The organism is Leucobacter sp. WKLB1 (assembly GCF_059696215.1).
In genome coordinates this window covers 618,980-676,650 of record NZ_AP046115.1, presented here as the reverse complement: position 1 = coordinate 676,650, position 57,671 = coordinate 618,980, and the positions used below count along the sequence as shown (strand labels likewise).

At 67.2% G+C, this 57,671-nt stretch carries 50 protein-coding genes and 1 other RNA gene (2 of these 51 running past the window's edge); 10 read left to right on the top strand and 41 right to left on the bottom strand.

Annotated features, from left to right (window positions below; genetic code table 11):
- The 4 genes from ACZF5Y_RS03240 to ACZF5Y_RS03225 all read right to left on the bottom strand — a co-directional run.
- Positions 1-545, bottom strand: the 5' portion of a protein-coding gene (locus ACZF5Y_RS03240; RefSeq protein WP_497534387.1) for a DUF6615 family protein. It extends 421 nt beyond the left edge of the window; only the first 545 of its 966 coding nucleotides appear in the window; its start codon is at positions 543-545; its stop codon lies off the left edge, out of view.
- Between the two features lie 257 nt (positions 546-802).
- Positions 803-1,063: a DUF4244 domain-containing protein gene (locus ACZF5Y_RS03235; RefSeq protein WP_497534386.1), complete on the bottom strand. Its 261-nt coding sequence runs from the start codon at positions 1,061-1,063 to the stop codon at positions 803-805.
- A 215-nt stretch (positions 1,064-1,278) separates the two neighbouring features.
- Positions 1,279-2,277, bottom strand: coding sequence for a type II secretion system F family protein (locus ACZF5Y_RS03230; protein WP_497534385.1), 999 nt, complete (start codon positions 2,275-2,277; stop codon positions 1,279-1,281).
- Positions 2,274-3,338, bottom strand: coding sequence for a TadA family conjugal transfer-associated ATPase (locus ACZF5Y_RS03225; RefSeq protein WP_497534384.1), 1,065 nt, complete (start codon positions 3,336-3,338; stop codon positions 2,274-2,276). Before ACZF5Y_RS03225 ends, ACZF5Y_RS03230 begins: the two co-directional genes overlap by 4 nt.
- A 208-nt stretch (positions 3,339-3,546) precedes the next feature.
- On the opposite strand from ACZF5Y_RS03225, the gene acs reads away from it, so the two are divergent.
- Positions 3,547-5,535 carry an acetate--CoA ligase gene (gene acs, locus ACZF5Y_RS03220; RefSeq protein ID WP_497534383.1) on the top strand — a complete coding sequence of 663 codons (1,989 nt, stop codon included), beginning with the start codon at positions 3,547-3,549 and terminating at the stop codon, positions 5,533-5,535.
- A 72-nt stretch (positions 5,536-5,607) separates the two neighbouring features.
- On the opposite strand, the gene ACZF5Y_RS03215 is transcribed toward acs, so the two are convergent.
- Both ACZF5Y_RS03215 and sp36 read right to left on the bottom strand, forming a co-directional pair.
- Positions 5,608-6,084 carry a RidA family protein gene (locus ACZF5Y_RS03215; RefSeq protein WP_497534382.1) on the bottom strand — a complete coding sequence of 159 codons (477 nt, stop codon included), beginning with the start codon at positions 6,082-6,084 and terminating at the stop codon, positions 5,608-5,610.
- Position 6,085: 1 nt separating this feature from the next.
- Positions 6,086-6,259, bottom strand: coding sequence for a Sp36 family protein (gene sp36 / locus ACZF5Y_RS03210; RefSeq protein ID WP_075205282.1), 174 nt, complete (start codon positions 6,257-6,259; stop codon positions 6,086-6,088).
- Positions 6,260-6,370: 111 nt separating this feature from the next.
- On the opposite strand from sp36, the gene ACZF5Y_RS03205 reads away from it, so the two are divergent.
- Together ACZF5Y_RS03205 and ACZF5Y_RS03200 are read left to right on the top strand one after the other, a co-directional pair.
- Positions 6,371-9,028, top strand: coding sequence for a transglycosylase domain-containing protein (locus ACZF5Y_RS03205; RefSeq protein ID WP_497534381.1), 2,658 nt, complete (start codon positions 6,371-6,373; stop codon positions 9,026-9,028).
- Between the two features lie 5 nt (positions 9,029-9,033).
- Positions 9,034-9,978, top strand: a complete 945-nt coding sequence (locus tag ACZF5Y_RS03200; protein ID WP_497534380.1) for a metallophosphoesterase — start codon at positions 9,034-9,036, stop codon at positions 9,976-9,978.
- 94 nt (positions 9,979-10,072) lie between these two features.
- Here the strand turns inward: ACZF5Y_RS03200 and ACZF5Y_RS03195 are convergent, their stop codons facing one another.
- From ACZF5Y_RS03195 to ACZF5Y_RS03180, 4 genes are all read right to left on the bottom strand, one after another.
- A complete protein-coding gene (locus ACZF5Y_RS03195; RefSeq protein WP_497534379.1) occupies positions 10,073-11,131 on the bottom strand; it encodes an aspartate-semialdehyde dehydrogenase in 1,059 nt (352 codons plus the stop codon).
- Positions 11,132-11,176: 45 nt separating this feature from the next.
- Positions 11,177-12,454, bottom strand: a complete 1,278-nt coding sequence (locus ACZF5Y_RS03190; protein WP_053352478.1) for an aspartate kinase — start codon at positions 12,452-12,454, stop codon at positions 11,177-11,179.
- A 78-nt stretch (positions 12,455-12,532) separates the two neighbouring features.
- Positions 12,533-13,129: a recombination mediator RecR gene (gene recR, locus ACZF5Y_RS03185; protein ID WP_053352479.1), complete on the bottom strand. Its 597-nt coding sequence runs from the start codon at positions 13,127-13,129 to the stop codon at positions 12,533-12,535.
- A gap of 97 nt (positions 13,130-13,226) precedes the next feature.
- A complete protein-coding gene (locus tag ACZF5Y_RS03180; protein ID WP_497534378.1) occupies positions 13,227-16,142 on the bottom strand; it encodes a DNA polymerase III subunit gamma and tau in 2,916 nt (971 codons plus the stop codon).
- A gap of 71 nt (positions 16,143-16,213) precedes the next feature.
- Here ACZF5Y_RS03180 and ACZF5Y_RS03175 point away from each other — a divergent pair, with 71 nt between their 5' ends.
- Entirely contained in the window at positions 16,214-16,729 is a 516-nt protein-coding gene (locus ACZF5Y_RS03175; RefSeq protein ID WP_497534377.1) for an Lrp/AsnC family transcriptional regulator, read from the top strand.
- A gap of 15 nt (positions 16,730-16,744) precedes the next feature.
- Here the strand turns inward: ACZF5Y_RS03175 and ACZF5Y_RS03170 are convergent, their stop codons facing one another.
- The 16 genes from ACZF5Y_RS03170 to ACZF5Y_RS03095 form a co-directional block, all read right to left on the bottom strand.
- Positions 16,745-17,221, bottom strand: coding sequence for an Lrp/AsnC family transcriptional regulator (locus ACZF5Y_RS03170; RefSeq protein WP_497534376.1), 477 nt, complete (start codon positions 17,219-17,221; stop codon positions 16,745-16,747).
- Between the two features lie 71 nt (positions 17,222-17,292).
- Positions 17,293-18,018 carry a 3-keto-5-aminohexanoate cleavage protein gene (locus ACZF5Y_RS03165; protein ID WP_497534375.1) on the bottom strand — a complete coding sequence of 242 codons (726 nt, stop codon included), beginning with the start codon at positions 18,016-18,018 and terminating at the stop codon, positions 17,293-17,295.
- Positions 18,019-18,110: 92 nt separating this feature from the next.
- Positions 18,111-18,797 (bottom strand): RraA family protein, encoded by a 687-nt coding sequence (locus ACZF5Y_RS03160; protein ID WP_497534374.1) that lies wholly within the window; start codon positions 18,795-18,797, stop codon positions 18,111-18,113.
- Between the two features lie 11 nt (positions 18,798-18,808).
- Positions 18,809-19,609: a nitrilase-related carbon-nitrogen hydrolase gene (locus tag ACZF5Y_RS03155; protein WP_497534373.1), complete on the bottom strand. Its 801-nt coding sequence runs from the start codon at positions 19,607-19,609 to the stop codon at positions 18,809-18,811.
- A gap of 31 nt (positions 19,610-19,640) precedes the next feature.
- The gene (locus ACZF5Y_RS03150) at positions 19,641-20,732 is read right to left on the bottom strand and encodes an ABC transporter ATP-binding protein (protein WP_497534372.1); all 1,092 of its coding nucleotides are present in this window, start codon (positions 20,730-20,732) and stop codon (positions 19,641-19,643) included.
- Between the two features lie 37 nt (positions 20,733-20,769).
- Positions 20,770-21,828: an ABC transporter substrate-binding protein gene (locus ACZF5Y_RS03145; protein ID WP_497534371.1), complete on the bottom strand. Its 1,059-nt coding sequence runs from the start codon at positions 21,826-21,828 to the stop codon at positions 20,770-20,772.
- A gap of 56 nt (positions 21,829-21,884) precedes the next feature.
- Positions 21,885-22,667 carry an ABC transporter permease gene (locus ACZF5Y_RS03140; protein WP_497534370.1) on the bottom strand — a complete coding sequence of 261 codons (783 nt, stop codon included), beginning with the start codon at positions 22,665-22,667 and terminating at the stop codon, positions 21,885-21,887.
- Positions 22,668-22,671: 4 nt separating this feature from the next.
- Complete coding sequence (locus ACZF5Y_RS03135; protein ID WP_497534369.1) at positions 22,672-23,559, bottom strand: ABC transporter permease; 888 nt, start codon at positions 23,557-23,559, stop codon at positions 22,672-22,674.
- A 311-nt stretch (positions 23,560-23,870) separates the two neighbouring features.
- Positions 23,871-25,361 carry a phytoene desaturase family protein gene (locus tag ACZF5Y_RS03130; RefSeq protein WP_497534368.1) on the bottom strand — a complete coding sequence of 497 codons (1,491 nt, stop codon included), beginning with the start codon at positions 25,359-25,361 and terminating at the stop codon, positions 23,871-23,873.
- A gap of 41 nt (positions 25,362-25,402) precedes the next feature.
- Positions 25,403-25,499: signal recognition particle sRNA small type (gene ffs, locus ACZF5Y_RS03125), an RNA gene on the bottom strand.
- Between the two features lie 5 nt (positions 25,500-25,504).
- Complete coding sequence (locus ACZF5Y_RS03120) at positions 25,505-26,353, bottom strand: HYLS1 family centriolar and ciliogenesis-associated protein (RefSeq protein ID WP_497534367.1); 849 nt, start codon at positions 26,351-26,353, stop codon at positions 25,505-25,507.
- A 50-nt stretch (positions 26,354-26,403) separates the two neighbouring features.
- Positions 26,404-28,524: an ABC transporter ATP-binding protein gene (locus ACZF5Y_RS03115; RefSeq protein ID WP_497534366.1), complete on the bottom strand. Its 2,121-nt coding sequence runs from the start codon at positions 28,522-28,524 to the stop codon at positions 26,404-26,406.
- On the bottom strand, positions 28,524-30,260 hold the full coding sequence (locus ACZF5Y_RS03110; protein ID WP_497534365.1) for an ABC transporter ATP-binding protein: 1,737 nt from the start codon (positions 30,258-30,260) through the stop codon (positions 28,524-28,526). The genes ACZF5Y_RS03115 and ACZF5Y_RS03110 overlap by 1 nt, the downstream gene beginning before the upstream one ends.
- A gap of 416 nt (positions 30,261-30,676) precedes the next feature.
- Positions 30,677-31,057, bottom strand: coding sequence for a 50S ribosomal protein L7/L12 (gene rplL, locus ACZF5Y_RS03105; RefSeq protein WP_053352494.1), 381 nt, complete (start codon positions 31,055-31,057; stop codon positions 30,677-30,679).
- A gap of 77 nt (positions 31,058-31,134) precedes the next feature.
- Positions 31,135-31,644 carry a 50S ribosomal protein L10 gene (gene rplJ, locus ACZF5Y_RS03100; RefSeq protein WP_053352495.1) on the bottom strand — a complete coding sequence of 170 codons (510 nt, stop codon included), beginning with the start codon at positions 31,642-31,644 and terminating at the stop codon, positions 31,135-31,137.
- Between the two features lie 538 nt (positions 31,645-32,182).
- Positions 32,183-32,905, bottom strand: a complete 723-nt coding sequence (locus ACZF5Y_RS03095) for a response regulator transcription factor (RefSeq protein WP_497534364.1) — start codon at positions 32,903-32,905, stop codon at positions 32,183-32,185.
- A 368-nt stretch (positions 32,906-33,273) separates the two neighbouring features.
- On the opposite strand from ACZF5Y_RS03095, the gene ACZF5Y_RS03090 reads away from it, so the two are divergent.
- Positions 33,274-33,795 (top strand): YqaJ viral recombinase family protein, encoded by a 522-nt coding sequence (locus ACZF5Y_RS03090; protein WP_497535288.1) that lies wholly within the window; start codon positions 33,274-33,276, stop codon positions 33,793-33,795.
- 17 nt (positions 33,796-33,812) lie between these two features.
- Here ACZF5Y_RS03090 and ACZF5Y_RS03085 read toward each other — a convergent pair whose 3' ends face one another.
- The 7 genes from ACZF5Y_RS03085 to ACZF5Y_RS03055 all read right to left on the bottom strand — a co-directional run bounded on the left by ACZF5Y_RS03085 (position 33,813) and on the right by ACZF5Y_RS03055 (position 43,453).
- Positions 33,813-34,424, bottom strand: coding sequence for a PH domain-containing protein (locus ACZF5Y_RS03085; RefSeq protein WP_497534363.1), 612 nt, complete (start codon positions 34,422-34,424; stop codon positions 33,813-33,815).
- Positions 34,425-34,552: 128 nt separating this feature from the next.
- A complete protein-coding gene (locus tag ACZF5Y_RS03080) occupies positions 34,553-36,316 on the bottom strand; it encodes an SPFH domain-containing protein (protein ID WP_497534362.1) in 1,764 nt (587 codons plus the stop codon).
- Positions 36,316-36,894: an NfeD C-terminal domain-containing protein gene (locus ACZF5Y_RS03075; protein WP_053352498.1), complete on the bottom strand. Its 579-nt coding sequence runs from the start codon at positions 36,892-36,894 to the stop codon at positions 36,316-36,318. The genes ACZF5Y_RS03080 and ACZF5Y_RS03075 overlap by 1 nt, the downstream gene beginning before the upstream one ends.
- Positions 36,895-36,979: 85 nt before the next feature.
- Positions 36,980-39,538, bottom strand: a complete 2,559-nt coding sequence (locus tag ACZF5Y_RS03070; RefSeq protein ID WP_497534361.1) for an ATP-binding cassette domain-containing protein — start codon at positions 39,536-39,538, stop codon at positions 36,980-36,982.
- The gene (locus tag ACZF5Y_RS03065) at positions 39,535-40,524 is read right to left on the bottom strand and encodes an ABC transporter permease (RefSeq protein WP_497534360.1); all 990 of its coding nucleotides are present in this window, start codon (positions 40,522-40,524) and stop codon (positions 39,535-39,537) included. The genes ACZF5Y_RS03070 and ACZF5Y_RS03065 overlap by 4 nt, the downstream gene beginning before the upstream one ends.
- A gap of 71 nt (positions 40,525-40,595) precedes the next feature.
- Entirely contained in the window at positions 40,596-42,173 is a 1,578-nt protein-coding gene (locus tag ACZF5Y_RS03060) for an ABC transporter substrate-binding protein (RefSeq protein ID WP_497534359.1), read from the bottom strand.
- The gene (locus ACZF5Y_RS03055) at positions 42,170-43,453 is read right to left on the bottom strand and encodes an amidohydrolase family protein (protein WP_497534358.1); all 1,284 of its coding nucleotides are present in this window, start codon (positions 43,451-43,453) and stop codon (positions 42,170-42,172) included. The genes ACZF5Y_RS03060 and ACZF5Y_RS03055 overlap by 4 nt, the downstream gene beginning before the upstream one ends.
- Before the next feature lie 167 nt (positions 43,454-43,620).
- Here ACZF5Y_RS03055 and ACZF5Y_RS03050 point away from each other — a divergent pair, with 167 nt between their 5' ends.
- Positions 43,621-43,998, top strand: coding sequence for a DUF2568 domain-containing protein (locus ACZF5Y_RS03050; protein WP_497534357.1), 378 nt, complete (start codon positions 43,621-43,623; stop codon positions 43,996-43,998).
- Between the two features lie 38 nt (positions 43,999-44,036).
- Entirely contained in the window at positions 44,037-45,113 is a 1,077-nt protein-coding gene (locus ACZF5Y_RS03045) for an LLM class flavin-dependent oxidoreductase (RefSeq protein WP_497534356.1), read from the top strand.
- A gap of 207 nt (positions 45,114-45,320) precedes the next feature.
- Here the strand turns inward: ACZF5Y_RS03045 and ACZF5Y_RS03040 are convergent, their stop codons facing one another.
- A complete protein-coding gene (locus ACZF5Y_RS03040) occupies positions 45,321-46,271 on the bottom strand; it encodes a LacI family DNA-binding transcriptional regulator (protein ID WP_497534355.1) in 951 nt (316 codons plus the stop codon).
- Positions 46,272-46,421: 150 nt separating this feature from the next.
- Between ACZF5Y_RS03040 and ACZF5Y_RS03035 the strand changes: the two genes are divergently transcribed.
- Together ACZF5Y_RS03035 and ACZF5Y_RS03030 are read left to right on the top strand one after the other, a co-directional pair.
- Positions 46,422-47,705, top strand: a complete 1,284-nt coding sequence (locus ACZF5Y_RS03035) for an MFS transporter (RefSeq protein WP_497534354.1) — start codon at positions 46,422-46,424, stop codon at positions 47,703-47,705.
- 37 nt (positions 47,706-47,742) lie between these two features.
- On the top strand, positions 47,743-49,383 hold the full coding sequence (locus tag ACZF5Y_RS03030; protein WP_497534353.1) for an amidohydrolase: 1,641 nt from the start codon (positions 47,743-47,745) through the stop codon (positions 49,381-49,383).
- A 250-nt stretch (positions 49,384-49,633) separates the two neighbouring features.
- Here ACZF5Y_RS03030 and ACZF5Y_RS03025 read toward each other — a convergent pair whose 3' ends face one another.
- From ACZF5Y_RS03025 to ACZF5Y_RS02995, 7 genes are read right to left on the bottom strand one after another with little or no spacing between them, the layout of a single operon-like run.
- The gene (locus ACZF5Y_RS03025; RefSeq protein WP_497534352.1) at positions 49,634-50,782 is read right to left on the bottom strand and encodes a C45 family autoproteolytic acyltransferase/hydrolase; all 1,149 of its coding nucleotides are present in this window, start codon (positions 50,780-50,782) and stop codon (positions 49,634-49,636) included.
- A gap of 12 nt (positions 50,783-50,794) precedes the next feature.
- Positions 50,795-51,886 (bottom strand): endo-type 6-aminohexanoate oligomer hydrolase, encoded by a 1,092-nt coding sequence (locus tag ACZF5Y_RS03020; protein WP_497534351.1) that lies wholly within the window; start codon positions 51,884-51,886, stop codon positions 50,795-50,797.
- The gene (locus ACZF5Y_RS03015) at positions 51,883-52,656 is read right to left on the bottom strand and encodes an ATP-binding cassette domain-containing protein (protein ID WP_497534350.1); all 774 of its coding nucleotides are present in this window, start codon (positions 52,654-52,656) and stop codon (positions 51,883-51,885) included. The genes ACZF5Y_RS03020 and ACZF5Y_RS03015 overlap by 4 nt, the downstream gene beginning before the upstream one ends.
- The gene (locus tag ACZF5Y_RS03010; protein WP_497534349.1) at positions 52,653-53,474 is read right to left on the bottom strand and encodes an ABC transporter ATP-binding protein; all 822 of its coding nucleotides are present in this window, start codon (positions 53,472-53,474) and stop codon (positions 52,653-52,655) included. Before ACZF5Y_RS03010 ends, ACZF5Y_RS03015 begins: the two co-directional genes overlap by 4 nt.
- Positions 53,471-54,343, bottom strand: a complete 873-nt coding sequence (locus ACZF5Y_RS03005) for an ABC transporter permease (RefSeq protein ID WP_497534348.1) — start codon at positions 54,341-54,343, stop codon at positions 53,471-53,473. Before ACZF5Y_RS03005 ends, ACZF5Y_RS03010 begins: the two co-directional genes overlap by 4 nt.
- A complete protein-coding gene (locus tag ACZF5Y_RS03000; RefSeq protein WP_497534347.1) occupies positions 54,340-55,311 on the bottom strand; it encodes an ABC transporter permease in 972 nt (323 codons plus the stop codon). Before ACZF5Y_RS03000 ends, ACZF5Y_RS03005 begins: the two co-directional genes overlap by 4 nt.
- A 6-nt stretch (positions 55,312-55,317) precedes the next feature.
- The gene (locus ACZF5Y_RS02995) at positions 55,318-56,958 is read right to left on the bottom strand and encodes an ABC transporter substrate-binding protein (RefSeq protein ID WP_497534346.1); all 1,641 of its coding nucleotides are present in this window, start codon (positions 56,956-56,958) and stop codon (positions 55,318-55,320) included.
- Positions 56,959-57,172: 214 nt separating this feature from the next.
- On the opposite strand from ACZF5Y_RS02995, the gene ACZF5Y_RS02990 reads away from it, so the two are divergent.
- A protein-coding gene (locus ACZF5Y_RS02990; RefSeq protein WP_497534345.1) for a LacI family DNA-binding transcriptional regulator crosses the window boundary here: on the top strand, positions 57,173-57,671 show its beginning. The gene runs 521 nt beyond the window's last position; the window shows 499 of its 1,020 coding nt (coding positions 1-499); the start codon lies at positions 57,173-57,175; its stop codon lies beyond the right edge, outside the window.

Here is a 57,671-nt window from a genome sequence, read left to right as displayed (position 1 = left end):
TCGAGTGCCACCGAGGATTCATATGTCGAGCTGGCTTCATCCATACCGATGTCGGTTGCTAGGAGAGCGGGCGCGAGGGAAACGGCGCGTTTGACGCAGGAGAGACATCTACCGGTCTGGTGGAGGCTCGAGCATCGCTCGCGGCGCCGGTAGTCGGGTGTTCCGAGGTAGAGCGCATAGACCGGGAGTAGACCGAGCTTCGCCGCGGCTGAGAAAAGCACGTCGCGCTGGGCATGGGCTGCGCCATGGGCCTTGTACGCGAACCCGAAATGCCACCGGCCGCTCTGATTGATGGTCACACGTTTGGCTTGTACAAGCATGCCGTAGGCACTGGTTCCATCTATCCACCACCAGATCCAGTCAGCACCGCTCTGGGACTCAGCGGCCTGCGTGAATGGCGCCACGGTCACAGCGCGTGCGACCTGCGCGATTACGGTCTCGGTGATCGAAGTCTCGGCCCACCGTAGCTGTGCTCCTTCGCATGCGGTCATGTGTTGGATAGCTTTGATGCGGGCTCTCTTGAACGCTTCGTTAACCGATTCCATATGTCTATTGTCCTTCTCGACGTAGTGCACTCCCGAGAGGAAGGTCAGGCGGCGTCTTCTGAACTGCATCGCAGCCCGGTAGGTTGTCCTCGAAGATGTTCTGCGCATTCTCCACTCTCTTTATCGCTAGGTGTTGGAACCCGGCCTTCCTCCTTCACGTCATGTGCGGGAGCTCGTCGAGCAGAGCTCAACGCGAATGATCTGGCGACAGGTACATTCTGATGACACCTTCGGCGTATTTAAGTACGCTTTGGTAGCTAAACAGCGGCCAAAATAACAATCGCATATTCCGCCGTGACCGCTCCTCGCTCATCGGCAAGGAGTTCGCGGGCCGCGGTCCGCTCGCGCCGGCGGCGCATACGCCGTCGGTGCACGAGAAACGGTGCGAGACCGATCATTCCCGCTACCGCGGGTTCACGCGACGTCTCGCGATGGTCGGCGCTGCTCTCGAATTCGAGGCGCGTCTCATCCGCGGAACTGCATTCCGCGTCAACGGCCTGCGTCGAGCGATCGGACACCAGGTGAAGGGTTGACTGCATGGGATCTCTCCTTGGCCTCGCACGGCCCCGGCGGCTGCCGGTTCGTCAATCTTCGCGCTCTCCGTATTGCTGGTCAGTCCGGTTCGCCGTGATTGGGGATATCTCGCCGAAATACGCCCGGTGTCCGTCTCTGTGTAGAACGAGCACCGACTCGGAACGTTCACGCACCGGAATCGACCCGTGCCGCACGCGCGTTACACCGCACCGAACATCGAGAGCAGCACCGGCAGCACACCGAGCACGATGAAAGCCGGCAGAATGCAGACCCCGAGCGGAATCAGTATGCGTACCCCCAGCCGTTCCGCGTCGCGCTCGAGATCAGCGAGTGCCACTGCCCGCACGGCGCTCCCCTGTTCGAGCAGCAATGGTCCGATCGCGATACCGGCTCGCGCAGCGGCCGCAATCGAGGTCGTCAGCGCTCCACCCTCACGGAAGGCGGCGAACGACACCCATTCCGCCCCGAAACGATCCACCATTCCGATGACCCTGCGACAGGCCTGCTCTGCCGGCGCGCCACCGCCGAGCGCGATCCAGACCAATTCGTATTCAAGCCCCGCCACATGATCGAGAGCGGCGACGCGGCGCTGCAGTGCTCGTGACCAGGCGATTCCCCCAGTGAGCAGACCGAGCCCCAGACTGCCGAGCAGCGCACCCACCGGGCTCACCAGCACCGGAATCGGATCGAACCCGAGCAGCAGACTGAGCATGAGCGCCAACAGTGGCAGCGCGGTGACCATCTTGACGGTCGCACGAGGCCCGGCGAGGAGCACACTGCGTCGTTCACGCATTCGAGCGAGCTCACGGAGTGCGGACGCCATTCGATGCAGCGCGGGCGCGATCGGCGACCCGCTGGCCTCGGCGAGACACCAGCTGACCGCTACGACGCGCCACGCGGCAGTATCTGCGTGGGCGATGGCTTCACCGCTCGGCACGCCGGCCGCGCTCGCAGCTGCGATCCTCGCCAATCTGGGGTCAACGGCGGCACTCCCCGGGTCGCATGCATCCGCCATCACGATGTCGATGACACGCGCGGGTGGCACGCCGCCCCCGAGGAACGCAGCAAGTCGCTCCACGATCGGGGCAGGGTCAGTTGCGGGGGCGTCGGCCGCGCGTCGCAGCATGTGCTGCCCCAGTTCCTTGGTTCGACCAGCGAAGCCTCGCCCACCGGCGCGCGTGCGACCGTCGCCGCTCATGTGGGCAGTCTCTGCATGGTCAGGAGACGGTCACCATCGAGCGCGAGCGTTCCCAGCGCACGCACCTGCGGCCCCGCGCAGCCTCGCACCACGTGCACGATGAGGTGCAACGCACCGACGGCCTGGCGCGCCAGCGCCTCGGCGCTCCACCCGGCGAGCGCTCCCAGTGCTTCGAGGCGCATCGGCACGTCTTCGAGTCGACTCGCATGCAACGTGCCGGCTCCGCCGTCGTGGCCGGTATTCAACGCGGCAAGCAGTGTCGCGATCTCGGCGCCGCGACATTCCCCCAGCACGATGCGATCAGGGCGCATGCGCAACGCCTCCCGCAGCAAGCGATCGAGCGCGACCTCGCCGACGCCCTCGGCGCTCGCCTGCCTCGCCTCCAGGGACACCACATGCGGGTGATTCAAACGAAGCTCCGCGACATCTTCAATGGTCAGGATTCGTTCCTCCGGCGCCGCGAGGTCGAGCAGCGCAGCAAGGAGCGTCGTTTTTCCGCTGCCAGTACCGCCCGTGATGAGCAGATTGCGACGTTGCGCGATCGCCTCACGCAACGTCTGCAGCGCCCGACTCGATGCGAGCCCGTGAGCTGCGAGGGTCTCGAAGCTCACGGGCGTCACTCGCGGCAGCCGGATGGATACCGCCGCCCCGCCCACGGCGATCGGCGGCAGCATCGCATGGACGCGAATACCATCACCGAGCCGTACATCGGTGCACGGATGCAACTCGTCGATGTGCCTTCCGCCTGCAGCTATCAATGCGGTCGCGAGTCGGTGGACGGCGTCAGGCCCGGCTTCCCATCCCGGTACACGCTGCAACGCGCCCGAACGGTCGAGCCAGAGTTGTGCTGCGCCGTCGCGGACATGCACCACGAGGTCCCTCAGGTCAGGGTCGTCGAGCAACGGGAGCAACCCGCCCAACGCGCGCTTCGCCGCGCGGGTCAGCGCACCGCTTCGCGGGGCCGCGCGATCCGCGACGTGCACAGCGTCCAAGCCCGCAAGCGCACCCGGCGATGGGCCGCTCGGCGCTCGGTGATCCGGCATCTGCATCTCGGTCGACATTCGCTCATCTCAGCAGTGCACAAGCGTCGGAACGACTCGGCGACTCGGAAATGGGTGCAACTCGTGCGCAACGTCATCATTGCGCGAAGTGTGAGCGGACCATCGCGCACGGTATAGCCTGGTGCTGCATTTCCGGAGTGTTTCACAGCGGAAACGAATTGGCACTGTCGCCTGCGGGCGCAGCAATCGATCAAGGATAAGGGCGTCAATGAGCGATCAGCACGGCAATATCGAGACCCACCACCTCCCCGAGGGCGAGCACCCCGCGACGTACCCGCCGACCCCTGAATTTCGGGCGCAGGCGAACCAGCACGACCCCGCCGTGTACTGGCAAGCCGCGCAAGATCCCGAAACGTACTGGGCCGAGCAGGCCCGCACACTGGCCTGGACGAAACCGTTCACAGAAACCCTCGACTGGTCGAACCCGCCGTTCGCGAAGTGGTTTCAAGACGGCGAACTCAACGTCGCTCAGAACTGCCTCGACCGCCACGTCGCCGCGGGCAACGGCGAACGCGTCGCACTCCACTTCGAAGGCGAGCCCGGCGATACCCGGTCACTGACGTATGCGGAACTCACCCACGAGGTGAAGCGAGCCGCGAATCTGCTGACGAGTCTGGGGGTCACGCAGGGCGACCGGATCGCGATCTACATGCCGATGATTCCGGAAACCGTGATCGCGATGCTCGCCGTCGCGCGCCTGGGCGCTGCGCACTCAGTCGTGTTCGGCGGATTCAGCGCCGAGAGCCTGCGCGCCCGCATCGATGACGCTCAGGCCCGACTCGTGATCACCGCGGATGGCGGCTACCGCAAGGGCCGAGTGTCTGCGTTGAAGCCGACCGTCGACGACGCCCTCGCCCTGCATGACGGCGGCTCGAGTGTGGAACGCGTGCTCGTGGTCAAGCGCACCGGCAACGAGGTCGCGTTCGACACGTCACGTGATCTGTGGTGGCACGACGAGATCACCGCGTTCGACGGCGATCACGAACCGCAGGGCTTCCCCGCCGAGAACCCGCTCTTCATCCTGTACACCTCGGGCACGACCGGGAAGCCCAAGGGCATTCTGCACACCTCGGGCGGCTACCTCACCCAGGTGACGACGACGCACCGCAACGTGTTCGATCTGAAGCCCGAGACCGACGTGTACTGGTGCACGGCAGACATCGGGTGGATCACGGGGCACAGTTACGTCGTGTACGGTCCGCTCGCGAATGGCGCGACCCAGGTCATCTACGAGGGCACCCCGGATACCCCGGATTGGGGGCGCTGGTGGTCGCTGATTCAGAAGTACGGGGTCACGATCTTCTACACCGCCCCGACCGCGATCCGGTCGTGCATGAAAGTCGGACGGCAGGTGCCGGAGCAGTACGACCTGTCGTCGATTCGGGTGCTCGGTTCGGTCGGTGAACCCATCAACCCCGAAGCCTGGCGGTGGTATCGGGACGTCATCGGTGCGGGGACGGCCCCGATTGTCGACACGTGGTGGCAGACCGAGACGGGCGCGATCATGATCTCCCCGCTGCCGGGGCTCACGAGCCTCAAGCCCGGCAGCGCGCAGGTGCCGCAACCGGGAATCGCGGCGACGGTCGTGAACGAGGCGGGCGACCCCGTCGACAATGGCGAGGGTGGGCTGCTGGTGATCCAGCGCCCCTGGCCGTCGATGGTGCGCACAATCTGGGGCGACGATGATCGCTTCGTGGAGACGTACTGGTCGAAATTCGGGGATCGGTACTTCGCCGGTGACGGGGCCCGCCTCGATGACGACGGCGACGTGTGGCTGCTCGGCCGCGTCGACGACGTGATGAACGTGTCGGGGCACCGGTTGTCAACTGCGGAGATCGAGTCTGCACTGGTCGAGCATCACGCAGTCGCGGAGTCCGCGGTGGTCGGCGCTGACGACGAAACCACGGGCCAGGCGGTGGTCGCGTTCGTGATCCTGAAATCACAGCAGACACTGCTCACGGTCGACGACGCCGAAGCAGAGCTGAAGAAGCATGTCGCGGGGCAGATCGGTGCGATCGCGCGGCCGCGTCAGATCTTCATCGTGTCCGAGCTGCCGAAGACGCGGTCGGGAAAGATCATGCGGCGCCTGCTCAAAGATGCGGCCGAGGGGCGTGAGATCGGCGACACGACCACGCTCGCGGATACCGCGGTGATGCAGACGATCTCGGATCGCGTGCGCAGCGAACGCGGCGCATAGTTTCCCGTGAAACGGCAAGAGGCCGGAATCGCATCAGCGGATCCCGGCCTCTCGCGTTCGTGCAGTGAACGGTCAGTCTTCGACCTTGAACACGAACTCGATTTCGACCGGCGCATCGAGCGGCAGCACCGCGACGCCGACCGCCGAACGCACGTGGATGCCGAGGTCGCCGAAGACGCGGCCCAGGAACACCGACGCGCCATTGGCCACTCCGGGCTGACCGGTGAACGAGGGGTCGGATGCGACGAACGCGGTGACCTTCACGACCTGGGTGATCTTGTCGAGCGACCCGATCACTCCGCGTGCCGCCGCAAGCGCGTTGAGCGCGCAGAGGCGAGCGAGCTCTTCGGCCTGCTCCGCAGAGACGAGGCCTTCGCCGTCGCCCACCTTGCCGGTTGCCGGCAGCGCCCCGTTCACGAACGGAAGCTGCCCCGCCGTGTACACGTAGTTGCCGTCGCGCAGCGCCGGCACGTACGCAGCCACTGCTGCGGCCACCTCCGGGATCTCGTAGCCGAGTTCGCTCAGACGATCTTCAATCACCGATGCCATGTCAGGCCTTCCTCTTCTTCATGTATGCCACGTTGCCACCGGCCGGGCCCTCGATGATCTGCACGAGCTCCCACCCTTGCGCACCCCAGTTGTTCAGGATCTGCGCCTCGTTGTGCAGCAGCAGGGGTGTAACGAAGTATTCCCACTGCGGCGCAGTTTCGGCGGATTCACTCACGTGCGGATCTCCTTCGGTAGTCGGTCGCCTGCACGAAAAATCGGGATCACCCGAACGCTTGCAGGCGGGCACGTTGCTGTTTTGTCAGCTACGTCGCTTACCCTAGATTCTATGACCCGTCAGACATCACCTTCTTCGCGCGTGCGCTCGCAGAAGCCCCGCACCGCAGGAGGCGCCCTCGGGGGCATCATCGGAGCAGTCGCTATGAGCGTCATCGCCGGTGTGCTCGTCACCGCTGCGGTGACCCCGGTCGTCGCGTTGAGCGGCACCGCCACGAAGTCAGCCGTCACCATCTTCGAGAATCTGCCCGATCACATTGACCCGGGCAAGCTCGCTGAACCGTCCACGCTCTACGCGACCGGCGCAGACACCACGGTGTACAAGATCGCGACGTTCTATGACCAGGATCGCGAGACGGTCAAGTGGGATCAGATCTCGCAGTTCGTGAAAGATGCCGCGGTCGCGGAAGAGGATCCGCGCTTCTACACCCACGGTGGTGTCGACGTGATCGCAACCGCACGCGCGGTGCTGCAAAATGCGGCCGGCCAGAATCTCTCAGGCGCGTCGACCATCACGATGCAGTACGTGCGCAACGTGCTGATTCAAGACGCCATCGCGATTCCCGATAAGGAAGAGCAGCAGAAGGCATACGAGAATGCCATGCGGCAAGACACCGACCGCAAGCTCAAGGAGATGAAGTACGCGATCTCGATTGAGAAGAAGTTCCCGAAAGACGACATTCTGCTCGGGTACCTCAATATCGCGCTCTATGGTCGGCAGATCTACGGCATCGAGTCGGCTGCACAGTACTACTACGGCAAGTCTGCCTCCGATGTGACGCTTGCCGAGGCCGCCAGCCTCGTCGCGATCGTGAACAACCCGTCGAAGCTGCAGATCGACGTTCCCGAGAACATTCCGGCGAACAAGGAGCGTCGAGACAAGATTCTCGGCAGCATGCTCAACCACGGCAAGATCACCCAGGCGCAGTACGACGAAGCCGTCGCCTCTGAGATCGTGACCAAGATCACGCCTCGCGTTGCCGGGTGCAACGTTGCCGAAGAGAACTTCGGTCTCGGCCACTTCTGCGACTACGTGCAGCGCTACATCAAGGCTGACCCGAGCTTCGGCGATACGCCTGAGGAGCGGGAGTTCAACTTCAGCCGCGGCGGCTACCAGATCTACACCACGATCGACCTCGACATGCAGGCGGCCGGTAATGAGGCCACGCGCAATACGGTACCGGCACTCATGGACGGCATTGATGTCGGTTCGGCGTCGAGCAGCGTCGAAGTGGGCACTGGCAAAGTCAGAAGCATGGTGCAGAACAAGCCGTTCAATAACTCGCAAGACGCGATCGATGCCGACCCCAGTCTCACAACGGTGAACTACAACACGGATTACGAGATGGGCGGATCGAGCGGATTCCAGGTTGGCTCGACGTTCAAACCGATCACGCTTGCCGAGTGGATTAAGGAAGGTCACTCCGTCAACGAAACGGTGAACGTCAACAGCCGCAAGGGCGTGCCGTTGCAGTCCTTCTCGGCGTCGTGTTTGACCGACGGCGTGTACGGGTACGGCACCTTTGACTTTTCGAACGATAACGAGGGAATCAAGGGCAACCAATCCGTGATGACAGTCATCGCGAACTCGATCAACGGTGGCATCGTGTCGATGCAGCAGAAGCTCGACCTGTGCGGCACCTTCGAGACAGCACAGGCGCTCGGTATTCACCGCGCCTCCGACCTGCCCCGCGATGAGAACGGCAATTTCAGCGTGCCGACGCTAACGGGGAACCCGCGCGACCTGTCGATGGTGCCGTCGAACACCTATGGCGGCGTGGACGAGATCGCGCCCATCACGATGGCCGCCGCCTACGGCGCCTTCGCGGGCGACGGAACGGTGTGCACCCCCGTGCCGATCGAACAAATTCTCGATGACGACGGCAATCAGGTCCCATTCACCAAGAGCAAGTGCTCGCAGGCCATCGATCCGAATGTCGCAGCGGGTGTCGCGTACGCCCTTCAGAACGCGGTGGAACGCGGCCTCGCCCGGCACGCAATCTCCGCGTATGGCACGCCGCACCTCGCGAAGACCGGCACGACGGACGATGTCGTTGACAACTGGACCGTCGGCGGCAGCTCGAAGGTCACCACTGCGACCTGGGTGGGCAACGCCGGCCCGGTGCAGCTCGCCGATGGTTCATACGGTCGCGTCTCCACGATGGGGTTCTACGGTCTTCAAGAAGCCGATCAGACGATTTGGCCCGCCATTATGAACGCGGCTGACGCGCGTTACGGCGGCGACCCGTTCCCCACTCCGGATGCCTCGGCGACCCGAGTCACGATGCAGACCGTACCGGACCTGAAGGGCAAGTCGTTCGACGAAGCCAGCTCCGCACTGACTCAGCTTGGCTTCAACGTGAGCGACGGCGGCGAGGTCGACTCCTCGGTGGCACAGGGGATGGTTGCGGGCACCGACCCCGCGGGTGGCTCATCCGTGCAGGCCGGTTCGAATGTGACGATCTTCCGCAGTAACGGCAAGGCGTCGAAGATTCCGGACGGCCTCGTCGGCTCCTCTGGAAATGACGCCGAGTCCGCACTGAAGAGTGCTGGATTCTCGAATATCGATTTCACCTGCGCCACGGGTGACAAGGTCGATAAGAAGAAGAAGGTGAGCGCCGTGAGCCCCGAAAGCGGTTCCGAGGCCAACACCGGCGGAACCGTCACTGTGGCACTCGAGTGCGCAACAGATAAGAAGAAGGACGACTGACCTTCATGTCGCGCCCCACCCGCACGGCGGCTGCTCTCGGAGCAGCCGCCGTCGGCGTACTCGCCTGGTCCACACTCATCGAGCGTCGGCTGTTCACCGTGCGACGCCACACGCTGCCGGTGCTCGCAGCCGGTCATGCGCCGCTACGCGTGCTGCAGTTATCTGATCTGCACCTCGCCCCCTGGCAGGCACGCAAGATCGACTGGGTGCGCTCACTCGCCGACCTGCGTCCTGATCTCGTCGTGCTCACCGGTGATCTCATGGGGCATCTCGACGCTCGACCTGGCCTGCTGCACGCACTGCGGCCGCTGACCGAGATCGCCCAGACGGTCTTCGTGCACGGGTCGAACGACTACTACGGCCCCAAGTTCAAGAACCCCGTGAAGTACCTCCTTGAACCGAGTCGCAAGAGCACGCGTGAACCCGACGTCGACAACGTCGCGCTCACCGAGGGACTCGAAGCGTTGGGAGCCATCAACCTCAACAATGCGGTCACCCGCATCGAGTTGCGCGGCACGACGGTCGAGTTGCTCGGCTTAAACGACCCGCACATTCGCTACGACGACATCAACCGTATGCGCGAGGCCGCAGTGGCCATGCGGGGTGCCGCACACGACCTCAGTGACGAAGAACGCGCTGCAGACGACGCACTTCGCCTCGGCGTCGTACATGCGCCCTATCAAGAGCCGCTCGGCGCGCTGCTGCGTGAAGGTGCCGATGTGCTGCTCGCCGGGCACACGCACGGTGGCCAGGTGCGCATTCCCGGCGTCGGAGCGCTCACCGCGAATTGCGATCTCCCGGTCGGTCAAGCCCGTGGCTTGAGCGTCTGGTACGACGCGCACCGTGCGGCGTTCTTGAACGTCAGTGCCGGTCTCGGCAATTCGATCTACGCACCGGTGCGGTTCGCATGCCGCCCTGAGGCTTCCCTGCTGACGCTCGAAGCGGCCTGAAATAGGCCGCAGGTGGCGTTACAGGCACCAGAGTCACGCAGAATGCCCCGGGTTCCATAAGGAGCCCGGGGCATTCTGCGAAGCGCGAAGACGTCTACGCGACGCGCTTCGCCGCGATGAGTTCAGCGATCTGCACCGCGTTGAGTGCAGCGCCCTTGCGCAGGTTGTCGTTCGAGATGAAGAGCGACAGGCCACGGCCGGCCGGAGCCGACTGGTCGGCGCGAATGCGGCCGACGAACGACGGATCTTTGCCGGCGGCTTCGAGCGGCGTCGGAACATCGCTCAGTTCAACACCCGGAGCATCCGCAAGCACCTCGCGTGCGCAGTCGGCGGAGATCTCACGAGCAAACTCAGCGTTGATCGAGAGCGAGTGCCCCGTGAACACGGGAACACGCACGCAGGTGCCGGCGACGAGCAACTCGGGCAGTTCCAGAATCTTGCGGCTCTCGTTGCGGAGCTTCTTCTCTTCGTCGGTCTCGCCCTCGCCATCGTCGACGATGGAGCCGGCCAGCGGCAGCACATCGAACGCGATCGTCTTGGTGTAGACCTCGGGTGCGGGGAACTCGACTGCAGAGCCGTCATGCACGAGTTGCTCGAGCTTGCCCGACTCAACCGCCGCAGCGGCCTGACCGGCGAGTTCGCGTGCGCCGACGAGGCCCGAGCCCGAAACCGCCTGGAAGGTGGTGACGATGAGGCGTTCGAGACCGGCTTCGGCGTCGAGCGCCTTCATCACGGGCATAGCCGCCATCGTGGTGCAGTTCGGGTTCGCGATGATGCCCTTGCGTGCCTCATCGATGGCGTGAGGGTTGACCTCGCTGACGACCAGCGGCACGTCGGGGTCGAGGCGCCACGCGCTGGAGTTGTCGATGACGATGGCACCGGCGGCGGCGAATTCAGGCGAGTACTGCTTCGAGGCGGCACCGCCTGCCGAGAAGAGCGCGATGTCGATGCCGCTCTTGTCAGCGGTCGCGACGTCTTCGACGACGACGTCTGCACCGCGGAACTGCAGGGTGGAACCCGCCGAGCGAGCGCTCGAGAAGAAGCGGATGCTGGAAATCGGGAAATCGCGCTCGTCGAGCAGTCGGCGCATCACCGCGCCGACCTGGCCGGTGGCGCCGACGACGGCGACCGAGAGTCCCTGCTGTGCTGCCATGTGTTTCGAAATCCTGTCTGTCAAACGGTGTCGGAAAAGTTGGGGTTAGCGGCCGGTGCCCGCGTACACCGTCGCTTCGGTGTCGGCGTCGAGGCCGAACGCCGTATGCAGCACCCGTACGGCCTTGTCGAGCAGGTCGGCGCGCGTCACGACGGAGATACGAATCTCTGAGGTCGAGATCATCTCGATGTTGATGTCTGCTTCGTAGAGGGCGCGGAAGAGCTGGGCGGAGACGCCGGTGCTCGTGCGCATACCTGCGCCGACGACCGCGAGCTTCGCGATCTGATCGTCGTACTGCAGGTTCTCGAACCCGAGCGCCTCGCGCTCCGCCTCGAGTGCCTCGATGACCCGGCGGCCCTCACCGAGGGGCACCGTGAACGAAATGTCGGTGCGGTTGGTCTGCGCCGCCGAGACGTTTTGCACGATCATGTCGATGTTGGCGTTGGCCTTGGCAACGATCTCGAAGATCTGCGCGGCCTTGCCGGGAATGTCTGGGACTCCCCCGACGGTGACCTTTGCTTCGCTCTTCTCTGCAGCGATACCAGTGATGATCGGCTCTTCCACCTGATCTCCCTTCGGATGCCCCTGCTCGGGGTTGTAGACGATGGTGCCCGGTGCGTCGGAGAACGACGAGCGGACGTGCAGCACGACGCCGTGCCGGCGGGCGTACTCGACGGCGCGCAGGTGCAGCACCTTGGCGCCGGAGGCCGCGAGCTCGAGCATCTCTTCTGCGGTGATCGCGTCAATCTTGCGCGCGAGCGGCACGACGCGGGGGTCCATGGTGAAGATGCCGTCGACGTCGGTGTAAATTTCGCAGACGTCGGCGCCGAGGGCGGCGGCGAGGGCGACTGCGGTCGTGTCGGATCCGCCGCGCCCCAGTGTGGTGATGTCGCGGGAGTCACGGCTGAAGCCCTGGAAGCCGGCCACGATGGCGACCGCACCCTGATCGAGCGCCTCACGCACACGGCCCGGGGTCACATCGACAATCTTTGCCGAACCGTGCTCGGCGGTGGTGATCATGCCCGCCTGGCTGCCGGTGAATGACAGCGCTTCGATACCCATGCCCTTGATGGTCATGGCGAGCAGCGCCATCGAGATGCGCTCGCCTGCGGTGAGGAGCATGTCGAGCTCGCGCGGCGCCGGAATCGGCGTGCACTCGGCCGCGAGATCGAGCAGTTCATCGGTGGTGTCGCCCATCGCGCTCACGGCGACGACGACCTCGTTGCCCGCGCGACGTGCTTCGACGATGCGCTTCGCAACACGCTTGATGCTCTCGGCATCAGCAACTGACGAGCCCCCGAACTTCTGCACAATCAATGCCACGCGGGTTCCTCCTGAATATCCGAGCCGAATGCTCAGTCTACCGGAACCGCCCGGCGTGTTGCGCGTATGGCCTCTCCGCTACTCGACGGTGCGGCGGCCCTCGAATGCGCGGCCGAGCGTGACCTCATCGGCGAATTCGAGGTCGCCGCCGACCGGAAGCCCCGATGCGAGGCGCGAGACCGGAACCTCGATGCTCTTGAGCAGCCGTGAGAGGTATGCGGCCGTCGCCTCCCCCTCCAGATTCGGGTCGGTCGCGATGATGACCTCGTGCACGTCGCCCTCGCCTAGGCGTCGCATGAGCGACGGGATACTGAGATCGTCGGGGCCGATGCCATCGATCGGGCTGATGGCTCCACCGAGCACGTGATAGAGGCCACGGTACTGACGGGTGCGTTCAATCGCGACCACGTCTTTCGGTTCTTCGACTACACAGATGAGCGATGCGTCGCGACGCGGGTCGCGGCAGATCGAGCACTGCTCTTGCTCAGTGATGTTGCCGCAGACGTCGCAGAAGCGCACCTTCTCGCGAATATCGGAGAGCAGTTCGGCGAGCCGCGTGACATCGAAATTCTGCGTCTGCAGAATGTGGAAGGCGATGCGCTGGGCCGACTTCGGGCCGATGCCGGGGAGACGCCCGAACTCGTCGATCAGGTCTTGAACGATGCCGTCGTACACGGTGCTGCCTCCTCATGATGCGGCAACGCGAGCGCCGCTCTGCACACACCCTAGTCGTGATCAGGGCGGGTGGATGGGTATGGGGGTGGGTTGTCGGCTACCGCGGGGGTAGCGGGCGCTCCTCGACGAATCGTGCACCGAGCACCTCGCGCACCACCGCTTCGCCGTAGCGGGTGAAGGCAGGCTTCGCGGTCTTCGGCGCATCTGGCGAACTCGCGGGTGCTGGGCTGGGTGCGGCAATCGCGGCGGTCTCAGTCGTCACCGCAGCGGCGCCGGTCGGCGCCGCTGGGACCGAAACGTGTGATGCGGCCGAGGGTGCCGGTGAAGTGCGGGTATCGGCTGGTCGCGAAACCGCGGACCGCGGCGCGGCATAGGGGTCGCCTTCGTCATCGTCTGGAGCTTCACCCGCATCATCGGCGTACGGATCGCCGAAGTCTGCCGGGTCGGCGTACGATGTCGCCGAACCTTCGGGAGCGCGAGTGGTCGCGGCAGACGGTGCGGGATCGCCGCTCGCCGGGGGCTCGGCGATTGACTCCGAATTCGCCTCCGTGGTGGCAGCTGCGCTTTCGGCCATCACCTCTGCCGCTGATGGAATTGGACCCGCGCTGACCGCTGCAGCCTGCGCGGGGGTGCCAGGCTGCGGGTCGGCCCAGGCCGGTGCGGCGAGCGCCGGCCCGAGCCCGCTCAATCGCGCCGCGGCGCGGGCCATCGGGTCGTCGACGTCGGGTTCGGAGGGTGCAGCGGGCGGGTTCGGGAGGTCGGTTGACCCAGCCCGATGAGGCTCCTCTGCGTCGGCGGCGGAGCCGGGTTCTCGAGCCCCGCCCTGCGCGCCCGGAGCGGCCCCGGCGGGCATACGCTTCGGCTGGTACTTCACGCTGATGCCGACCGACGAGAGGATCGCTTCGCGGAGCGGACCCGCACCTGACGTCTTGAACGCCGCCAGATCGGATTCCGAAGCAAGCCCGACGGTCAGCACGTCATCAACGAGGTCGAGCGGTGCGATGACTCGCACCGCGTTCCAGGCATCGCGATCGCGCTCGAGAATCTCTTCGAGCAGGTCGGGCCACAGCTCGAGCAGATCGTCGTACCCACCGGACTCGGCAACCGGCGACGCAGATTCGGCGTCACGGGTGTCTGCCGCTTCGGACTCGGCAGAAACCGACTCGGCGGACGCGGCGGCTGGAGCAGGAACAGACTCCGCGGGGTGCTGCGCGACCGAGGCGTCTGAGGCATCGTTCGCAGACGCCTGCGCAGGTGCCGCGGGTTGCGCGACAGGCTGGGTCGGCGCAGACGATGCGGCGGGCGATGCCGTCGGTTCCGAACCGATGCTTGCAATCTGAGCAGCGCTCAGCACCGCAGAGATCGGCCGACCGAATGTCGCTGCGGCCTCGTTCGGGTGCGGTGCATCAGTGTCAGAAGTGCCGGGCGCAGATGCCGGCGCACCAGATGTCGTTGCGGTCGCAGCAGGAGTCGGCGCCGCGGGTGCCTGTTCCTGTGCCGGCGCAGCAGCGGGTGCCGGCGCAGCAATCGGCTCAGCAGCTGGCGTTGCCGCTGGAGTGTCGTCGGACTCGTTCAAGAACTCGCGAATCGATGCCGCCGTCTGTGCTGCATTGGGGGCCGGCGCAGCATTCGGGGCGGGTGCCGCAGCGGGCACCGGTGCGGCCTGGGCAGCTTGCGGCGTGTGAGCGGGCGCCTCCGGTGCAGTTGCCGCGCTGCGCGCCGCGGCGAGCGCCGCCAGCGGGTCGGGCTTCGGCTCGGGAGGCGTCTGCGGCGCGACCGATCGTGGTGCCGATGCGCCCGGGCGTTGAGCGTTACCCTGTGCCGCAGGCTGCTGGCCGAACTGCTGCTGCGTCTGCGGGGCGCCTGACGGCTGTGCACCGGCGACGGGCACAGCATGGTGGGGCTGGGCAGCGCCCTGCACGAGTGCGCGCGCGATCATGAGTTCGAGTTGCAGCCGTGGCGCAGTTGCTCCGGCCATCTTGTCGAGTGCGGCGCTCACCACGTCGGCGATGCGCGAGACCTCGCCGGGGCCGAACGACTGGGCCTGCTCGAACATGCGGGTGAGCTGATCTTGGGGCACTCCGCGGAACACTGCCGCGGCGCCGTCGACCGTGGTTGCGTTGACCACGATGAGGTCGCGGAGTCGCTCGAGCAGGTCTTCGACGAAGCGGCGCGGATCTTGGCCCGTCTGCACCACTCGGTCGGTGGCGCGGAACGCGGCCGCGGGGTCATGCGCGCCGAAGGCGGCCACCACGTCGTCGAGCAGCTCGGCGTGGGTGAAGCCGAGCAGCCCTGCGGCGCGCTCTGCCGTCACGAGATCGCCTTCGGAGCCGGCGATGAGCTGGTCGAGGATCGACAGGGTGTCACGGGCAGACCCCCCACCGGCACGCACCACGAGCGGCAATACGCCCGGCTCGACCTGCACGCCCTCGCTGTCGCAGAGCGATTGCACGTAGTCGATGAGCGTGCCCGGCGCGATGAGGCGGAACGGGTAGTGGTGGGTGCGCGAGCGAATCGTGCCGATCACCTTGTCGGGCTCTGTCGTGGCGAACACGAACTTCACGTGCGGCGGCGGCTCTTCGACGATCTTGAGCAGCGCGTTGAAGCCGCCGGGCGTCACCATGTGCGCCTCGTCGATGATGAAGATCTTGAAACGGTCGCGAGCGGGGGCGAACACTGCGCGCTCGCGCAGATCGCGAGCGTCATCGACGCCGCCGTGACTCGCGGCGTCGATCTCGACGACGTCCAGTGATCCGCCGCCGTCTCGACTCAGCTCGATGCAGCTCGGGCACACGCCGCACGGAGTGTCGGTCGGACCCTCAGCGCAGTTCAGGCAGCGCGCCAGAATACGGGCCGAGGTCGTCTTGCCGCAGCCGCGCGGGCCGCTGAACAAATAGGCGTGACCGATGCGACCGGTGCGCAGTGCCGTCATCAGGGGTTCGGTCACCTGCGACTGCCCGATCATCTCGGAAAAAGCGTCTGGCCGATAACGGCGATAAAGAGCGGCAACCACGGGTCCATGCTACCCGCGCACCACCGACATTTCGCCGATTCCCTTCGCCGCCGCGCAGCTAGACTGACCTCATGGAAATGGCGGCCGGCGGAGATGACCAGCTGCTTGACGACGCGGATCGCGACATCATCGATCAGCTGCGCGTCGACGGCCGCATGTCGTTTTCCGAGATCGGCAGACGACTCGGCTACTCCGAGCCGACGATCCGCCAACGCTACAACCGGCTGGTCTCACTGGGCATCATTTACGTGGCCGGGATGTACGACGAGACGAAGATCGGCGGCATCGCGGCTCATGTCGGGCTGCGCGTCGCCGAGGTGCCCGTGGCGCGGGTCGCCGAGCAGCTCGCCGATCACCCGCAGATCAAGTACGTCGCGTGCGCACTCGGGTATTACGACATCATCCTCGACATCGTCGCGGAAGACGCGCAGGCACTCGGGCGCATCGTGCTCCAAGACCTGCGTCGCATTCGCGGAATCTCAGAGGTCGAGACCCTCACCGTGCTCGAGGTGCGGAAAGACACCTATCTGTGGCAAGGCTTTCGCGAGCCGTCGCCGCGCAGCGTCGCCCGCGGCACAAGCGCCTGAGCACCAGCTCCCCAACTACCCGTTGGGATCGCTGATGCTCTGGCCGGCGGTGCCCCTCAGCCCTTCCCAGGTGTAATCCTTCGCCAGTGAGGTGACGATGATCGGCTGAATGGAGGCCACGCCGGGGTGCCGTCGAATCTCATCCATGAGGTCGATGAGTCGCGGTTGATCACGGCACGTCGCCTCGAGATAGATGTCGTGCGATCCCGCGACGAGGGCGATGTGATTGATCTGACTGATGCCCGACAGGCTGTCAGCGACCGAACGCGGGGTCAGGTTGCGGACGCGCAGCAGCAGACGCACGACCTGATGCCCGAGCAGCAGCGCATTGCAGAGCGCCACGATCGTGATGACGTCATCATCCTCGAGCTTCGCCAATCGAGTGCGCACGGTCGACTGCGCCATGCCCAGTTCTTCGGCGAGCGATGCGAACGAGCGCCGGCCGTCGCGCGCCAGCAGCTCGATCAGCCGCCGATCCAGATCATCCACCACGCGATCGCCCCTTCCCCGGTACTCTTCCGAGGGTAGCGCGCCCGAGGCGGGGCGGCGCGAGGCTCGGGCGATCAGGCCGCTTCGAGAGCCCGCACGGCGCGCACCAGCTCCGCATTGTCGACGGGCGCCGATCCGTCGGGCAGCGTCACACCGTCTTCGAACCCGATGCGGGTCTCGCAGCCGTCGGCAATCGCCGCTTCCACGACTGGCCAGACCGTGTCGTCATAGCCGTGATAGAGAATCGGCGCCGTGACGCCGGCCTCGCGCAGCACCTCAGAGATCTCGCGGCACTGGGCAACTGCGAGCTCCGGATCTGCGGTCTCGGGTTCGATCAGCACGCGAACGTTGCGGTGCAGGGTCGACGAGGCGAGCAGCGCGGGCACGTCATCCATCGACCACACTGCTGACTCGAGAATCATGCCGCGCTCGAGCACGAGCTCGGCGGCCTCGGCCGCGCCCTCTTCGCAGAAGGCCACGGAAGCGAAATCGGGCAGCGCGTCGGCCGGCCAGGCCGCAACGTGCGCCATGCGCTCGGCGTGGGACTCGACGGTCCAGAGCCCGGTCGTCGTGCCGATGACGAGCTCGGGGCGTGCGGCGCGCACCGCGCGCACCCACTCGCCGATGGCATCGGGGTGGATGGTCTGCCCGCCCTCGGCCGTGATGACGTGCGCATGCACCACGTCGGCACCGGCGTCGACCGCGGCAATCGATGCCGCGACGATCTCAGCGGTGGTCTGGGGCACCGCGGGGTGCTCGGTGCGGGGTCGCCCGCCGTTGATCGCTGCTTTCAGGAGCATGGAAGAAGTGCCTTTCGTTGAGATTTTGGGCGCACTCGACCACGCCGACGGGGATCGCCGGCGAGGTCGAGCGCGAGATACGAGCCCGCGGGCTACTGCGGGGTGTCGCTCGCGAGCAGCGCGGCGGCCGTCGCGCTCGCACCGGTCAGGTCGCCGAGGCGCTTGCCTCCACGCAAATCGTCGACCAAATCGGGCTCTTCCGCGTCGTCGTCGAGCGCGATGTCCACGATACGTTCAAGGGTCTCGAGCGGCACCACGAGCACGCCGTTCGCGTCGGCGAGCACGACATCGCCGGGATGCACCACGGCGCCTCCGCACGTGACCGGCAGGTTGAGACCGCCCGCGTCGATCCCGTGCAGCTTGGTGGTGAGCATGCTGGTGCCCCGCGCGTGCACCGCGAGTCCCAGTTCAGCGATCTCGTCCGTATCGGTGACGACGCCATCGACAACGGCGCCCGCCGCGCCGCGCACTACGAGCTGCGCGGCGACGACCTCGCCGAGCGGTGCGTGGCGCGCATCGCCGCCGGTGTCGATCACGAGCACGTGCCCGGGCTCGACCAGACCTGCTGCGTGGTGCAGCGCCGTCGAGTCGGTTGCGGTGGTGCGCACCGTGAACGCGGTGCCGACGGTGCGGGCACCGGAATCGACGACGCGGCGCACCGCGGGCTCGACAAAGCCCTCCTCGAGGTAATGGCCGAGCGTGGGGAAGCTCAGGCGTTCGAGCTTCTCGCGCAGTTCTGCGCTCAGTACGGGGGGCACCTGGCCGGTCTGGAAGAACATGGATTCTCTCTCTAACTGATGGCGTATTCGAGGACGATGCGACGGTTGTCGAGGGCGGGGAGCATCTGACGGGCGCGCGCGAGGCGCACCGCGTCGATGTCGGCGAAGAGCAGCGACTCGTCATGAGCATTGGATTCGGCGACGACGACACCGAGAGGATCGATCACCCGGCTGAGTCCCACGGAATCGTCGCCGACCGTACCGGCCGCGAGGAACCAGCTCACGTTTTCGATTGCGCGCGCCTGGGTGAGTACCGACCAGTGCTGCTCCTTGCCCTTGCCCGAGACCCAGGCCGCGGAGAGCGAGATGATGTCGACACCGCGATCGGCGAAACTGCGGAAGAGTTCAGGAAAACGCACGTCGTAACAGTTCGCGATGCCCACGCGCAGCCCGTCGACCTCGATGATCGGCGGCAGCAGCGACCCCCGGGTCACGTACGCGCTCTCCTGGTAGGCGAAGGCGTCGTACGTGTGCACCTTGTGGTAGCGAGCGAGCTCGGATCCGTCAGGGCCCACCGCGAGGATCGTGTTGTAGGGCAGCGCCGATCCGTTCGGCTCATAGCCCCCCGCGATCACCGTGACGCCGTGCTCACGGGCGAGGTCGGCCAACAGGGCCTCGAACCTCGGCCAGATCTCGCTGAGAATTTCGGGGAAACGGGGCTTGATCACGTCATCTGCGAGCAGCATCGCCTCTTCGGGGAAGACGATGAGTCGGGCTCCGGCTGCGGCTGCCTGCGCAGTGTAGTTCGAGATGGTGGCAAAGTTGACGGCGGGGTCGATGCCCGGCGACGTCTGCGCGACGGCGACTTTCATGTGCGGCTCCTTGTCGAGCGAGGATCAGTGATCAGCGGATGACGATCCGGGCATCCTGCGGACGCCAGGAGATGCGGAGGGTCTCGCCGGTGGTGAGGCCGGGGAGGTCGCGCTCGCGGGCGAGGCTCGGAATCGACACCTTGACGACGTGGTCTCCCACGCGCAGGTGCGCCTGCCATTCCTCGCCGAGGAACGTGAGGGTCTCGAGCACTCCGCTGAGTCCGTCGCCATCGCGGCGCACCTCGACGCGCTCGGGGCGCAGGAGGAGGGTGCCCGCACGCTCGCTCGGCACCTCCTCCGCCAGCACCCCCGACACGGCGCCGACACCGGGCACCTCCACCGAGGTCACGGCCCCCGCGGCCCCCGCGGGAACCGTCACATCGAGGAGGTTGCAGCTGCCGATGAACCCCGCGACGAAGCGGGTCTCGGGCTCGTTGTAGATCGCTTCGGGCGGCGCCACCTGCTGCACCACGCCCTCCGACATCACGGCGATGCGATCCGACATCGTCAGCGCCTCCTCCTGATCATGCGTCACGTAGATGAACGTGATGCCGATCTCGCGCTGCATCCGCTTGAGTTCGAACTGCATCTCCTTGCGCAGCTGCTGATCCAACGCACCCAGCGGTTCGTCGAGCAGCACGACCTTCGGCCCGGAAACGACGGCGCGAGCGAGGGCGACGCGCTGGCGCTGGCCGCCCGAGAGCTGGTCGGGTTTGCGGTCGCCGAGATGCGCGAGCTTCACGAGCTCGAGCGCCTCCTGCGCGCGGCGGTTCGCTTCCGCCTTGGGCGTGCGACGCACGCGCAACTCGAACACGACGTTGTCGAACACCGAGAGGTGCGGAAACAGCGCGTAGCTCTGAAAGAGCATGTTCAGGTCGCGATTGCGCGTCGGCACGCCCGTGACGTCGGCACCGTCGAGCAGCACCCGCCCGTCGGTCGGCGTCTCGAAGCCCGTGATCATGCGCATGAGCGTTGTCTTGCCGCATCCCGAGGGGCCGAGGATCGAGAAGAACTCGTTGTCCCCGATCGACAGGTCGAGCGGGTGCACCGCGAGGTTGCCGTTGAAGCTCTTGGTAAGCCCCCGTATCTCGACGGCGGGATGTACTGCGGTCTGGTCGTTCATGCTCGTGATCTCGCTTGTCGTTCGTGTCGGGCCGGGGTCAGGAAGCCTTTACCCGCGTCCAGCCGTCCTGGTAGAACGACATGGCGGATCCGGGATCGACGATGAAGTCTGCGTTCGCGACCTGCTCGTCAGAGGCGTATACGGCTGCATTGGTCAGCAGTCCCTGATCGTCGACGTGCTCCTGCGCATCGGCGTTGGCGCTCGCGAGACCGCCGTCGTTCGTCGCCATGGCCGCGATGTCGGGGCGAAGCAGGAAGTTGATGAAGGCGTACGCGGCGTCGCTGTGCGGAGCACCCTTGGCGATCGCCAGGCCGTCGACCCAGAGGCTGCCACCCTCCTCGGGAAGCACGTAGTGCACATCGTCGTTCTCGGCGACGATCTTCGCGGTACTCGTACCGCCCCATGCCTCGGAGATGCACACGTCACCATTCGCGACGAGCTCGCCGTAGTTCGTCGAGTTGTAGCCCGCGAGCAGCGGCTTCTGCGCGATGAGCGAATCAGTCGCCTTGCCGATCTCGGCTTCGTCGGTGCTGTCGGCGTCGAAACCATTCACCTGCAAGCCGGCGATGTATGAGGCGAGCATATTGTCGAGCATGTTGACCTTGCCCGACCACTTCTTGTCGAACAGCGACTTCCAACTGGTGATCTCTTCGCCGCCGGTGCAGGTCTCGTTGTAGAGCAGGCCGGTCGTGCCCCAGACCCACGGCACCGAGTACTGGTTGTCGGGGTCGTAGCTCGGGTTCACGAACTTGTCGGCGATGCCGTCGAATCCCTCGATCTGGTCGTGGTCGAGGGGCTCCAACAGCTCCTGGCCGACGAGCTGCTGCACGGCGTACTGGCTCGGCTCGACGATGTCGTAGCCCGAGTTGCCGGCGGCCAGCTTCGAGATCATCGTCTCGTTGCTGTCGAAGTTGTCGACGTTGACCTTGATGCCGGTCTCTTCGGTGAAAGCATCGAACACCGACTGAGGAATCTCATCGGCCCACGCGTAGACGTTGAGCTCGGTGGAGGGACCGTCATTGCCGGAGGCGCTGCAGGAGGTGAGTGCGAGTGCGGCAACAATGCCGACCGCGGCGAGGGTGATCTTCTTCGTCATGGAAGGATCCTTTCGATGTGGGGAACTGCGAATGAGGGGTGGGATCGCATCGGCGTTCAGCCGCGCGATTCCACGAGGATGCGTCGCATCTGGGTGACGCCGACGGCGAGCACGATGACGAGCGTGAGCAGGATCAGCAGTGCGCCGAGGGCGTTGATGCTGGGGGTCAATCCGGTCTTCAAACTGGAATAGATCTTCAGCGGGAGCGTGGTCGAACCCACACCGCTGAGGAACGTCGACATCACGATGTTGCTGAAGGAGGTCGTGAAGCTCAGCAGCCAGGCCGCGACGACTGCGGGTCGGAGCAGCGGGAGATACACGCGGGTGAAGGTCTGCCAGGGGTTGCACCCGAGATCCGTGGCGGCCTCGGGCAGGCTCGGGTCGAGCATCGCCGCCGAACTCATGATGACGAGCGTGGCCAGCGGCAGCGACACGATGAGGTGCCCCAGCACAAGGGTGACGATGCCGAGCGGCAGATGCGTCGCACTGAACACGCTGAGCAGAGCGACGCCGAGCACGATCTCGGGCACGATGAGGGGAAGCGCGATCATGCCGATCAGCGCCGTCTTTCCGCGGCCCCGGTAGCGCGATATTCCGAGCGAGAACAGGATGCCGATGATCGCAGCGACCGTCGCCGTGATGACCGCGACGATGGCGCTCGTTCTGAGCGTCTGCATCAGCGCTGCGTCTTGGAACAGATCGACGTACCACTGGAGGGTGAGCCCCTCGAACCGGGTGTTGGTGCCCGCAGCGTTGAACGAGTAGACGATCACCGCGATGATCGGGATGTAGAGGAAGACGAACACCGCTCGGGCGATGTTGTTCACGAGCCGATCCATGAGATCACGCCCCCTTCGGCTTGCTCGGGCGTCGGCGCATCGCGAGTCCGACGAGTGCCATGGAAATCAGCATCAGAACGAGCAGCACCATCGAGACGGCCGCCCCCATCGGCTGATTGCGGAACTCGGTGTACAGCGTCACGATCAAGTTGCCGACGAGCGGATCCTTGCCGCCGCCGATCAGCACCGGGATCACGAACACGCCCATCGTGGGAATGAAGGTGAGCAGTGCGGCGCCCAGAATTCCCGGGCTGCTGAGGGGCAGGATCACCCGACGGTGCACACCCCACCAGCTGCAGCCGAGGTCGGTCGCGGCCTCCTTGAGCGAGCCGTCGATCGAGCGCATGGAGGCGTAGATCGGGAAGATCGCGGTGGGCAGGAACGAGTAGAGGAGCCCGAGCACCACCGCCACGTTGCTCGGGATCATCGAGAACCCGGCGATCCCGAATATGCCGAGAATGCCGGCGATCGGGCCGCCCGAGCTCAGGATCGTGATCCAGGCGAACGTGCGCACGAGGAAGTCCGTCCAGAACGGAATGATGATGAGCAGCAGCAGCAGGCCCTGGCGCCCCTCGGGACGCGACACGATGTAGTACGACGTGAGATACCCGATGATGAGGCAGACGACCGTGTTCAGGAGCCCCAGCCCGATCGAGTACAGCATCGTCTTCGAATAGACGGGGTCGAACAGCTTGATGTAGTTGTCAAGCGTGAACCCGCCGACGATGCCGCCGTAGTTGTCAGCGAGTGCGAAGCTGTTTCGCGCCACGATGAAGAGCGGCAGAATGCCGAGCAGCACCACGGTCGCAATTCCGGGTACGAGCAGCAGTAGCGCGCCCCGCTTGGGCCGCTCCTTGCGGCCGGTGTGGATCACCCGTGTCGTCGATGTCACGTCGCTCCTTCGCAATCGCCTGTGGCTGGTGTCTGCATTCATCTTCGCCCTCCCCGAAGTTCGTGATCGGCGCTCGCACCGCCGAATCCGTCGCGCTCCGCACCAATACCCACGCACATCGCAGAAGCTTTCCGGTGTGCGGGCGAATGCCCCCGGAATCTCCACGGTGCAATCGGCATGTGCGGTCGAAGCGCGACCGAGCCACCCTACCGACGAGAGGTTTCGCGGACGTGTCGTGTGCGCAGCGCCCTGCGCAGGGCTCTGCGCAGGGCTCTGCGCAGAGTCAGCCGCGCAGGCTCAGCCGCCCAGAATCAGCCGTGCAACCCGAGCTCGGGCGCGGGCAGCCCGTACTCGTGCCGCAGCGCCGACTGCGCCGCGTACCAGCCCGACAGCCCGTGGACTCCGGGGCCGGGAGGGGCCGACGACGACGCGAGGTAGATTCCGCGCGATGGCGTGCGCCACGGATCGGTCGAGAGCGTCGGCCGCGCCACGAGCTGCGGCAGCGTGATGGCACCCGCACTGAAGTCGCCGCCGTGGTAGTTGCGGTTGTAGCGCGACAGCTCATCGGCGGTGGTGACGCGCACGGCGCGGATGCGATCCCGGAACCCGGGGGCGAAGCGTTCGATCTGCGCGATCACCTGCCGCGAGACATCGACCGTCGAGCCGCTCGGCACGTGCGTGTAGCTCCAGATCGCGTGCACACCGGGTGCGTTGCGGCTCGGGTCGAAATCGGCGGTCTGCGCAAGCAGCACGTAGGGGCGCTCGGGGTGCTCGCCGCGCGAGACCTCGCGCTCCGACGCCGCAACCTCGGGTCGACTCCCGCCGACGTGCACGGTCGGCGCCTGGGCCACTCGCGGGTCGCGCCACGGGATCGGCCCGTCGAGCACGAAATCCACCTTGGTGGCGGCATCGCCGTACGCGAACCGGCGCAGCGCGCGACGATAGCGCGCGGGCAGCACAGGGCCGGCGATGCGCTCGAGCCCGCGGGCCGAGGTGTCGAAGAGCTTCACCCGATGCTCGGCGAGTTCGCGCACGTCGTCGATCGGATGCGACGTCTCGATACGCCCGCCGTGCGCGAGCAGGTCGGCCGCGAGTGCATCGGTGATGGCGCGGGATCCCCCCACCGGCACCGGCCATCCGGCCGCGTGGGCGAGCGCGCCGAGCACCACGCCGACGCCTGCCGTCGCCAGGTTCGGCAGCGACCCGATGCTGTGAGCCGCGACGCCCCCGAGCAGTGCCGGGGCGGCGGCCTCGCGGAATCTCAGATTCCAGAGCGGCGTGCCCTGCTCGAGCACGCGCAGACCGGTGACGAGCGCCGCGAGCGGATCACCCGGCCACCGCAGCATCCCTCCCCCGAGCGAAAAATCGACGACCCCGTCAAGACGCTGCAGCAGCGGTCGGAAGTACCGTCCGTACGCCGCACCGTCGCGACCGAGCTCGGCGACGGTGCGCTCGAGGTCTCGGTAGGCGATGGCTGCGCGATCCGGAGCCGCGCCCCGCCCCGGTGACGCGACTGCACCGTCGAGCGGGTTCGCATACGACGCCTCGGGAATGACGAACTCCATACGACGCTCGATCTCGAACGCACGGAAGAACCCGGTCGCGAGCGCCATGGGGTGAATCGCGGAGCACACATCGTGCAGCACGCCCGGCTCGACGAGTTCGGTCGTGCGCGTGCCGCCGCCGATCGTCTCGGCAGCCTCGTACACCGTGACCGGCACACCGGCGCGCGCCAACGTCACCGCTGCGGCAAGCCCGTTGGGCCCCGCTCCGATGACCGCTGCACCGTCGGAAGACTGCATACTGCGATGGTAGCGGCGAAGCCCGCTCCCCCGCTCGGGCATGAAAATACTCCCCACGCACCCGCTAGAGCCCGAGTACCCTTGCTTCGTTTCCGACCTGGGGGAGTTCCTCGAGATAGCGCCACGTGGGGAGCCAGACCAGCCTACCGGACGTTTGCTCCCGCTGCGACCACGACGGCGTCACCGCACCAGCCATCGAGCCGCACCTGCCCCTCGGTGCGTCCCAGCTCCCAGCGCGCCTCGGGGTGCGCGCAGTACCAGCGCAGCGCGGAGTACAGCGCCGACGTCGGCACCGTGTACCGTTCGGCGGGAATGATCTGCATACGATTCGGTGCCCCGCTCTGCGGGGCGAGCTGGATAAGGATCACCGCGACGTGCTCGCGCCGGCCCAAGCGAGAGACCTGCGCGCGCACGCTCACCACGTCATTCCAGGCGAACTCCGCGTCTCGCCCCGGCACCCGCACGCTGAGCGTCTCCGGGCCGAACACCACACCACTCGGCCGCGCCCCGAACCTGCCGTTGCGCACGCTGCGCCAGACCAGGAGCCATGCGACCCCGGCCGTCACCAGGCCGAGCGCTCCCATCGCGATCATGCCGAGGAAGAGGCCGCCATCGCTCGCCGTTGCACTCACAATAGGCACCGCGCCGAACGCCTGCAAGCCTGCGAACACCGACATGCTGAGGAAGCCGAGCGCGGCGATGACCGCTGCCGAGACGAACTGCCAGCGGTATGCCCGAGTCGGCGCCACGTGCACCCACGAATCGATCGGCGCGCGCTCGGCGCGGGTCATCACCACGTGATTCAGCAGGCGGAAGCGCGCACGCGGCGGTGTCTGCGGCGCCAAGCCGAAGCAGGTGAGCGCCAGCACCCCACCGAACAGCAGGGTGAGCACCGCCTGCAGCGTCTCACCCACCCGCGCATTCGATATGCCCACGGACAGCGCCGAGAGGGCGATGAGCGCACCCGACGCGATCGCGCCGGCCCGGCTCATGCCCCCGCGGACGCCACCCGGAAACGGGTAGGACTCGAACCCCGCGCTGCTCACGCGGTCGGCGGTGCTTCCGGCCGCGCATCAGGCCCGGCCACGGCGTCGCCCGCGTCCGCACCGGGCAGCGTCACCGCGCCGGTTTCGGCAGGAGCTCCCCCGGCGAAGATCTCTTCGGCGTGTGCCTCCGCGTCCTCGCCAGCGAACTGCGCCTGGTAGAGCGTGTAATAGGCACCCCGACGAGCCAGCAACTCTTCGTGCGAGCCCTGCTCGACGATGCGGCCGCTCTCCATCATCAAGATGGTGTCGGCGTCGCGAATCGTCGAGAGCCGGTGTGCGATCACGAACGACGTGCGGTCAGAGCGCAGCGCACGCATGGCCTGCTGCACGAGCACCTCGGTGCGGGTATCCACCGAGGAGGTCGCCTCGTCGAGGATCAGCAGTGACGGGTTTGCGATGAACGCGCGGGCGATCGTCAGCAGCTGCCGCTCGCCGGCGGAGAGCGATGAGCCGTTCTCGCTGATGACCGTGTCATAGCCCTCGGGCAACTGGCGCACGAAGCGATCGACCATCGTCGCCTCGGCAGCCGCGATGACTTCGTCATCGGTCGCGTCGAGGCGACCGTAGCGGATGTTCTCGCGGATCGATCCGTCGAACAGCCAGGCGTCTTGCAGCACCATGCCGACCTGGCTGCGGAGTTCAGCGCGCGTCAGGAGGGTGATGTCGACGTCGTCGAGCAGAATGCGCCCACCGCTCAGCTCGTAGAAACGCATGACGAGGTTCACGAGCGTCGTCTTGCCGGCGCCCGTCGGCCCGACGATCGCGACCGTGTGCCCGGGGCGAGCTTCGAGCGAGAGGCCCGCGATGAGCGGCTGATCCGGATCGTAACTGAACGACACGTTGTCGAACTCGACGTGTCCGTTGGTGCGCGCAGGCAGCTGCTCCGTGGCCGAATCCGCCTGCTGCTCTTCGGCGTCGAGCAGCTCGAACGTACGCTCGGCAGACGCGACACCCGACTGCAGCATGTTGGCCATGCCCGCCATCTGCCCGATCGGCTGCGAGAACTCGCGCGAGTACTGGATGAACGCGGTGACATCGCCGAGCGTCATCTGGCCCGCGGTAACGCGCAGCGCGCCCGCGACGGCGATCAGCACGTAGCTGAGGTACTGCACGAACTGCATCGCCGGCATGATGGTGCCCGAGAGCGCCTGCGCGCGGTACGAGGCGTCGAAGAGTCCCTCATTGCGGCGGTCGAACTCCTCGACCATTTCGGCGTCGCGGTTGAAGATGCGCACCAGCTCATGGCCGGTGAACGACTCCTCGATGTGCCCGTTGAGGTCGCCCGTGTTCTTCCACTGCGCGACGAACAGCTTCTGCGCTCGCGAACCCACCACGCCCGCGATGATGCCCGAGAGCGGCAGCGCGATCAGCGCGATCAGGGCGAGCTGCCACGACACGATGAACATCATCGCCGCGATGCCGATCACGGTGAGCAGCGACTGCACGAGCTGCGACAGCGCCTGCTGCAGAGCTTGCTGAATGTTGTCGACGTCGTTCGTGACGCGCGACAGCACGTCTCCACGCTGACGGCCATCGAAGTAGCTCAGCGGCAGACGGTTGATCTTCGCCTCGATATCGGCGCGCAGATCGAAGACCACGTCCATGACGAGCCGGTTCAGAATGAATCCCTGCAGCCACATGAGCACGGATGCCACGAGGTAGAGGGAGAGCACGATGAGGATCAGCCAACCGAGCAGACCGAAGTCAATCCCTTCGCCCGGAACGATCTTCGAGCCCGAGAGCACGTCGGCGAACTGGTCATTGCCCGAGTCGCGGGCCGCCTGCACGGCCTGCTCGAGCGTCACGCCCTGGGGCAGTTGCTTGCCGAGGATGCCGTTAAAGATGACATCCATCGCCTGGCCGAGGATCTTCGGTGCGATGACCGTGAGCACCACGGACGCCACCACGAGCACGACGACGAACGAGAACTGCCACTTGTGCGGAGCCAGCAGGCCGACGAGTCGCTTCGCCGAGGGCCAGAAGTGCTTGGCCTTCTTCGTCGCCTGACCGCCGAACCAATCGTCGCCGTCTGGCTGGTAGTCATCGGGCAGCTCGAACTCCGCCGTGTCGGTCGAAACCGCGGCCCCGCGCTTCTCGCGCTGTTTCTCGCGTGCCATTACGCCGCCTCCGCCTCTTCGAGCTGCGACCGCACGATTTCGCGGTACACCTCGCTCGTTTCCAGCAATGTGTCATGGGTGCCGCGGTCGACGATCTCACCGTCTTCCACGACCAGAATCTGATCGGCCTCCGTAATCGTCGAGACGCGCTGCGCGACGATGATGGTGGTCGCACCCGCCGTCGCGCTCGGCAGCGCCGCACGCAATCGAGCGTCGGTTGCTACGTCGAGCGCCGAGAACGAGTCGTCGAACAGGTAGACGCGCGGCTTCGCCACGAGCGCTCGCGCGATCGAGAGGCGCTGGCGCTGGCCGCCCGACACGCTCGTGCCACCTTGGGAAACGGGCTCGTCGAGCCCCTTCTCCTTCTCGCGCACGAAGTCCTCGCCCTGGGCGACGCGCAGCGCCTCCCACAGCTCCGCCTCGGTGGCGTCAGATCGGCCGAACCTCAGATTCGAACCGATCGTGCCCGAGAACAGGTACGGGCGCTGCGGCACCAGGCTCAGCGTCTCCGAGAGCTGCTCGCGCGTGAGCTGCGACACCTCTGCGCCGTCAACCGTGATGGAGCCCGACTGCGGGTCGTACAGACGCAGCATGAGGTTGAGCAGCACGGTCTTGCCGGCGCCGGTCGATCCGATAATTGCGGTCGTTTTTCCGGGCTCGGCGACGAAGCTCGCATCGCGAATGACGGGCTTCTCGGCCCCGGGGAACCCGAAGGTGACACCCGAGAACTCGACCCGGCCGGCGTGCGGGGTCGGCGCCGAGGCCTGCTCCGGGAATGCCAGCGTCGACTCCGTATCGAGCAACTCGCGAATGCGCTCCGCGCACACCACGGCACGCGGAATCATCATGGTCATGAAGACGCCCATCATCACGGCCATCAGAATCTGCAGCAGGTACTGCAAGAATGCGGTGAGCGATCCGACCTCGACGAGCCCCTCATCGACGCGGTGCCCGCCGAACCACAGCACGGCGGCGGTCGCGAAGTGCAGCACCATCATGATGACGGGGAACATGAGCACGAAGACCTGGCCGACCTTGACCGAGACCTCGGTGATGTTGCGGTTGGCGACCTCGTAGCGATCGCTCTCGAAGTCTTCGCGTACGAATGCGCGCACGACGCGGATGCCCATGATCTGCTCGCGCAGCACACTGTTGATCGCATCCACGCGGGTCTGCATCGTGCGGAAGAGCGGGAGCAGGAACCACACGAGGAAGCTCACGATGACGGCGAGCACCGCGACCGACGCCCACACGAGCCACGACATACCGGCGTCTTCGCGCAGCGCCATGATGATGCCGCCGATCGCCATGATGGGCGCGGTAACCATGAAGTTCAGGGTCATCAGCACGAGCATCTGGATCTGCTGCACATCGTTCGTGCCGCGCGTGATCAGTGTGCCCGCGCCGAACTTCGTCGATTCGAGCGTGCTCAGCGAGTCGACCTTGCGGTACACCTCGCGACGCAGGTCGCGGCCGATGCCCATCGACGTGCGCGCCCCGAAATATACGGCGGCGATCGCCGTGATGACCTGGCCGAGCGACACGATCAGCATCATGCCGCCCGTGCTCCAGATGAATGCGGTATCACCCTGGGCGATACCTTGATCGATGATCTGCGCGTTCAGGCTCGGAAGCGCGAGCGCGGCGATGGTCGACAGCAACTGCAACACCAGCACCGCGGCGACAAACGGCCAATACCGTTTCGCGTGTCGGAGTGTCAGAGCGATGAGGGCCACGAGGATCCTTTCTCCACTGTGCACCGAATTTCCGGGCACGCGGAGCGTGCTCGACGGAACGGCGCAGCCGAAACACAGTACCAAGCGCGCTGCAAAAGCGCTAGTATACCGACCCTAACTTCGGTCTGCTGACCCCCGGTTTGAGGTCTCTCCTCGGCCGCGCGCTCCCCCTCGACCCCCGTGGCCTTCCCGAGCGCACCCCTGCGCTTCGAGCGCACCTGCGAATCTCACGCGATCTCGAACCAAAACGGTGCTCTCGGGGAAGCGGGGGCTGAGCTGGGGGCGTCGGGGCTGGCTGAATGGGAGGGTGAAAGCAGTCGCAGCGCGAGCGCACCAAAAAAGGAGGGCAGGATCACCCTCAGGTGATCCTGCCCTCCCGACAATGCAGCTCAGCGAGTGAGCCTCATCGAAAAAACTTAGACGAGCTTGACGCCCGCGCCTGCCTCTTCGAGCTTTGCCTTCGCCTCTTCAGCGGCTTCCTTCTTCGCGCCCTCGAGCACGTTCTTGGGAGCCTCCTCGACGAGAGCCTTCGCCTCGCCCAGGCCCAGGCCGGTCAGCTCGCGCACGACCTTGATGACCTGGATCTTCTTGTCGCCAGCCGACTCGAGGACGACGTCGAACTCGTCCTTCTCCTCGACAGCCTCAGCAGCGCCGGCAGCCGGAGCAGCAGCAACTGCGACGGGGGCAGCAGCGGAAACGTCGAAGGTCTCCTCGAACGCCTTGACGAACTCCGAGAGCTCGATGAGGGTGAGCTCCTTGAACTGTGCGAGCAGCTCTTCGGTGGAAAGCTTAGCCATGATGTATCTCCTTGATGTGTGCCCGCACGCGGTGCGTACGAGCGGGTTTTTTCAACCGATCCGGCGTGAGCCGAGTCTTAAGCGTCCTGCTTCTCCTGCAGCGCGCCGAAGCCGCGAGCGGCCTTAGCGGGCAGGGCGGCGAACAGCTGTGCAGCACCGACCAGAGCAGCCTGCATAGCGCCGGCGGCCTTAGCCAACAGCACCTCGCGGCTCTCGAGATCGGCAAGCTTGCCTACCTCAGCGGCGGTCAGGGCGTTGCCATCGAAGTAGCCCGCCTTCACCACCAAAAGAGGGTGTGCCTTGGCGAAGTCACGCAGCGACTTTGCGACCGCGACGGTGTCACCGTGCACGAAGGCGAGAGCCGAAGGACCGGCCAGCTCGTCATCGAATGCGGTGATCCCGGCGTTGTTGGCCGCAATCTTCGTCAGCGTGTTCTTCGCCACAGCGTACGTCGCGTGCTCACGGATGCTGTTGCGGAGTTCCCGCAGTTCAGCAACCGAAAGACCGCGGTACTCAGTCAGCAGAACGGCGCTCGACTCTTCAAACTTCTGCTGAAGATCGGCGACCGTAGCGTCCTTCGTAGCCATGGCGCTCCCTAGCTTGTCGTACCCAAGCGACGGACGTCGCTCGGGGGCCGCGCCGCACAGAGCTTTCCGTCGGGACTTCCATATCGGAAGCCACCAAAAACCAAAAAAGCTCCGGCGCGCACGCACGGAGCTTCAGAAGTTCGGGATCGGGATCCGTCACTCAAGGAGATCTGCACCTGCGCTGGTCTCCGCTCTCGCGGACGTTCTGGATTCCTTGCGGAATCTACCGGCGGTCTTGGGCCGGGGGAAACTCTACCATTCGTTGCGTGGGAACGCAAAGGCGGGATGTGCGCAGCAGCGTGCCTCCGGCGATTGCGGCCAAGCCGCAATCGCTGCCAGGCCCGACCAGCACACTGCTGCGCACATCCCGCCTTCGCGGGCGCTCATGTCAGAGCATTTCCCTCAACGCTGCGCGAGCGTCGCTCGCGCGATGCTCAAGCCGCGGGCTTGAGCATGTAGCCCGCCACCCCTCGCTTCGCTCCGTGGGCTGCCGCGATGCGGCACCGCGGGCTGCGCGCGAGCGTCGCTCGCGCGATGCTCAAGCCGCGGGCTTGAGCATGTAGCCCGCGCCACGCACCGTGTGGAGCATCGGGTCGCGGCCCGAATCGATCTTCTTGCGGAGGTACGAGATGTAGAGCTCGACGACGGTCGACTTGCCGGTGAAGTCGTATGCCCAGACTCGATCCAGAATCTGCGCCTTCGACAGCACGCGGTTCGGGTTGCGCATGAGGTAGCGCAACAGCTCGAACTCCGTGTTGGTTACGGTGATGCTTGCGCCGGCGCGCTCCACCTCGTAGCTGTCTTCGTTGAGCGTGAGATCACCGACCCGGAGCACCGGGTCGGGGTTCTGCGACAGGGTGAGCTGCGAGCGGCGCACGAGCCCGCGAAGCCGGGCGATGAGCTCTTCCAGGCTGAACGGCTTCACGACGTAATCGTCGCCGCCGGCAGTCAGCCCATTCACCCGATCCTCGACCGAGTCGAGCGCGGTCAAGAAGAGCACCGGGAACATCTCTCCCGCGGCGCGAATGCGCGAAAGCAACTGCATGCCGTCGAAATCGGGCAGCATGATGTCGAGCACGGCGACATCGGGGTTGAACGTGCGAATCTTTTCGAACGCGTCTTGCCCGCTAGCAGCAGTCTCGACTTCCCAGCCCTCGTAGCGCAGCGCCATCGCGACCAGTTGCGTGATCGACTCTTCGTCGTCCACGACCAGCGCGCGGATTTTTCCCCCATCAGCGCGCGTCAGTTGTTGTGCGTCCATTCCTTCGGAATGCTCCTTTCGATCGATAACGCCGCGCACCCGGCGGAACAGGTGACCTTCACGACGCTTCGATTTCGTTTCCCCAGAATCTGCCCCAACTTTTCCGCAGATCACAGCAGATATCTCTCTGAGGAGGGTACCCCCATCGCCTGGGTGTTCGCAGTCTGCAAACCTCTGCGAACAATGCTTTTCTTTTCAGTTTTCTGTGATTCTGCACACCGTCCGATGAATGCGAGCGAGGGTGCACCGGCGCGATCGGCGCGCTGCACGCGCACCTCCGAGACGCGTGCGAGACTGGATGGGTGTCCACCCTCGCTCCGGCTTACCTGCAACGCATCGTGACCGATGGCACGGATCGGACGGCCTGGATGCGCGCACGCGCACGCGGCATCACCGCAACCGATGTTGCCAAGCTGTCGACGCCGCGCTCCATCGAGGCCGCCGCGCATGAGAAGCTGCACGGCAGTCGTTTCTCAGGCAATGCGTTCACCGACCACGGCAAGCGTCGTGAGCCGGAGATCGCCGCTTGGGTGCTGCGCGAGCACGAGATCTCACCGAGTCAGGCGCTCTTCCACGCCGAGCGCGATCTCAGACACCTCGCCACCCCTGATGGCCTCGCTTTTCGCGCGTCGGGCGCGGTCGAACTGGCCGAGATCAAGACGACGAACAAGGAATGGCGCACCATTCCCCGCAACTATCTGCGGCAGGTGTGGTGGCAGCAGTACGTGCTCGGCGCCGAGCGCACCCTCATGGTGTGGGAGCGACACGAAAACTTCGTGCCAGTGGGAGACCCCGAGTGCCGTTGGATCGATCGCGACGACAGCGAGATCGAGCAGCTCGTCACCCTCGCGAGCCGCCTGATCGATGTGCTCATCACGCGCACGACCTGACCTCGGGAAATCGCTCGCTACAGATCGGCGAAGCGGGTCGTCGCGTTGGGCGGAAAATTCTGCCCGGCCGGCGGAGTGGCCGCCACCGGTGGCGCCGTGCGGCTCGCGTGCGCGTAGTTTCGTTCGACCAGCTCCTGAATCGCGTCAGCCGTCGCGGCGACCGCAGGGACATCGTGCAGCACCGTGCGCTCCGCTCCGATGGAGAGGTCGATCTCGCCGGCACCGCACATGCGTTGCAGAAGACCGCGCCGAGTGCGCACCTCACGCACACGCAGCAGTGCTACCTCCGAGCGCTGGCGCGAAAAGATGCCACGGCGCAGGATCACCCGTCGCGAGGTCACGGTCACGCGCTGGGTCAGCCACCCGAGCACCGGCAGCAACCCGAGCACCATGCCGAGCACGACCGCCGCAATGGCCGCCGTCACGTTCTGCCACCCCTCAGCGAACGCGCCCACCCAGTACCCGGCGAGGCCGGCGAGCACGACCATGCAGATCACCGGGAGCAGCAACCGACGACCGTGCCGACGAAAGCGCAGCACAATGACCTCGGGCTGCGCGTAGTCGGTCGGCGCCGGGCCGAGCACCGACTCGACCTCCGAGGTCAACGACTGAGAGCGGCGAGCGGACATGCTCCTATTCTGCACCGCGCCCCATGCGAATCGCGCGGGGAGGCTCCCCGCGCATCGGGGCGCAGTGAAAACGCCGCAGCCCCGGGTCTCCCAAGGAGCCCGAGGCTGCGGCGTGTCGCACCGGCGCGCTACTGCGAGCCGGCCCCGAACCCGTTGATCTGATCGGTGACGTTGGCTCCGGTGCGCTGAGCCGCGGCTCCTGCAGCCCGTGCGGCCTCTGTCGCCGCATCGGCTGCGGCACTGGCGGCGTCGGCCGCCGCCGTCGCCGTGCCCGCCGCCGAACCGGCAAGATCACGAGCGCTGTCGGTCACACCACCGACGGACGAGCGATCGGCGGTGCTCGAAGAAGCGTACGGAACTCCGTGGTCACCGGTGTCGGCCGACGCAGCCTCCGCGCGACCCTCGGTGATGCCACGACGCTCGGAGCGCTCCGAGCGATCCCCACGCACCGCGTCACGGTCAGAGCGGCGCCCGCGATCCGTCTCCTCGCGCGACGCACGCCCGGCGGCGGCACCCGCGGCACCGCCCGACACCGCACCATTCAGCATGCCCGCGAGGTCGATACCTACCGTGTCTTTCGCCATCTCGAGCAGGCCCTTGATGTTGCCCATCGCTTCGCCGGCCACCTTCGAGGTGCCGTCTGCCGAGACGACGGTCATGTGCTCGATCGCCCCGATGGCGCGCGCGTATTCGGCTGCGATCTCGGGGAGCAGATGGATGAGCTCTTGCGCGAGCACCGCCTGCGACTGCGTCTCGAGGGCTCGTGCGCGTGCGTCGATCGCGGCGGCCTCGGCCGTGCCCTTCGCCTCGAGCGCTGCGGCTTCGGCGCGACCCTCGGCCTCGACGGCTTCAGCAGCGGCGATACGGGCGATACGGCTCGCCGCACCTTCGCGCTCAACTGCGGTCGCGCGACCCTCGGCGGCCGAGATCGACGCGGCGGCCTCCGCCTTCGCGATCTGTTCGACGCGGTAGGCGTCTGCCTCGGCCACGGCACGCACGTCGGCGTTCAGCTTCTCGGTGCGCAGTGCGACTTCCTTCTGCGCGGTGATGCGCTGCTGTTCGACGATTGCCTGCTGCTGGATCGCATCCTCCAGCGGCTGCGCGGCCGACGCCTGCGCAGTCGCTTTATCGGTCTCGACCTGAATCTCGGCCTGGCGCAGCTTGAGCTCTCGATTGCGGTCGAGCAGCACGCGCTCGGCGGCGATCTTGGCCTCCTGCGATGCCTGATAGGCATTCGTTTCGGCGATGTCGGCCTGCTGGCGCACCTTGGCGGCCTCGGGGCGACCGATGTTGGAGATGTAGTCGGCGCCGTCGCGGATCTCCTGGATCTGCAGCGTATCGACGACGAGGCCCTGCTTCGTCAGTGCTTCCTCGGCGGCTTCAAGCACACTTTGAGCAACGACGGCGCGGTCGCGGATGATCTGGAGCACCGTCAGGCCACCGATGATCGAACGGAGCGAGCCGGAGAGCACCTCTTGCGTCGATTCGTCGATCTCGTCGGAGTTCGAGAGGAAGCGCTGCGCGGCGGCGCGAATCATCTCTTGGGTGCCACCGACCTTGACGACTGCGACGGCCTGGGCCTGCATGGTGATGCCGTCGGTGGTCTGCGCCTCGGTCGTGATCGAGAGACGGCGCGAGCGCAGCGAGATCGTAAACGATTTCTGCACGAACGGAACGACGAACACGCCGCCGCCGGTGACGACCTTCTGGCCCGACAGGTCGCGGCTCTTGTTGCCCGCCGCGTCGACGACTTCCTTGCCCTTGCCACCGGTCACGATGATCGCTTCGTCGGGCTTCGCGATGCGGTAGCGCTTGATGATGACGAGGGCGATCAGCACGAGTGCGATCACCGCGCCGAATATGCCGACGATCGCCGGGCTTGCGAGGAACATTACGTCTCCGTTCGGTCTAACGGTTGGGCGTGGTCTTCGGGGAGCACGAGCTCGACGCGCACGGACGTCGAGGTCACGGTCTGAGTGATGCGCACGGCGGACCCGCGCGGGATCGGCGCATCGGCGGTCGCGGAGAGCGAGATGCGCTCGCCGTGACGCACGACGGCGACTTCACCGAGTCCGTTCTCGGGAATGGCGAGCACGACGGCTCCGGTCGAGCCGATGAGGTCGTCACCGCTGACCGCCGTGTTCGATTCGGCGTTTCTGATCGCCCGGGAAAGCCACCAGGCCGCAGCCGCCCCGACGAGGCCCGAGAGCGCTCCGACGATTGTCGCCATCGGGGTCGACATGCCGGCGCCGACACCCGCGAATGCCGCGAACCCGAAGATCGCCGTGAACGCGGCGATGGTCGTGAGACTCAGCGGGCCATCACCGAAGTCGAACGCGTCGAAGATGCCGTCGAGCAGCAGCGAAATGAGCAGCAGCACGCCGCCCACGATGCCGATGATCAAAAAGATGCCACCGGCGAACAGCGAGCCGTCGAGCAACCGCTCGATCCAGTTCATGATGCCGTCCATGGGCGTCGTCCCTCCGATGAGCTGTTACTGGCAGCGTACCAAGTGCGCACGACGCGGGCACAAGCACACAAGACCGAGCGCGACTTCAGTCACGGTCGGGGCGATCCGGCATCCTCGGCACCGACGAGAGCAACTCGCGCCCGTAGGCGGTGCTCGGCGCGGTGAAGAACTCGGCGCCACCGCGCTCGACCACCTCCCCTGAGCGCATCACGAGCACGCGGTCGCAGAGCGCATGCACGACGGCCAGGTCGTGAGACACGAACACGAGCGCCAGCCCGAGCTCGCGTCTCAGGCGCTGCAGCAGATCGATGACTCCGGCCTGCACCGAGACGTCGAGGGCGGAGGTGGGCTCATCGGCGACGAGCACGCGTGGCTCCGCGGCGAGCGCGCGGGCGATCGCGACGCGCTGCCGCTGCCCGCCCGAGAGCCGGTCGGGGGTCGCCGAGGCGAGCGCCGGGTCGAGATGCACGAGTCGCAGCAGCTCAGAGACGCGAGCGCGCCGCTCGCCCGGCGACCGCGGGGTCGCTGACCGAGCGCGATCGACGGCGCGCAGTACCTCGGCGATGACGCTGCCGACCGGGAGGCGCGGGGTCAATGACGATCCGGGATCCTGCGGCACGAGCTGCACGGCGCGGAGCCCCGCGGCGGATCGCCGAGCGCCCGCGCGCACCGCTCCGTCGAGCAGGATCTCGCCGCTCGCGATCGGGATCTGGCCGACGATGGCGCGGGCGAGCGATGTCTTCCCCGAACCGGATTCTCCGACGATGCCGATCGCGTCGCCGGCGGCGAGCGCGAACGAGGCGCCGTGCACGGCCGTGAACGCGCCGTAGCGCACGACGGCATCGCGCACGTCGAGCACGGGTGGCGCGGTGACCTCGTGCGTCTCGGGCGCGTTCGACGTCGCGGTATCGAGGCGCGGCAGGTGCGGTACGGCGTCGATGAGTGCGCGGGTCTCGACCGCGCGGGGGTGCCGGATCACCGCACCCGTCGTCCCCCGCTCCACGACGGTGCCCTGCGACAGGACGATGATCTCGTCGCACATCTGCGAGACGACCGCGAGGTCGTGCGAGACGAACACGAGCGTCATACCGCGGCGGGCACGCAGCTCTCGCAGCAGCGCGAGCACTTCGCGCTGCACAGTGACGTCGAGCGCGGTCGTGGGTTCGTCGCAGAGCAGCACCGCCGGATCGCCGGCGAGCGCGAGCGCGATCACGACGCGCTGCCGCTGACCGCCCGAGAGTTCGTGCGGGTACGAGCGCTCGATGCGGGATGCGTCGTGGAGGTGCACGTCGGCGAGCAGTGCGCGCACTCGTTCGCGCACGACGGTTCGCGAGAGGCGCGGCTGGGCGGCGATGACCGCCTCGCGCAGCAACCCGCCGACTCGGGTGAGCGGGTCGAGCGCGGTCATCGGATCTTGGAACACCATGCCGATCGGCCCGACGACACGCAACGGTGATGCGGTGCTCGGCCCGGCCGAACCGGCGGAGGTCGCGGCGACGCCGCCGGGCAACAAGCCGAGGAGGGCCCGCAGCGTCAGGCTCTTGCCACTGCCCGATTCACCGACGATGCCGAGAGACCCGCCCGGTTCGACGGTGAAGCCGACCCCCTCGACGAGCAGGCGCCCGCCCGTCTGCGCGAGGCGGAGGTCGCGCACCTGCACGGCACCGCGCGGCACCTGCGTCTCGGGAGACTCACGGGGTGCCGCGTGTTCGGCGACACCACCCGCAGCACCGCGGCCGATGCGGTGCTCGGTGATCCCGCGCCGCCCGGCACTCGCTCGCCTGCGACGCACACCGACGCCGCTGCGGCGCCCGACACTCGGCGCACCGGTAACGCGGAGGGCGTCGGCGAACCCGTCACCCAGCAGCGACAGCGCGATGCCGGTGAGCACCACGGCGAACCCGGGGAAGGCGGCGAGCCACCACTGAGTGGTGATGAACTGCTGCGCATCCGCGATCATCGTGCCCCAGTCGGGGGTCGGCGGGCGGATGCCGAGTCCGAGATACCCCAGCGTGACGATGGCGACCATGATGAGCGCGATTTCGGTGGCGAGCAGCACGACGGCCTGGGGCAACACGTTCGGCAGCACGTGCCGCACGAGCACGCGCGCATGAGACAGCCCGCTGCCTCGTGCGCTGCGCACCCACCCCGTGTCGCGCAGCGCCGCCGTCATCGCACGAAGCACGCGCGCGTAACCGACCCACCCGACCAGCGCGAACGCGACAATGATGCCTCCCGCTCCCGCACCGAGCGCGAACACCAGCGCGATCACGATGACGTAGAACGGGAACGCGATGACGGTGTCGGTGATGCGTGACGCCACCCAGTCGACGGCGCCCCCGAAGTATCCGGAGACGAGGCCGACGGTCACGCCGATGACGAAGGGCGCGATCGACGCCAGAACCGCGATGCCGAGATCGGTGCGTGCGGCGAAGAGTATGCGCGAGAGCACATCGCGCCCGAGTTGGTCGGTACCGAACCAGTGCTCGGGGGACGGCGGCAGGAGGCCGGCGGTGAGTTGCTGATCGGTCGGCGAGTGCGGAGCGATCACCGGAGCCGCCAGTGCGACGAACAGCAGCAGCGCGGTGAGCGTCGCCCCGGCGACGAAGGCCGGCGACCGCACGGCGCGATGCAGCGTCGTCATCGGATCACCTCGACCGCAGACCGGGGTTCAGCCGGCCTGCCCACCCGCAGTCGCGGATCGACGGCGCTCGCGAGCACCCCCGCCAGTGTCGTCACCAGCACGACGACGATCGCGCAGTAGAGGGCCACGCCCTGCACGACCGGGAAGTCGCGGTTGCCAATCGATTGGAAGAGCAGCGAGCCGATGCCGTTGATACCGAAGACCCGTTCGACGACGAGGGTGCCGCCGATGAGATACGCGGTGTTGACACTCAGCAGCGTGATCGTCGGCAATGACGCGCTGCGCATGACGTGCCTCCACAGAATGCGCCGCTGCGGAATGCGTGCGGCCCGCAAGGTCGTCACGAAGTCGGCCTCAAGCGTCTCGATCAGCTGCGCGCGCAGCGAGCGGATCAACGGCGGCGCCATGCCGAGCGCAACAGCCAGCGCCGGCAGCAACAGACTGCGCAGCGGGTCGCCCGGGCCCGAACCGACACCGCCCACCGGAAACCAACCCAGGTGCACCGCGAAGACGATGATCAGCAGGAGCCCGATCCAGAACAGCGGCATGCCCAAGCCGACTGCGGGCAGGATACGGATCAGGTGATCCGCCCAGCCGTCTTGACGCAGTGCCGCCACAAGAGCGAGCGGCACTGCGATGACCACGGAGAGGAGCACCGCGAGACCGACGATGCCGAGGCTCACGGGCGCCTTCGCCAGCACGAGTTCACGGGTCGAGACGCCCGAGACCAGCGATGACCCCGTGTCGAGATGGAAGACCACCTGCCCGAGAAAGTCGGTGAACTGGCGCCACAGCGGCTGATCGAGACCGAGCTGGCTGCGTAGCGCTGCGAGCGCATCGGGCGTCGCGCGCTCGCCCAGGATCATCGCTGCGGGGTCGCCCGGCACCAATCGCAGTAAAAAGAACACGGCGATGACGACGCCGAGCATGACCGGCACGACACGCGCGATCACGCGGCCCGCGGCCCGCAGTGTTCGTCTCAGCACGTGCTTACCCTACTGCGCTCACTGGGCGGTGGTCGGCGACAACTGATGCGCGCCGACCACCGCCCGATCGGTCATTGCGCCGCAGCGTCGACCCAGGTGTCTTGGAACCGCACACTGCCGTTCGGCAGCACCGTGAAGCCGTGCACGTCATCGCGCGTCGCCTTCAGATTCGACGGGAAGAAGAGCGGAATGTAGGGCACGTCATCGGCCAGGATCTGCTGGATCTCGGCGTAGATCTCCGTGCGGTCGGCGCCCTCGGCAGTCGTGCGGCCCTGCTGCATCAACTGCGTCACGCGATCATTGGTGTAGTGGGTCCAGTACGACTTGCTGAACCCGTCGGGGTCGGCCTGGAACGTGATGAACCCATTCGGGTCGGGCGCATCGGACTGGCCGCTGTTGAGCATGAAATCGAAGTCGTAGGCGAAGAACCGCTCACGGAACACGGCGATGTCGAGCTGCTCGATCTCCACGGTGATGCCGATTTTCGCGAGCGAATCCTGCACGATCTGAGCGATCTGCGCGCGCTGCGAATCACCGCTCGCCAGCGACAGCGTGATCGAGAAGCCGTCGGGGTACTTCGACTTCGCGAGCTCCTTCCGCGCTGCGTCGACATCGAATTCGAGCGGCTGCACGGTGCCGTTCGCCGAGTCGACGATCGTCGGGGGCAGCAGCGCGTTCGCGACCTCGGCCGTGCCGAAGGTCGTGGCCTGCGTGATCCCGTCGCGGTCGAGCGCCATCGCGATCGCCCGCCGCACGTGCGTGTCGGCGAACTGCTCGCGCTGCGTGTTGAAGAACACCTGCTCGGTCGACCATCCGGTCGTCTGTGACAGCGTCGTGCCCGCGGCCGAATCGACCTGCGCGGCATTCGCGGCCGGCACGTCGTCGATTGCGCCGAGCTGACCCGCCGTGAGCTGCTGCTGCAACTGCGTGTCGTCGGTGACGAGCCTGTAGACGAGCCTGTCGAGGTAGGGCTTGCCCTCCTGCCAGTAGTGCTCGTTCTTGACGAACGTGAGGTCGCCATTCGGATCCCACGTGTCGACGACGAACGGACCGGTGCCGATCGGCTTCGCAAAGAATTCTGCCTCGCTCGCGCCGCCGAAGCTGTTCGGGAAGATGCCGTTCGAGAAGCTCGCGAGTTCGGAGAGGAACGGGGTGTAAGGGGAGGTCAGAGTAATGGTGACCTCGTGATCACCCGTCGCCGTGATCGCATCGATCGGCGCTTCGAGGGGCAGCGGACCGCCGACCTGCCGGTGACGCTCGAGCGAGAACACCACGTCGCCGGGAGTGACCGCGTCGCCGTTCGAGAATTGCAGCCCGTCGCGCAGTGTGAAGGTGTAGGTCAGGCCGTCGCTTGAGGCGTCGAAGTCGGCCAGCCAAGGGATCAGCTTGCCGTTCTCATCGAAACTCACGAGCGGTTCGAAGATCTTGTCGATCGCGAACGCATTGTTGGCGGTGATCTGCTGGTTGAGGTCGAGATCGGTCACCGCAGCGACGCGGCCGAACTCGAGCGTGCCGCCGCTGACGGGATCGCCGGCGGCATCGGTGCCACCGGTCGTGGTCGAGCCGCCGGCGCACGCGCTGAGCAGCAGCGCGGTGCTGAGCGCGGCCGCGGCGAGCCCGAGGCGGCGAGAAGTGCGAGTGGTGGTCACAGAGGGGTCCTTTCGGAGGGGCTGAGGGGTGACGAGTGTGGAGGCAATGCGGCACCGGAAGCGGGCGGCGGCGCGGGATCGATCCAGCGCCCTGCGAGCAGCACCCCGACGATGGCGGTGGAGTCCGAGAGCGCGCCCGGCTCGCGCGGGTCGCGGCGCAGCACGACCGCGTCGGCGACCGCACCATCGGCGATCACCCCCGGCGCGACGTGTGGTTGGCCGCTCGAACCGACCTCGGGCGCCTCGTGCGCTGCACGCGCGAGAAGCGCGGCACCCCCGCGGGTCGCCGCGAGCAGCGCTTCGTGCGGCGCCAGGCCGGCGTCGACGAGCGCGTCGAATTCGAGTCGATTGGTGCCGTGCTGATCGACGGTGCCGAAGTCGGTACCGAGCGCGATCGAGAAACCCGCATCGCGAGCCGCGCGAACAGCGGCTGGGTGCCGGGCGATCGCGTCGTCGACGCGCGCTGCGAACTGCGCGGGCAACGTGCCGTCCGCGATCATCTCGCGCACGAGCCGGTAGATGCGCAGCGTCGGCACGAACGTCGCCCCGACCTCGGCACCGTGGCGCGCCTGGTCAGGCGTGAGGTACATGCCGTGCTCGATGCTGGCGACGCCGGCATCAAGCGCGCGGTCGATCGCCGCGCCGCCCCAGGCGTGCACCATCACGGCGGCTCCCACCGCTGACGCCCGATCGGTCGCGATGCGGAACTCGTCCGCGGTGAAGTGCGCATCGAGCGTGGCGCCCGCGGGGGCCGAGACGCCGGCCGTCGCAACGAGCTTCACCCAGCGCGCACCAGATTCGAGCACGGCATCGACTGCCGCCCCGATGCCGCCCGCCGCATCGGCACGCGCTCGGTCGATCATGGCGACGGAGTGCGCGATCCGCGGTCGCACGAGCGCACCGTCAGCTGCGCGAGTGCCATCCGGCGCCTGAGCGTCTGGCGGCTCGACGGCGAGACCGCCGGCATCGCGCATGCTCGTGAATCCGGCGCGCACCGTACGGTCGAGCCCCGCTGCAGTGAGGCGCCGGGTGTCAACGGGAGAGATGCACGCGCGATCGGCGGCGTCGAAGGCGTGCCACGCGGCGTGGACGTGCGCGTCGACCAGCCCCGGAAGGAGCCAGGCGCCATCGAGCCGGCGATCCGCCACCTTCATCTGCGAGCCGGTGAATTCTCGATGCGCCGCCTCACCGAGCGAGAACCGACCCGACTCCCACGAAACGCGCATCGGTGCGGTGAAACCGCCGGCCTCCGTGAACACGCGCAGCAGCGGAGCGGTCATGGCGGGCTCCGATCTGTCAGTGGGGGAATGCGCGGGGTGGTCCACTGGGTAACGATAATCTGGGAGAGCGCAGTAGACCAGTTTGCGCGCAAAGACGTAGACCACCTGAGGCGGGCGCACGTCGGCCCCCGCGTCGGCCCCGGCGTCGGCCCCGGTAGACTGGGTCGGTGACCAGTAGTACGCCAGACGCTGCCCCGAACGCCCCGCACTCCCCGAGCCCGATCCTGCTCCTCGCTCGTGGGCTCTTCCAGCTGGCGGCCGTGGTCACCGTCACCGTCTGGGGCTTCCTCGCTTGGCCGCTGCCCTTCCCCGGAATCTTCACCGGCCTCGGCCTGCTCGCGCTCTGCGTGCTGCTGTGGGCGCTCTTCCTGTCACCTCGACCGGTGCTGCGCGTCGACCGCTTCGCCCAGGCCCTCTTCGAGCTCTGCCTCTTCGCGGCGGCGGTCGCCGCCCTGCTCGCGATCGGCGTCTTCTGGGTGTGGCCCGTCGCCCTCGGGGTCGTCGGCGCCGCGGTCGGGTTCATCAGCTCGAGCCGCTCGGTCTGACACGGAATAGCAACGGGCTCCGCCGCGTTCTCACCGGCATGACCCCGCTTCGCGCCGTTGCCGGCGCCACCCCCGAACAGCTCATCCTCGGCCTCGATACGTTCGGCGACCTCACGCTCGATGCGTCGGGCGGCCGCTCATCGCACGCGCAGGTGCTGCGCGACGTCGTCGAGCAGGCCGTGCTCGCCGATCGGCTCGGCGTCGACGCCATCACCCTGGGCGAGCATCACCGCGACGACTTCGCACTCACTTCCCCCGAAATCGTGCTCGCGACGATCGCGGGCCGCACCGAGCGCATGCTGCTGGGCACCGGCGTGACCGTGCTCTCGAGCGATGATCCGGTGCGTGTCTACGAGCGGTTCGCCACACTCGACGCCGCCAGCTCGGGGCGAGCCGAAGTCGTGCTCGGCCGCGGATCGTTCATCGAATCGTTCCCGCTCTTCGGGTACGAGTTAGGCGACTACGAAGCACTCTTCACCGAGAAGCTCGATCTCTTCACGAAGCTGCGCACCGAGGGGCCGATCACCTGGTCGGGCCAGCACCGTGCAGCGCTGGTCGATCAAGAGGTCTTCCCCAAGACCGAGCAGCCAGACGGTGTGCGCGCCTGGGTCGGCGTGGGCGGCAGCCCCGAATCGGTCGTGCGCTCGGTGCAGACCGGCATTCCAATGATGCTCGCGATCATCGGCGGCGACCCCGCCCGCTTCGCGCCGTTCGCGAACCTCTACCGGCAAGCGCAGCAGGAGCTCGACCGCGATCCCATGCCGCTCGGCGTGCACTCCCCCGGGCATGTCGCTGCGACCGACGCCGAGGCACGCGATCAGCTGTGGCCTCACTTCGAGGCCAACCGCAATCGCATCGGCGCCGAGCGCGGGTGGCCGGCGACGACGCGCGCCGAGTTCGAGCGCGAGGCCGACAGCGGATCGCTGTATGTCGGATCGCCCGAGACCGTCGCCCAAAAGATCGCCGCGACGGTGCGCACCCTGAGCGCCGACCGCTTCGATCTCAAGTACGCGAACGGCACGATGCCGCACGCCCAGCTCATGCAGAGCATCGAGCTCTACGCCGGCGAGGTGATCCCGCGCGTGCGAGCGCTGCTCACCGAAGAAGCCGCTTAGCGTCCGCCCGCCCACCCGCTGGCACCAACTCGCGGAAATTCAGCGAATCGCGGACCGAATGTGACGATTTGGTCCGCGATATGGCGAATCTCCGCTGTTTGGGGTGAGCGGGGCCTGCCACGAGCTGGCGGGCGCAGGCGACACGCGCGGGCGACAGGCGCGGTCAGCAGGCGCGGGCACCTGGTGCTCGCGCCGCGGTCGGCCAAGTCAGGCGGGCAGGATCACCCGGGCGTCGTGCACCTCGTGCGTTCCGGGTGGGATCTCACCCTCGAGCACCGCGAGGAGCAGCCGAGCGGCGGCCCGCCCGTACTCGCGCGCACGCAGGTCGACCCCTACGACGCCGAGTGTGCCGGGTTCTGCGGCCATGGTCGCCATGATCAGCCCACTGGCGGGTTCTGCGGCGAGCGCCCGCAGCACGAGGGTCTGCGCGACCCAGATCACGCTGTCGCACCCCGCTTCTCGAGCGGTCTGCAGTGTGCGGCGCAGGTCGTCTTCGTCGGGGTCGAGACTCGAGCGCAGCACGGTCGACGTCGCACCGTGAGCGGCGCACCAGTCGGTGTATCCGCGGGTGACGTCGTGCGCCCAGGCGGGTTCGCGATCCTCGGGCAACCCGATCAGCGCCGGCGCACGCGCGCCCTGTGCGGCGATGCCGTCGAGCACTTCGCCGACGAGCGAGGCGTGATCGGCGGCGATCCACGCGGCGACGCGGTCGCTGTCGTCGCCGCGGTACTCGCCGACCGTGATGATCGGGGCCTGGGCGACGCGCTCGACCAGCGGCCCGAACGATGCCGGAGTCGGGTCGACGACGATGACGCCGTCGAGACTCGGGCGCCTCGCGCCGACCGGGGCATCGGCCAGCAGCAGCAGGTCGCTCCCTGCTTCGGCCGCAGCGGAGGCCGCCCCGAATGCGAGTTCCATGTAGAACGAGAGCTCCCGCACATCACCCGGCACGCTCAACCCGATCGCTCCGTGGCGGCCGCCCCGCAACCGCTGCGCCGCACGGTTCGACACGTACCCCATGCGCCGCGCTTCGGTGAGCACGCGATCGCGCGTCGCGTCCGAGACTCGGCCGCTGCCGTGCAGCGCGGCCGACACCGCCGTCTTCGAGATGCCGAGCGCGCGGGCGATGTCGATGATCGTGACCCCGGATTTCGCCATGACGCCCAGTCTAGGCACGACGCGCAGGGGTTCGAGCTTGCGCATCGGCGCGCGCCGACGTATTCTTCAATGCAATGCGGGAACGTTCCCGCATTTCATGCCGGAAGCCTCGAGCGCGGCCGCACCACCTGACCGAGACGAAGGAGTCCCATGTCCGCCCATTCTCCCGCAGCCACTACCGCTGCGACCCCGGCGAGCGGCCTCGCCGCACTCACCGGCCGAGTCGTATTCGGATTCGTCGGCACCTGGGTATTCGCGCTCATGGCAGCGAACCTCGTGCCGGTGCTCATCGCAGCGATGCTGAAGGATCTCGGCATCGACATCGCCACAGCGGGCGCACTCGCCACCGGCATGACCGCCGGCTCCGCACTCGCGATGTTCGTCACGAACCGATTCATCGCCCGCGCCGATCGGCCGAAGCTCGGTCGCATCGGCCTCGTGCTCATGGTGCTCGGGTATGGTCTGCCGTCGGCGATCCTCACCACCCCGACCGTGATGATCGGCCTCATCGTGGGCGGCATCGGTGCCGGCATCATGATCGCGACCGGCACGGCCGCGGCCGCATCGACCCGCAACCCCGATCGCACCGTCACCCTCATCATGGTGATCAACCGCCTCGGCGCCGCAGCACTGCTCGCGATCGCCCCCATCTTCCACAACGACCTGCGCACCGTGCTGATCGTGATCACCGCGCTCGGCGTGCTCGGCCTGTTGCTCGCCGGCGGCCTGCCAAACCTGCCCGCCAGCGCCCTCGAGGCAACGGGAGCCATCTCGACCGCTGACGGCCGCGTGCGTCGCACGATCGGCACCGCCGCGCTCGTCTTCGGCGTCTCGATCCTGCTCTGGTCCTTGACCGAAGACATGGTCTACTCGATGACCAGCGTGCTCGCGCAGCAGTCGGGCATCGACCCCGAAACGAACAGCGCGCTGCTCGCCGGCAAGGTGCTCGGCGGCCTGGTCGGCGCACTACTCGCCCCGGTCGCGCTGCGCTGGTTCGGGCGCAGCTGGTCGCTCGTCGGCATCATCGCCATCAGCACGGTCATGAAGTTCATCATGGTGACGAGCACCTCACCGACCGCCTACATCGTCGGCATCCTCGTGTGGGGCGTGATGTACGGCGCCATCCTCGTGCTCTTCACCGGCCTCGCCGCGAGCATGGACGTCACGGGCCGCACAGCCGTGCTCGTCTCCGGTTTCTACCTCGGCGGCGTCGCGTTCGGCCCGCTGGTCGGCGGCCAGCTCGTCGGCGTGCTCACCCCACTGCAGTACGCCATCGTCGTCACCGTGCCGAGCGTGCTCTTCGCCGCAGCGCTCTTCGTGATCGCCCGCCGCAACCGCAAATTCGAGCAGGGCAACACCACCGCCGTGCCGGTCGCGCAGGCTGCGGCGGCCGGGGCCGAGCCGCGCGCCGGCGCCTCCGCCGCGCAGCAGTGACCGACCAACTCACCGTCCCACGTCTGGAGCCAACCGCATGACCGGCCACATGACCGCCCACCCCGCCATCACCATCGCCGACCGTCTCGTCGTCGCCGAGCGCGTGCACACCTTCGACTCCGACGCCGAGGTCGGCGAGGCGACGACCATCGCCGTGCGCGACGGCCGAGTGCTCGCCGTCGGAACGCGCGACGAACTCGCCCGGCACGTCGATGCCTCGACCATCATCGACGAGCACCCCGGCGCCACCGTCGTGCCCGGTCTCGTCGACGGGCACACGCATATCGTGTTCGGTCTCGAACTCACGCGGGGAGTCGAGCTCACCGACCTCACGCTCGGCGAGGCGCGGGTTCGGCTCGCCGCCGCTGCCGCCGACGCCGCCCCCGGATCCTGGATCTTCGGCTGGGGCACCGACCCGAACCTCTTCACCGAGGCCGGGTTCACCGGCAAGCTGTTCGACGAGGCGACGATTGGCCACCCCGCGTTTCTGCGGATGCGCGACGCGCACTCCGCCGTCATCAACAGTGCCGGCATCGCGGCATCGGGCATCACCGGCCGCGAGACCTTCCCCGACGAGTCGGCCGTCGGCGTCGACGATTCAGGCGAACCGACCGGCTACCTGCTCGAGCTCGCCGCAATGAATCTGGTGCTCGAGCAGATTCCGGTCGAGTCGCACGAGCATCTCGCCGATCGTCTCGAAGTCGTGCTGCGCGGCATGGCGTCGACCGGCATCACCGGCACGCACGTGATGGATTTCCACGCCGGCAGCCGCGAGGTGCTCGAGATTCTGGAGGCCCGCGGCGACCTGCCGATCCGGCTCCGCTTCTCGCCGATGGCACTGCCGGGTTCGACCGACGCCTCGCTCGCAGAGATCGCCGCACTGCAGGGCACGCACGGCCGCCGCTGGCGCGTCGAAGGCGTCAAGTTTATGATCGACGGCACGGTCGACAACGGATCGGCCTGGTTGCATGAGCCCGACTGCTACGGGCAGGGGCGGCGGTCAATCTGGACCGATCCCGAGGCGTACCGCCGCGCCCTCCGCTTCTTCGCAGAGCGCGGGATCGCCACCGCCACGCACGCGATCGGCGATCAAGGCGTCGCCTTCGTACTCGACGCGATCGCATCACTCGGCGACATCGAGCAACGGGCGGCGCACCGCATCGAGCACATCGAGACCATCCCCGACGCGACCGTGCCGCGCTTCGCGCAGCTCGGCGTCGCAGCGAGCATGCAACCGATTCACGGCACGCGCCACACGCGCGCCGACCGCAGCGACAACTGGTCGGTGCGACTCGGTGACGAGCGTGCGTCGCACGGCTGGCGGTGCCGCGACATTCGCGATTCGGGTGCGGTGCTGGCACTCGGCAGCGACTGGCCGGTCACGCCCTACGACCCCCGGGTGATGATGGCGGAGGCGATCCTGCGCCACCCCGTAGCCCGCCCGGAACTCGCGCCGATCCAGCCGGAGCAGGCGCTGACGGTGCGCCAGGCGCTCGAGGGGTATACCTCGCAGGCGGCGCTCGCCATCGGCTCGGCCGAGGAGGGCGTGATTCGCCCCGGCGCTCGCGCGGCGTTCACGGTGTTCGACGCCGACCCGCTCGCGCTCAACGGTACCGAACTCGCCACGGTCGGGGTAGTCGGCACCTACGTCGACGGGGCGCCCGCGCACCGCGCGTGAGGTGCGGGGTGCGTGCACGCGTGTGCGTGCACGCGTGCACACACACGCCCCGTACCCGCCCGCACACGCCCCACCTCGCGGAGATTCACGGAATCGCGGACCGAATTCGACGATTTGGTCCGCGATTCCGTGAATCTCCGCCGATATGAAGAGGCAGTTGACTGGAGTGAAGGCGCCGCGTGGGCGCGGGGTGGCCCCGGGTGAGCCCGCCCGGTGGAGCCGCGCGTGAACCGACGAGAGCGCCTCCGCCTCACCCGAAGCGGAGCGCGCCCTCCTGAGCCATCACCGAGGGTGCCCCCGGGAAGTATTCGAGCGCCCCGGCGGCGAGGTCGAAGCCGACCGTGAGCAGGGTGGTCCACTGCTCATGGAGGGGCTCGGCGGCGTCAGGGCGGAAGCAGACCGGCGCCTCGGCACCGTCAGCGCCGCACATCGCCGCAGCACGACGCTCCATCGGCAGACCGACCATGCGTTCGCGCTGCGCACGAACGTGCTCGAGACGCACGTATGTCGTCGACTTGTCGCGCGTCGCCTCCCCCGGGAGTTGCGACTCCGCAATGAAGTTGTTGGTGTGCACGAGCCACCCATCGGCTTCGGGCCGCACGGCGGCGACCCGCTCGGGCGAAATCTCGAAACAGGTGGCGCGGTGCTCGGCATCGGCAGCCGCGACAACGGTCAGTACCGTCGAAGCGCTCGCCGGCGCCGACGCGATGATCGCTTCGGCTTCATCGACCGTGGTCGCTTCATCCAGCACTCGACGGGCAATCGCGTGCACGGGCACCCCGTTCACCCCGCGGTCGCTGGCATGATGCAGGATGTTGAAGTGCACCCCGATGCCGGCATCGTTGACACCGATCTTGCCAAGCACGCCGAGCTCCGTGAACATTGTCACGCGACCGACGCGGCGACCCGACTCCACTTCCTGGCCGTCGCCGCGCGCCGGCACATCCGGCACATCCGGCACATACGGCACATCCGGCACATACGACATGATGAGCCCGACTCGGCAGAGGTGCGCGTGCCAGTCCCAGGTCTGGATCGTCTCGGGCAGCTCCGCCCCGCCCGGCGCGAACACCGCGGTCGAGCATTCCCCCTCGGTATCGGGCGCCACGACCGCGAGCACCTCGGTGCGGGCGTTGAGCGCGGCCAGCTGCCACAGCGGTACCGACGCGGCCTCGGCGGTCGCCGAGAGTTCGACCGCGAGGTTCGGCGCCCAGGCTTCAAGCGCCGCAAAGCAGCTCAGCGCGATCTCGCGCACGCGATCCTGGTCGACCCCGCGAATCTCGAAGAACCCGAGGTATCCGGCGACGCACTCGCGGATCTCGACGGCGAAGCGCGCGCCGATCTCGGCGCCGCGCTCCGCAGGCCCGCGACCGGAAACAGTGGTGGTGATGATGTCCAACGCGGTGATTCCTTACTTCGCCGCTTCGAGCAGCGCGTCCCACATGACTTCCGAGGCGATCGCACCGAGCGCCGTCGCGTTGACGGAGAGCCGCCCGCGTGACGTCGCCGGCGAGACGGGCAAGTCGATCTCATCGGTGGTCACGGCGAACAAAGTGTCGCCGTCCATGTCGGTGTGGAACGGCTGGATGCCGCGATGCATGGAGCTGTGCACCTGCTTCGCAAACTGGTTCAGCTCGACCGTGTTCATCTTCACGTTCGTGACGAGCGCACTGATCGTGGTGTTGCCCGCCTGGGTCTCGGCGGCGCGCTGCTCGGCGAACGCCTCGGCGTAGTCGTACACCGGGTGGCGCCGTTCACCGGTGGCGGAGTCGTAGTTGCCGCGCACCACCTCGCCCGCCCGGTTCATGATCACGCCGACCGGGTTGGGCACGACCACGGCGAGAATGCGCACGTCGCCGATCTGCCGGAAGGCTGCCCCCTGCCCGGTGAGCTCGGTGCGCTCCCAATCGACCTTGCCTGCCGAGGCGCTCATGCCTGCGCCGGCCCGCCCCTGCGCGAACTCGCCTTCGACCGCCCAGTCGAGGGCGGCGCGGCCGAGCTCGCGGTCGGGGTAGACAGAAGTCGAACGCGCCGAGAAGTCATAGATGATCGCTGACGAGACGAGCTGCAGTTCGGCGAACCCGGTGCGGTTTTCGAAGCGCTCGAGCAGCGCATCGCCGACGCCGGCCCCCGCCTCGAGCCCGTAGACGGAGCCGCCCGCGAGGCAGATCGCGTGGTTGAAGTCGTACCCGCCGGCGAGACCGACCGCTCCACCGCGCGCATCGACTGCAGTGCGCGCGCCGGCGGGGAGGTGGATCACCGTCGCGCCCGTCGGGCCCTCTTCATAGTGGGCGGACCCGACGCGCACCCCGGGAAAGTCGAAGTGCAGGCGCTCGCGCCCTTCGCTGCGCACCGGCTGCAGTGCGAAGTCAGCGTTGCCCGGGCCACCGAAGACGGGGGCACCGGCGAGCCGGGGCTCGGGGGTGATCGCGATACCGGGGTCGATGTCGGCGAGTGAGTGGGTGGAAGCGTGCTGGGTGCCGGGCTGGGGCAATGTGGTCACAGGGTCTCCAGAAGTCGTTGTGAATAGGGATGTGCGGGGGCCGCGAAGAACTCCGCGGTGGGGGCGGTCTCGACGAGGTCGCCCCGGAACAGCACCGCGACGCGGTCGGCGACGCGCTCGACGGCGCCGAGGTCGTGCGAGATGAAGAGGGCGCCGAACTGGTGCTCCTGCTGCAGTTCGCGCACGAGCGAGAGGATCTGCAGCTGCACCGCGACGTCGAGCGCGCTGACCGCCTCGTCGAACACAATGAAGCGGGGCTCGGTGATGAGGGCGCGGGCGACGGAGACGCGCTGGCGCTGGCCGCCCGAGAGCTCGTGCGGGTAGCGGTCGGCGAAGTCGGGGTTCAGCCCGACCTGCTCGAGCATCTGCCCGACGCGAGCGCGCTGCTGCTCGCGTCCGAGATCGCGCCGGGCGACGGTGAGCGGCTCGCGCACCGATTCGCCGACGCGGCGACGCGGGTTCAGCGACCAGTGCGGGTGCTGCAGCACGGCCTGAATCTTGCCTTCGGTGGCTTTGCGAGAACGCGTCAGCGGCGCACCCAGCAGCCTGACCGATCCACGGTCGGGTGCACGCAGGCCGAGGGCGACGGCAGCAGTGGTCGTCTTGCCCGATCCCGACTCGCCCACGAGGCCGAGCGTCTCCCCCGGGTCGACGTGCAGGCTGACATCGTTCATCGCCCGCACGGTGCGACGCTTCGCTCCGGCACCACTGGTGAACTCGACCCGCACATCGTTCAGTTCAAGCACGGGGCCCGTCGGTGATTCGGTCATCGGGTCTCCTCCGTTCGGGTGCGCTGCGGCCGCTCTCGGCCGGGGATCGCGGCGACGAGTACTTTCGTGTAATCCGCTTCAGGGGCGTCGAGCACCCGCGCGGTCGGGCCGGCCTCGACGATGGCACCGCGGTGCATCACGATGACGCGATCGCACCAGCGACGCACGGCTCCGAGGTCGTGGCTGATCCAGATCAGGCTCGCCCCACTGCGCCGCACGAACCCGACGATGAGATCGAGAATCTCGTCGCGCACCTGCGCATCGAGCGAGGCGGTGGGCTCATCGGCAATGAGGATCTGCGGCTCGCGCGCCATGGTCAACGCGATGGCGATCCGCTGCGCCATGCCGCCCGAAACTTCGTGCGGCAAGAGCCGCAGCACGCGCTCGGGTTCGAGGATTTTGACACTCTCGAGCAGCGCGATCAGTGATGCCGCATCGGTGGGCCGGCCGAGCGGGCGGAGTGCGAGTTCGAGCTGGCGCTGCACCCGCATGGTGGGGTCGAGCGAGGCGATGGGATCCTGCGGAATGAACCCGAGCGACTCCCGTCGCACCGTGCGGATCGCGTCGGCGCCGAGTGCCGCGAGATCTTGGCCGAGCACGCTGACCGTGCCCGCGGTAATGTGGCAGGCGCGCGGCAGTAGGCGCCCGATAGCCTGCGACACCGTCGATTTGCCCGAGCCCGATTCCCCGACGATCGCCACGAGCTCGCCAGGCGCGATGTCGAGCGAGACGTCGTCAAGCGCACGCGTGACCCCGAGACGGGTGCGGTATTCGGCGCTCAAGCCGCTGATCGAGACGGCTGAATGGTGCGCGGTCATACGAGGCTCCTCGTCTCGCGTGGATCGAGTCGATCCCGCAGGGTGTCGCCGATGAGGTTGATCGCGAGGATCGCGACGACCAGCACCGTCGCGGGGGCGAAGAGCAGCCACGGTGCCTGCACCATGTAGCTCGCGCCCTCCTGAATCAGTAGGCCGAGTGATGACTGCGGCAGCTGCACGCCGTACCCGAGGAAGCTCAGACCGCCCTCGACGAGAATGCCGACGGAGAGCGCATACGTGCCCTGCACCGCGATGGTGCCGCTGATGTTGGGCAGCAGGTGCCGCACCAGGATCACCGGCGCAGACACCCCGCTGATCTTCGCGGTCGTGACGAAGTCGCGCTTCGCCACGGCCATCGATGCGGCACTGACCATGCGCGTCATGAGCGGCACGGTGACGAGCACGATACTCGCGAGCGCGGCGAGTTGCCCGGGGCCGACGACGGCAGCGATGAGGATCGCCAGCACGATCGACGGGAACGAGTAGAGCACGTCGACGAACCGCATGACGCCCTCGCGAGTCCAGCCGCCGAGGTATCCGGCGACCATGCCGAGCAGCACGCTGATCACGGCGGTGCACAGCACCGCGATCGCCGACAACACGAGGGTCGTGCCGATGCCCTCGAGCAAGCGGGCGAGCACGGATCGACCGAGCGCGTCGGTGCCGAGCAGGTACGCGGTCGAGGGCGGGCTGAGGCGCGGACCCACGATCTTGGCGGGCTCGCCGGCGAACGGCACCACGGCCGCGACGATGGCGACGCCGACGATCAGGGCGAGTGCCGTGACCGCGGTGACGAAGAGCGCGTCGCGCGGCGGTCGCTGGGCCGCCGGTCGCTTGCGCCGCACGAGCGGCAGCGAATAGGTCGTCATGAGCTGGCCTTCCCGGTGACGGCGACGCGCGGATCGAGCGCGCTGGTGATGAGGTCGAGCACGAGGCTGACCACGATGAACACCGTGGCCGCGAAGAGCACGGACGCCTGCACGACGGCGAAGTCGCGCCGGTCGAGGCCCGTCACCATGAACGAGCCGAGACCGGGCACGTTGAAAATCGTCTCGACGATCACGGCTCCGCCGAGCAGATACGCGGTGATGGTGGCGAGCAAGGTCAGGATCGGAATACCCGCGTTGCGGATCACGTGGTGCCGCACGATGTGCCAGGGCGTCTCCCCTCGCGCCACCGCCGCGGCGATGTGCGGCTCGACGAGCACGTTCATGACGGCGTCACGAGTCGTGCGCGCCGAGGCGGCGACGCAGAACACCGACAGCACGATTGCTGGGAGCAGGAGGGCGCGGAAGGTCGGGCCGAACCCCGTGCCGATGTTCGAGAACCCGCCGACCTGGATGCCGAGTGCGAGTCGCGAGAACACGAAGACGACGACGCTGCCGAGTACGAACTCGGGCACACTGATGCCGATGCCGGACACCAGGCGGCCAACCGCTCCGCCCTGTTTGGCCCCGGATCGCACCCCCGTCCACACGCCGAGCGGAATGCCGATGAGTAGTGTGATGACGAGCGCCATGACCGTCAGCAACGAGGTCACGGGAATGCGCTTCGCGAGTTCGTCGACGACGGGATTCTGAGTCACGAAAGACGTGCCGAGGTCGCCGGTGACGATCTGCCCGATCCAGGAGAAGTACTGGATCACGATGGGCTGATCCAACCCGTACGCCGCGGCGAGAGCCGCGCGCTCCTCGGGCGAAGCAAGCGGGCCCAAGATGATGTCCTCGTAGCTGCCCGGCATGAGCCGCACGGCGGCGAAGATCAGGATGGACACGCCGAGCAGGGTGATGAGCGCGCTCACCACCCGCCCGGCGGACCAACGAAGTGTCTGCAGCATGCGCGATTACTCGCCCGCGATCCGGTACTCCGCGATGTTGCGGAGGATGTCGCCGTAGCCCTCATTGCTCTGAATGGTGGGGCTCACGCTCGCGGTGTCGTACCCGATGATCGAGGGCCGGTGCACCAGCGGCACGATCTCGGAGTACTCGTCGGCGGTGGCGCAGAGGTCGGTGAGTACCTCGGCGCGCTCGTCGGCGTCGGTGGTCTCGGCCCCGCGCTGGATCAGCTGGTTCAGATCGTCGTGCACGCCCGTGAAGCCGACGTTGAAGCCCGCCTGCTCGGGGTTCCACCACTTGGTCACCATCGACGGGTCGACGTAGCCGGCGAACCAGCCGAGGGAGAGGTCGAAGTCGCCGGGCTGCGCGGTGAAGACCCGGGCGTTGTAGGTCGCCGTGTCGTATTGCTCGATCTCGACGGTGACCCCGATCTCGGCGAGCTGCTGCTGCACGAGCTGGGCGATCTGGCCCATGACGGGCTCAGACGTGTAGACGAGCAGGCTCAGCTTCGTGTCACCGGCGCCCGACTGCTCGATGATCTGCTTCGCATCATCGATGGTCGCCTGCTCGGAGGGCAAACCGTCGACCGCGCACGCTCCCGGCAGATTCGACGGGGTGACGCCGGTCGGGCTCGTCTGCCCGGCGAACACGATGTCGGCAATGGCCTGGCGATCGATCGCGGTGTTGATCGCGAACCGCACATCTTGATCTTGTAGCGGCGAATCGGCCACCTGCGAGTTCACGTTGAGGTAGTAGAAGTCGCTCTGGGTCTGGTTGACGACGTTGACGTTGCTCGCATCGCCGAGCTGTGTCAACGCGTCGATGCTCACGAAGTTCGCGAGCCCGGCGCTGCCCTCGCGGAGCGCAGCCTGACGCGTCGTCTCTTGATCGACGATCTGCAGGTCGAGCGTCTGCACCGCGAGGTCGTCACCGCCGTGCCAGTCAGGGTTCGCGGTGAACGTCCACGACTCGTCTTGCCGGTGATCACCGACCACGTAGGGGCCGGTGCCAAGCATCGTCGTCTTCAGATCGAGGCTGCCGTCGGTCACCTCTTGCATGGGCAGGATCGCCGCGGGCGTGTTGGCGAGTGCCGCGAGGAAGGGCGCGTACGGGCTCGACAGCTTGACCGTGACCTGGTCGTCGCCGGTCGCCGTGATCGATTCGACCGGACCCATCTGCCCCGACCATACGCTCAGGCTGTCCACCTGGCGCTGCAGGCTGCCCACGACGTCGGCCGGTGTCACTGCGCGACCATTGGAGAAGGTGGCCTCCGTGTCGATCGTGAAGACGTAGGTCGTGTCGTCGGGCTGCTCCCACGAGGTGGCGAGCAGCGGCTGGATCTCGAAGTTCTCGTCGGTGGTGACGAGCGTCTCGTAGACCAGCCCCATGATGCTCCACGAGCGGGCGGTCTGCGCCGTCGCGGGGTCGAGCCCGTCGGCCTCGCTCGTGTCGTAGTCGAGCTGCACGGTGAGCTCGCCCTGTGCGGTCAGCGCGTCATCGGCGACGGCGAGGAACCCGGGGGCCGCTTCCTCCTGCTCGGACTGGCCGGCTCCGGCTTCGGGCGCGGCGCACGAGCTGAGCACACAGGCCAGGCTCAGCGCGAGCGCGGCGCCGGCGGCTCCCCGCATTCGGGTTCGTGAGAGTTTCATCACCGTTCTGACTCCTTCGACAACTGTGGCGAGCGCGGGCCGCTGCAGTGCGGCTGCGCCGGGACGACGCAGCGATGCGGAGCGTCCTGGGTCATCAACGTACAGACACAAATCGTTTTATGCAATCTCGTAACCGAATTGTCATCGAACGCGCATTAATCGATTTGTGCCCCGAATTCGCGCTAGTGTCGTGAGCGGATCGCAAGGAGGAAGCATGGCCGGTCGCCGCAACGTCACGATCAAGGACGTCGCCGCACGCGCGGGGGTCTCGATCACCGCGGTCTCGCACGCGCTGAACGACAAGGGCACCCTCTCGGACGAGACCCGGGCACGCGTGCAGCGGGTCGCCCTCGAGATGGGATACCAGGCAGACGCGCTCGCGCGCGGGCTTCGGCGATCCCCGATCGGCGTGATCGGCATCGTGCTGCGCCCACTCGACGCGCTCGCGAATTACAGCCCGCCCGGCGTCGACTACTTTCTCCGCTTCTCGGGCGCGGCCGCCGTCAGCGCGCTCGACCACGGGCTCAGCCTGATGCAGGTTGCCGACCTGGTCAAGGGGCCGGTCACCCCCCTCGCGTTTTCGCTCGACGGCTACGTCGTCACCGACCCGGTGCGCGACGACCCCGTGGTCGATCTGCTCGAAAGCCGCGGCATTCCGTACGTGACGCTCGGCCGCGACCTCGGCCGGCCCGACGCCGCGAACTGGGTCGCCT

Excerpts from the sequence above, each read along its gene's own strand:
- ACZF5Y_RS03230 (WP_497534385.1), bottom strand. The coding sequence starts at position 2,277 with ATGAGCGGCGACGGTCGCACGCGCGCCGGTGGGCGAGGCTTCGCTGGT.
- ACZF5Y_RS03225 (WP_497534384.1), bottom strand. The coding sequence starts at position 3,338 with ATGTCGACCGAGATGCAGATGCCGGATCACCGAGCGCCGAGCGGCCCA.
- acs (WP_497534383.1), top strand. The coding sequence starts at position 3,547 with ATGAGCGATCAGCACGGCAATATCGAGACCCACCACCTCCCCGAGGGC.
- ACZF5Y_RS03215 (WP_497534382.1), bottom strand. The coding sequence starts at position 6,084 with ATGGCATCGGTGATTGAAGATCGTCTGAGCGAACTCGGCTACGAGATC.
- ACZF5Y_RS03205 (WP_497534381.1), top strand. The coding sequence starts at position 6,371 with ATGACCCGTCAGACATCACCTTCTTCGCGCGTGCGCTCGCAGAAGCCC.
- ACZF5Y_RS03200 (WP_497534380.1), top strand. The coding sequence starts at position 9,034 with ATGTCGCGCCCCACCCGCACGGCGGCTGCTCTCGGAGCAGCCGCCGTC.
- ACZF5Y_RS03195 (WP_497534379.1), bottom strand. The coding sequence starts at position 11,131 with ATGGCAGCACAGCAGGGACTCTCGGTCGCCGTCGTCGGCGCCACCGGC.
- ACZF5Y_RS03175 (WP_497534377.1), top strand. The coding sequence starts at position 16,214 with ATGGAAATGGCGGCCGGCGGAGATGACCAGCTGCTTGACGACGCGGAT.
- ACZF5Y_RS03165 (WP_497534375.1), bottom strand. The coding sequence starts at position 18,018 with ATGCTCCTGAAAGCAGCGATCAACGGCGGGCGACCCCGCACCGAGCAC.
- ACZF5Y_RS03160 (WP_497534374.1), bottom strand. The coding sequence starts at position 18,797 with ATGTTCTTCCAGACCGGCCAGGTGCCCCCCGTACTGAGCGCAGAACTG.
- ACZF5Y_RS03155 (WP_497534373.1), bottom strand. The coding sequence starts at position 19,609 with ATGAAAGTCGCCGTCGCGCAGACGTCGCCGGGCATCGACCCCGCCGTC.
- ACZF5Y_RS03150 (WP_497534372.1), bottom strand. The coding sequence starts at position 20,732 with ATGAACGACCAGACCGCAGTACATCCCGCCGTCGAGATACGGGGGCTT.
- ACZF5Y_RS03145 (WP_497534371.1), bottom strand. The coding sequence starts at position 21,828 with ATGACGAAGAAGATCACCCTCGCCGCGGTCGGCATTGTTGCCGCACTC.
- ACZF5Y_RS03140 (WP_497534370.1), bottom strand. The coding sequence starts at position 22,667 with ATGGATCGGCTCGTGAACAACATCGCCCGAGCGGTGTTCGTCTTCCTC.
- ACZF5Y_RS03130 (WP_497534368.1), bottom strand. The coding sequence starts at position 25,361 with ATGCAGTCTTCCGACGGTGCAGCGGTCATCGGAGCGGGGCCCAACGGG.
- ACZF5Y_RS03120 (WP_497534367.1), bottom strand. The coding sequence starts at position 26,353 with ATGAGCCGGGCCGGCGCGATCGCGTCGGGTGCGCTCATCGCCCTCTCG.
- ACZF5Y_RS03115 (WP_497534366.1), bottom strand. The coding sequence starts at position 28,524 with ATGGCACGCGAGAAACAGCGCGAGAAGCGCGGGGCCGCGGTTTCGACC.
- rplL (WP_053352494.1), bottom strand. The coding sequence starts at position 31,057 with ATGGCTAAGCTTTCCACCGAAGAGCTGCTCGCACAGTTCAAGGAGCTC.
- rplJ (WP_053352495.1), bottom strand. The coding sequence starts at position 31,644 with ATGGCTACGAAGGACGCTACGGTCGCCGATCTTCAGCAGAAGTTTGAA.
- ACZF5Y_RS03095 (WP_497534364.1), bottom strand. The coding sequence starts at position 32,905 with ATGGACGCACAACAACTGACGCGCGCTGATGGGGGAAAAATCCGCGCG.
- ACZF5Y_RS03090 (WP_497535288.1), top strand. The coding sequence starts at position 33,274 with ATGCGCGCACGCGCACGCGGCATCACCGCAACCGATGTTGCCAAGCTG.
- ACZF5Y_RS03085 (WP_497534363.1), bottom strand. The coding sequence starts at position 34,424 with ATGTCCGCTCGCCGCTCTCAGTCGTTGACCTCGGAGGTCGAGTCGGTG.
- ACZF5Y_RS03080 (WP_497534362.1), bottom strand. The coding sequence starts at position 36,316 with ATGTTCCTCGCAAGCCCGGCGATCGTCGGCATATTCGGCGCGGTGATC.
- ACZF5Y_RS03075 (WP_053352498.1), bottom strand. The coding sequence starts at position 36,894 with ATGGACGGCATCATGAACTGGATCGAGCGGTTGCTCGACGGCTCGCTG.
- ACZF5Y_RS03070 (WP_497534361.1), bottom strand. The coding sequence starts at position 39,538 with ATGACGACGCTGCATCGCGCCGTGCGGTCGCCGGCCTTCGTCGCCGGG.
- ACZF5Y_RS03055 (WP_497534358.1), bottom strand. The coding sequence starts at position 43,453 with ATGACCGCTCCGCTGCTGCGCGTGTTCACGGAGGCCGGCGGTTTCACC.
- ACZF5Y_RS03045 (WP_497534356.1), top strand. The coding sequence starts at position 44,037 with ATGACCCCGCTTCGCGCCGTTGCCGGCGCCACCCCCGAACAGCTCATC.
- ACZF5Y_RS03040 (WP_497534355.1), bottom strand. The coding sequence starts at position 46,271 with ATGGCGAAATCCGGGGTCACGATCATCGACATCGCCCGCGCGCTCGGC.
- ACZF5Y_RS03035 (WP_497534354.1), top strand. The coding sequence starts at position 46,422 with ATGTCCGCCCATTCTCCCGCAGCCACTACCGCTGCGACCCCGGCGAGC.
- ACZF5Y_RS03030 (WP_497534353.1), top strand. The coding sequence starts at position 47,743 with ATGACCGGCCACATGACCGCCCACCCCGCCATCACCATCGCCGACCGT.
- ACZF5Y_RS03015 (WP_497534350.1), bottom strand. The coding sequence starts at position 52,656 with ATGACCGAATCACCGACGGGCCCCGTGCTTGAACTGAACGATGTGCGG.
- ACZF5Y_RS03010 (WP_497534349.1), bottom strand. The coding sequence starts at position 53,474 with ATGACCGCGCACCATTCAGCCGTCTCGATCAGCGGCTTGAGCGCCGAA.
- ACZF5Y_RS03005 (WP_497534348.1), bottom strand. The coding sequence starts at position 54,343 with ATGACGACCTATTCGCTGCCGCTCGTGCGGCGCAAGCGACCGGCGGCC.
- ACZF5Y_RS03000 (WP_497534347.1), bottom strand. The coding sequence starts at position 55,311 with ATGCTGCAGACACTTCGTTGGTCCGCCGGGCGGGTGGTGAGCGCGCTC.
- ACZF5Y_RS02995 (WP_497534346.1), bottom strand. The coding sequence starts at position 56,958 with ATGAAACTCTCACGAACCCGAATGCGGGGAGCCGCCGGCGCCGCGCTC.